The sequence below is a fragment of the Roseovarius marisflavi genome (assembly GCF_900142625.1).
In the GTDB taxonomy this organism is placed as follows: Bacteria; Pseudomonadota; Alphaproteobacteria; order Rhodobacterales; family Rhodobacteraceae; genus Roseovarius; species Roseovarius marisflavi.
The window spans coordinates 1-44,975 of record NZ_FRBN01000027.1 but is presented as its reverse complement, the minus strand read 5'-3'; the positions used below and the strand labels follow the sequence as shown (position 1 = coordinate 44,975).

General features: G+C 57.4%; 39 protein-coding genes and 1 tRNA gene. 15 read left to right on the top strand and 25 right to left on the bottom strand.

Going from position 1 to position 44,975, the window contains the following annotated elements; all coding sequences use genetic code 11:
• Positions 1-100: 100 nt before the first annotated feature.
• Complete coding sequence (locus BUB78_RS17120) at positions 101-679, bottom strand: PIN domain-containing protein (protein ID WP_084732931.1); 579 nt, start codon at positions 677-679, stop codon at positions 101-103.
• Positions 676-1,149, bottom strand: coding sequence for an excisionase family DNA-binding protein (locus BUB78_RS17115; protein WP_073200180.1), 474 nt, complete (start codon positions 1,147-1,149; stop codon positions 676-678). Before BUB78_RS17115 ends, BUB78_RS17120 begins: the two co-directional genes overlap by 4 nt.
• Before the next feature lie 453 nt (positions 1,150-1,602).
• Here BUB78_RS17115 and BUB78_RS17110 point away from each other — a divergent pair, with 453 nt between their 5' ends.
• The 5 genes from BUB78_RS17110 to BUB78_RS17090 all read left to right on the top strand — a co-directional run bounded on the left by BUB78_RS17110 (position 1,603) and on the right by BUB78_RS17090 (position 7,568).
• The gene (locus BUB78_RS17110; RefSeq protein WP_073200178.1) at positions 1,603-2,754 is read left to right on the top strand and encodes a DUF4268 domain-containing protein; all 1,152 of its coding nucleotides are present in this window, start codon (positions 1,603-1,605) and stop codon (positions 2,752-2,754) included.
• 224 nt (positions 2,755-2,978) lie between these two features.
• On the top strand, positions 2,979-3,209 hold the full coding sequence (locus BUB78_RS20970) for a hypothetical protein (RefSeq protein ID WP_073200176.1): 231 nt from the start codon (positions 2,979-2,981) through the stop codon (positions 3,207-3,209).
• A gap of 297 nt (positions 3,210-3,506) precedes the next feature.
• Complete coding sequence (locus tag BUB78_RS17100; protein ID WP_073200174.1) at positions 3,507-4,700, top strand: tyrosine-type recombinase/integrase; 1,194 nt, start codon at positions 3,507-3,509, stop codon at positions 4,698-4,700.
• A 278-nt stretch (positions 4,701-4,978) separates the two neighbouring features.
• Positions 4,979-5,182, top strand: a complete 204-nt coding sequence (locus tag BUB78_RS17095) for a helix-turn-helix transcriptional regulator (protein ID WP_073200190.1) — start codon at positions 4,979-4,981, stop codon at positions 5,180-5,182.
• Positions 5,175-7,568: a DUF5906 domain-containing protein gene (locus BUB78_RS17090; RefSeq protein WP_073200173.1), complete on the top strand. Its 2,394-nt coding sequence runs from the start codon at positions 5,175-5,177 to the stop codon at positions 7,566-7,568. Before BUB78_RS17095 ends, BUB78_RS17090 begins: the two co-directional genes overlap by 8 nt.
• Before the next feature lie 141 nt (positions 7,569-7,709).
• On the opposite strand, the gene BUB78_RS21405 is transcribed toward BUB78_RS17090, so the two are convergent.
• From BUB78_RS21405 to BUB78_RS17035, 12 genes are all read right to left on the bottom strand, one after another.
• Positions 7,710-8,870: an exonuclease domain-containing protein gene (locus BUB78_RS21405; protein WP_220084025.1), complete on the bottom strand. Its 1,161-nt coding sequence runs from the start codon at positions 8,868-8,870 to the stop codon at positions 7,710-7,712.
• A gap of 121 nt (positions 8,871-8,991) precedes the next feature.
• Positions 8,992-9,138: an exonuclease domain-containing protein gene (locus BUB78_RS21400; RefSeq protein ID WP_139279389.1), complete on the bottom strand. Its 147-nt coding sequence runs from the start codon at positions 9,136-9,138 to the stop codon at positions 8,992-8,994.
• Positions 9,135-12,182, bottom strand: a complete 3,048-nt coding sequence (locus tag BUB78_RS17080) for a type I restriction endonuclease subunit R (RefSeq protein WP_073200168.1) — start codon at positions 12,180-12,182, stop codon at positions 9,135-9,137. Before BUB78_RS17080 ends, BUB78_RS21400 begins: the two co-directional genes overlap by 4 nt.
• On the bottom strand, positions 12,179-12,811 hold the full coding sequence (locus BUB78_RS17075; RefSeq protein ID WP_073200166.1) for a retron system putative HNH endonuclease: 633 nt from the start codon (positions 12,809-12,811) through the stop codon (positions 12,179-12,181). Before BUB78_RS17075 ends, BUB78_RS17080 begins: the two co-directional genes overlap by 4 nt.
• On the bottom strand, positions 12,808-14,058 hold the full coding sequence (locus tag BUB78_RS17070) for an AAA family ATPase (protein ID WP_073200164.1): 1,251 nt from the start codon (positions 14,056-14,058) through the stop codon (positions 12,808-12,810). Before BUB78_RS17070 ends, BUB78_RS17075 begins: the two co-directional genes overlap by 4 nt.
• Positions 14,055-15,344 carry a restriction endonuclease subunit S gene (locus BUB78_RS17065; RefSeq protein WP_170865095.1) on the bottom strand — a complete coding sequence of 430 codons (1,290 nt, stop codon included), beginning with the start codon at positions 15,342-15,344 and terminating at the stop codon, positions 14,055-14,057. Before BUB78_RS17065 ends, BUB78_RS17070 begins: the two co-directional genes overlap by 4 nt.
• Complete coding sequence (locus BUB78_RS17060; RefSeq protein WP_073200161.1) at positions 15,341-17,344, bottom strand: type I restriction-modification system subunit M; 2,004 nt, start codon at positions 17,342-17,344, stop codon at positions 15,341-15,343. The genes BUB78_RS17065 and BUB78_RS17060 overlap by 4 nt, the downstream gene beginning before the upstream one ends.
• Before the next feature lie 47 nt (positions 17,345-17,391).
• Positions 17,392-17,595: a type II toxin-antitoxin system prevent-host-death family antitoxin gene (locus BUB78_RS17055; protein WP_073200159.1), complete on the bottom strand. Its 204-nt coding sequence runs from the start codon at positions 17,593-17,595 to the stop codon at positions 17,392-17,394.
• 228 nt (positions 17,596-17,823) lie between these two features.
• Positions 17,824-17,899 (bottom strand) — tRNA-Thr (locus BUB78_RS17050).
• A gap of 171 nt (positions 17,900-18,070) precedes the next feature.
• A complete protein-coding gene (locus BUB78_RS17045) occupies positions 18,071-19,552 on the bottom strand; it encodes a heme biosynthesis protein HemY (RefSeq protein WP_073200157.1) in 1,482 nt (493 codons plus the stop codon).
• Positions 19,553-19,571: 19 nt separating this feature from the next.
• On the bottom strand, positions 19,572-20,807 hold the full coding sequence (locus tag BUB78_RS17040; protein ID WP_073200155.1) for a COG4223 family protein: 1,236 nt from the start codon (positions 20,805-20,807) through the stop codon (positions 19,572-19,574).
• Positions 20,808-20,855: 48 nt separating this feature from the next.
• Positions 20,856-21,581 carry a uroporphyrinogen-III synthase gene (locus tag BUB78_RS17035; RefSeq protein WP_073200153.1) on the bottom strand — a complete coding sequence of 242 codons (726 nt, stop codon included), beginning with the start codon at positions 21,579-21,581 and terminating at the stop codon, positions 20,856-20,858.
• A gap of 72 nt (positions 21,582-21,653) precedes the next feature.
• Here BUB78_RS17035 and tsaD point away from each other — a divergent pair, with 72 nt between their 5' ends.
• Genes tsaD through BUB78_RS17015 form a run of 4 tightly spaced genes read left to right on the top strand, consistent with a single transcriptional unit; the run spans position 21,654 to position 24,396 of the window.
• Complete coding sequence (tsaD, locus tag BUB78_RS17030) at positions 21,654-22,751, top strand: tRNA (adenosine(37)-N6)-threonylcarbamoyltransferase complex transferase subunit TsaD (RefSeq protein ID WP_073200151.1); 1,098 nt, start codon at positions 21,654-21,656, stop codon at positions 22,749-22,751.
• The gene (locus tag BUB78_RS17025) at positions 22,748-23,704 is read left to right on the top strand and encodes an NAD(P)H-dependent glycerol-3-phosphate dehydrogenase (protein WP_073200149.1); all 957 of its coding nucleotides are present in this window, start codon (positions 22,748-22,750) and stop codon (positions 23,702-23,704) included. The genes tsaD and BUB78_RS17025 overlap by 4 nt, the downstream gene beginning before the upstream one ends.
• Positions 23,704-23,973 carry a YciI family protein gene (locus BUB78_RS17020; RefSeq protein WP_073200186.1) on the top strand — a complete coding sequence of 90 codons (270 nt, stop codon included), beginning with the start codon at positions 23,704-23,706 and terminating at the stop codon, positions 23,971-23,973. The genes BUB78_RS17025 and BUB78_RS17020 overlap by 1 nt, the downstream gene beginning before the upstream one ends.
• 3 nt (positions 23,974-23,976) lie before the next feature.
• Positions 23,977-24,396, top strand: a complete 420-nt coding sequence (locus tag BUB78_RS17015) for an EVE domain-containing protein (RefSeq protein WP_073200146.1) — start codon at positions 23,977-23,979, stop codon at positions 24,394-24,396.
• Between the two features lie 296 nt (positions 24,397-24,692).
• Here the strand turns inward: BUB78_RS17015 and BUB78_RS17010 are convergent, their stop codons facing one another.
• Together BUB78_RS17010 and ahcY are read right to left on the bottom strand one after the other, a co-directional pair.
• The gene (locus tag BUB78_RS17010; RefSeq protein WP_073200184.1) at positions 24,693-25,034 is read right to left on the bottom strand and encodes a DUF2853 family protein; all 342 of its coding nucleotides are present in this window, start codon (positions 25,032-25,034) and stop codon (positions 24,693-24,695) included.
• 198 nt (positions 25,035-25,232) lie between these two features.
• Positions 25,233-26,621, bottom strand: a complete 1,389-nt coding sequence (ahcY, locus tag BUB78_RS17005; protein WP_073200144.1) for an adenosylhomocysteinase — start codon at positions 26,619-26,621, stop codon at positions 25,233-25,235.
• Between the two features lie 193 nt (positions 26,622-26,814).
• On the opposite strand from ahcY, the gene BUB78_RS17000 reads away from it, so the two are divergent.
• Both BUB78_RS17000 and BUB78_RS16995 read left to right on the top strand, forming a co-directional pair.
• Positions 26,815-27,735 carry an FkbM family methyltransferase gene (locus BUB78_RS17000; protein ID WP_073200142.1) on the top strand — a complete coding sequence of 307 codons (921 nt, stop codon included), beginning with the start codon at positions 26,815-26,817 and terminating at the stop codon, positions 27,733-27,735.
• 35 nt (positions 27,736-27,770) lie between these two features.
• The gene (locus BUB78_RS16995) at positions 27,771-28,364 is read left to right on the top strand and encodes an HD domain-containing protein (protein ID WP_245813554.1); all 594 of its coding nucleotides are present in this window, start codon (positions 27,771-27,773) and stop codon (positions 28,362-28,364) included.
• A gap of 4 nt (positions 28,365-28,368) precedes the next feature.
• Here BUB78_RS16995 and BUB78_RS16990 read toward each other — a convergent pair whose 3' ends face one another.
• The 5 genes from BUB78_RS16990 to cysQ all read right to left on the bottom strand — a co-directional run bounded on the left by BUB78_RS16990 (position 28,369) and on the right by cysQ (position 33,086).
• Positions 28,369-29,400 (bottom strand): glycosyltransferase family 2 protein, encoded by a 1,032-nt coding sequence (locus BUB78_RS16990; protein WP_073200138.1) that lies wholly within the window; start codon positions 29,398-29,400, stop codon positions 28,369-28,371.
• A gap of 36 nt (positions 29,401-29,436) precedes the next feature.
• Positions 29,437-30,420: a UDP-glucose 4-epimerase GalE gene (gene galE, locus BUB78_RS16985; protein ID WP_073200136.1), complete on the bottom strand. Its 984-nt coding sequence runs from the start codon at positions 30,418-30,420 to the stop codon at positions 29,437-29,439.
• Between the two features lie 22 nt (positions 30,421-30,442).
• Entirely contained in the window at positions 30,443-31,336 is an 894-nt protein-coding gene (gene galU / locus BUB78_RS16980) for a UTP--glucose-1-phosphate uridylyltransferase GalU (RefSeq protein WP_073200134.1), read from the bottom strand.
• A gap of 150 nt (positions 31,337-31,486) precedes the next feature.
• A complete protein-coding gene (locus tag BUB78_RS16975; protein ID WP_073200132.1) occupies positions 31,487-32,287 on the bottom strand; it encodes a 3-deoxy-manno-octulosonate cytidylyltransferase in 801 nt (266 codons plus the stop codon).
• 1 nt (position 32,288) lies between these two features.
• Positions 32,289-33,086, bottom strand: a complete 798-nt coding sequence (gene cysQ, locus BUB78_RS16970; protein ID WP_073200130.1) for a 3'(2'),5'-bisphosphate nucleotidase CysQ — start codon at positions 33,084-33,086, stop codon at positions 32,289-32,291.
• Between the two features lie 136 nt (positions 33,087-33,222).
• On the opposite strand from cysQ, the gene BUB78_RS16965 reads away from it, so the two are divergent.
• Complete coding sequence (locus BUB78_RS16965; RefSeq protein ID WP_073200128.1) at positions 33,223-34,044, top strand: ABC transporter permease; 822 nt, start codon at positions 33,223-33,225, stop codon at positions 34,042-34,044.
• 171 nt (positions 34,045-34,215) lie between these two features.
• Here the strand turns inward: BUB78_RS16965 and BUB78_RS16960 are convergent, their stop codons facing one another.
• From BUB78_RS16960 to BUB78_RS16945, 4 genes are all read right to left on the bottom strand, one after another.
• Positions 34,216-35,814 carry a phosphoenolpyruvate carboxykinase gene (locus tag BUB78_RS16960; RefSeq protein WP_073200126.1) on the bottom strand — a complete coding sequence of 533 codons (1,599 nt, stop codon included), beginning with the start codon at positions 35,812-35,814 and terminating at the stop codon, positions 34,216-34,218.
• Positions 35,815-36,171: 357 nt separating this feature from the next.
• On the bottom strand, positions 36,172-37,140 hold the full coding sequence (locus BUB78_RS16955; RefSeq protein WP_170865097.1) for an NAD(P)H-quinone oxidoreductase: 969 nt from the start codon (positions 37,138-37,140) through the stop codon (positions 36,172-36,174).
• Positions 37,141-37,182: 42 nt separating this feature from the next.
• Complete coding sequence (sucD, locus tag BUB78_RS16950; protein WP_073200122.1) at positions 37,183-38,061, bottom strand: succinate--CoA ligase subunit alpha; 879 nt, start codon at positions 38,059-38,061, stop codon at positions 37,183-37,185.
• Positions 38,061-39,227: a succinate--CoA ligase subunit beta gene (locus BUB78_RS16945; protein ID WP_073200120.1), complete on the bottom strand. Its 1,167-nt coding sequence runs from the start codon at positions 39,225-39,227 to the stop codon at positions 38,061-38,063. The genes sucD and BUB78_RS16945 overlap by 1 nt, the downstream gene beginning before the upstream one ends.
• 121 nt (positions 39,228-39,348) lie before the next feature.
• Between BUB78_RS16945 and BUB78_RS16940 the strand changes: the two genes are divergently transcribed.
• The 3 genes from BUB78_RS16940 to fdhF all read left to right on the top strand — a co-directional run bounded on the left by BUB78_RS16940 (position 39,349) and on the right by fdhF (position 44,805).
• Complete coding sequence (locus BUB78_RS16940) at positions 39,349-40,230, top strand: LysR family transcriptional regulator (RefSeq protein WP_073200118.1); 882 nt, start codon at positions 39,349-39,351, stop codon at positions 40,228-40,230.
• Between the two features lie 94 nt (positions 40,231-40,324).
• Complete coding sequence (locus BUB78_RS16935) at positions 40,325-42,022, top strand: NAD(P)H-dependent oxidoreductase subunit E (RefSeq protein WP_073200182.1); 1,698 nt, start codon at positions 40,325-40,327, stop codon at positions 42,020-42,022.
• A gap of 14 nt (positions 42,023-42,036) precedes the next feature.
• Positions 42,037-44,805, top strand: coding sequence for a formate dehydrogenase subunit alpha (gene fdhF, locus BUB78_RS16930; protein WP_073200116.1), 2,769 nt, complete (start codon positions 42,037-42,039; stop codon positions 44,803-44,805).
• Positions 44,806-44,975: the final 170 nt, after the last annotated feature.

The window sequence follows — 44,975 nt, the reverse complement described above, 5'->3', positions numbered from 1 at the left end:
GTAGCTACCATCGAGAAACTCCCCACAAATCAAAGAAGCCTCTGAATCGCAGATCAGGCGTCATGCCGTAAGTGTGGGAGCGGCGCACCGCTTACGCGACTCAAAGGTACTCGATGGACGATCGCGCCATCGCCGCAAGCTTTGGCATCCCGGATTTTGTGAGATCGAGCAGAAACTCCGAGGGAGTAAACGGCGGGTTCCCGTATCGCTTTCTAACTGTCCGCAGTGCTCGTGCGCCGTCAATCGGAAACAGATCGAAGGTGTTGGCCAGTACATCGTCAGCCCCCAAAGCTTCAATGTCGTGCTCATCTAGAATCTCGGACGGGAAATCCTTAAGGTTCTCTGTCACAATAATCTGCGCGGAGCATTTGATGGCTGCCGCAAGAACATGCCTGTCGTCCGGGTCTGGCAGCACAAATCCTTCGATCAACGGTTCATAACCTGTCACGAAGCACTCTTGGAAGACGTCGCGGACTGCTGCAGCTTGTTCCTTCACGCTCTCCGCCAAATCAGGTTTGTTTCGGATCAGACTCCGTGTCCATTCATCAATGATCTGTTCTGTGAACCGCGCCCGGAAAAGGCCCTGCTGTGCGAACGTGAAGAGTACATCCCGCGTTCGGAACGGATACATCACGTTCGCGTCGAGCAAGATGACAAATGGGTTAGCGATATGGCTCACGCCCGGTCATACTCCTGGCCAAGGCGAGAGAGTTTTTGCATGGCTTCTTCTTGTCGCCTCGCTTTGTCTTCCCGGTATTCCATCAACGCTCGAAGCGGCACCCTTCGGTGCTTTCCGACCTCCTCAAACTGAATTTCACCCTGCTTGAGAAGTTTTGTCAGATGGGGGCGAGAAACGTTCATAATGTCAGCAGCTTGCTGGGTCGTAAGCATTGCGCTGACCGGAACGAGTGTAACCATGTTTCCTGCGCTTACATGGCCTAGCAGCTCAATAATCAGCTCACCGACCGCAGGAGCAATGTGCACAGCGTCTCCGTTCTCGCCGGAGATCTTCAAGCCTCCGTCGAGTTCCATTGCAACCGCGATGGCCGTCGCGGCGTGCGCCGCGCTGTCAATCTCTGCAGCGGTCGGGAGTCGGTCTTTTAGCCCCTGAACTTCGTTCGGGGCGACGTCTGCTTCTGTCGCTGTCATGCCAATGTGTCCTCCTGTGCCACCTACTATATATGGTTTCTTGCTTCACCAACGCAAGCGTAATAACAGAAACAAATGTAATAAGTGTAACCGTCGAGTCGGCGTGGCAACAGTTCGAGCTGTAATCTCCGGCTTATATGCCGGTGCCGTCCCGGCTCCGTCAGACGCGTAAGCGCCCTTATGTTAACCCCTTGCTGCGTGGTGCGTTGGCTGCACCAAACCCGGTAAACACTGCAAACCCGAGTACACCCCACCCCATGCACGGCTTTCATGGCATTGGGCAGCCCGCGCGTTCCCGGTCCACGCTCTCTTGAGAGCAATCTTGGCCAAAGGGGGAGAGCTCGTTAAGGTGTGCTGAATTAGACCAAAAAATCAACAATGACGGTCCTTGCCATCAGAGTGACACGTTCATGTATGACGGTTTGGAACCGCAAAAGACCGAGTAGAAAACCTATGTTTCAAATTGACCGTTCCTCCAACCGCCTAAGCAAGCTAGAACGCACAACATTCGCGGAAGTAGGCTTTAGAGAGCGGGAACACCTACAGGAATGGCTCGCAGCTATGCCAGATGCTCTTTGCGAGGCAATGAGCGAGGGACAAGATAGTCTCCTTATAATCCAGAAGGAATTCGACGGCTTCGATGGCACCCGAGAAAGACTTGATCTGCTGGCACTGGACCGTAGCGGGCAGCTTGTTGTCATTGAAAACAAACTTGACGACTCTGGCCGGGATGTTGTTTGGCAGGCACTCAAGTACGCTGCCTACTGCTCGAGCCTCAAGAAGGCCGAGATCGTGGCGATCTTCCAGCAGTATCTCGATCGCAACGGCGGCGGCGATGCAGCAGTCAGGATATGCGAATTTCTTGGCGAAGATGCCTTGGATGAGGTGGTCTTAAACGACGGCACCAACCAACGGATCGTTTTCATAGCCGCGAATTTCAGGCGCGAGGTTACTGCCACCGTGCTATGGCTACGCGATCACCAGATAGATGCGCGCTGCATTAAGGTGGTGCCCTACAAGTTCGGAGAAGAGCTTTTCATTGATCTCCAACAAGTCATCCCGACACCCGAGGCCGCGGATTACATGATCCGAATGGCAGAGAAAGACAGTGAGGAGAAATCTGCGAAGGGAGCTCAGCGATGGAGCCATCAAATGCGCCTCGAGTACTGGGATCAAGCGCTGGAGGCACTCCGCAGCGCCGGTCTTGAACGATGGCAAAATATCTCACCGTCAAGAGACAATTGGATTAATTCCAGTATTGGTGTCTCAGGTTGCACCCTGACACTCATCTTTCTGCGCCACGAAATTCGGGTGGAATTTCAGCTCAATCGCTCCAATCCGGATGAGAACAAGTGGCTTTTCGATCGCCTGGTCGAGAAAAGAGAAAAATATGAAGAAGCGTTTGGTTGCGAACTGGAATGGCGAAGGATGGATGATAGGAAGGTCAGCATGATAGTCTGCAAGACGCCTGTCCAAGGATACAGTAAAGAGAATTGGTCAGACATGATTGCCTGGTTAATCGATCATTACAAAAAGATGGACGAGGTTTTTTCTGAGCAAGTTCGTCAGCTCGCGTCGCGTATGAAACCAGGCGGCGGCATCTGATTAACGGAATTGCACTCGTCCAACCGATCTATTTGGTTCAACACACCGACCCGAACATCTGAGGCTCAATTACTTTGGCAAAACCTAGGTCAGAATTCTTACCCTGGACCAAAGCCTTCGAGGCTGCTGGCGTCGAGGATGTCCCAGGAAACGCCAGGGGCTATTGGGGGCACAGGTCCGGCAAGGACGGACTAGTAGTTTGCTCAGTCTGGGACGACAAAATTATGCTGGGCCAAGCCCGCGCCTACGTTCCAATCGAAAATCGAGGTGGCTACCAGGTGGCGGCAGAGAACTCGGCTGTTGGAGACAAAGTGATCGTCATCCTCCGCTCGCGACGTACACAGCTAGGGAAAGTTATGCCAACACTTTGGGAGATTGTGTCAAAGCACTTCGATGAGCCAAACCACAACAGTATTGGCTACTTGCTGCTGACCAACACCGGCAAAGCTTTCTAGTTGGCATGTGACCCCACCCCCAGCACGGGGTTTGGCATGGCAGCGGGCCAGGCCTCTCCCGGTCCACCCCTTCTGGCGAACCATTTGGACCCTTTCGCAACTCAGCCACGGAAACAGCTAAGAGTCCCACGACACCGGAGGGTCGCGAATTTTATCTCTTTAGCCGGTGATCCCGCTGATGCTGGCTCGCGCCCGCGCACGTAGGACCATGCCGCACCAAGCCTGATAAGTCTCTGATAATGATTGCTTTTTCGAGAATTTGCGGTTAAGTTGAGTTGAGGCTACAGGAGGTCTCACATGCCAACATTTCGTTTCACCAAGCGCGTGATTGATGCGCTGCCCCACCCTGATAAGGGCCAAGTTCTATACCGCGACGAGATTTTGCGGGGTTTTGGTCTGCGCGCGGGTGCACAGTCCAAGGTCTACTTCGCCGAAGGGCAGGTGCAGAACCGGACGCGTCGCGTCTCAATTGGCCGAGCCGACGTCTTCGGTGTCGAAGCAGCCCGCAAACGGGCCCTCGGTATTCTCAACGACATGGCAACGGGCGTCGATCCAAACGCGGAAAAACGCCGCGTTGCGCAAGAGAGCATGACCGTCGGTCAGGCGTTTGATCAGTTCTTCGCAACACGGACCACCATCGCTGACAATACGCGTGATCGCTATCAACGGACGGTCGACCTGTATCTTAAAGATTGGCGGCGAACGCCCGTCACTTCCATTAGCCGCCAGATGGTCCTCAAGCGTCACCAGCGCATCGGTAAGGCAAACGGCGAGGTTACGGCTAACAATGTGATGCGCCATTTTCGGTCGGTATATAATGTGACAGCCGCTGCGCATGATGAGTTCCCGCCCAACCCAGTCAATATCCTAACCCAAGCACGTGCCTGGTATCCTGAGCGCCGACGCCGTAGCGCTGTGGCCGCACATGACCTGCCAGCATGGTGGGCAGCAGTCATGGAGGAGCCGGACTATTCACGCGACTTCCTTCTGATCGCCCTGTTCACTGGAATGCGCCGCAATGAAATCGCCACCTTGCGATGGGAACAAATCAACCTGACCGAAAGGGCGCTGCATATCCCAAAGACCAAGAACGGTGATCCACTAGACCTGCCGTTGTCCGACTATTTGGTGACCTTGCTGCATGAACGTCATAAGCAACAAGTAGGTGCATCGCCTTGGGTGTTTCCAGGCGTAGGCCGCAAAGGTCATATCGTGGAAACCAAAAAGTTCACGGCGCGGGTAACGGAACGCAGCGGTGTAAAGTTCACCCTGCATGATTTGCGCCGGACCTTCATCACCATCGCCGAAAGCCTGGATGTTCCCCACTACGCCCTGAAACGGCTGTTGAACCACCGGCTGTCCGGTGACGTGACCGCCGGTTATATTGTCAGCAATCTGGAACGCTTGCGCGGGCCGGTATCGCTGGTCGCGGCAAAGATACTCAAGAATGTCGCAGCAGGCACAGAACAGGCAGCACGTAAGGCAGGCTGACTTTGGAGTTGGCTTTTGTCATATAAAACAGAAGGTTGACCTGGTAACGGGTTTTGCATATTGTGAAGCTGCGAAAAGAATCTACCCAAAAGCGGTTTCGCAACCGTGGGGCGGTTTAAGGCCGTAGTCGCAACGGGGAAGTCAAATGGCCGGTCCTTGTAGATCGAGCTAAACTTCTGGGGCGTAGCATCGATCGCCGAGAATTTTTCATCCTTATTGGCGGGGCTTTGGGTCGTGGCACTCTCAATCCCCGCAGTTCGATGCAAAAGGACTGTGCCATGCACTCCCCACATCATCCCGGCTCAGCAGATCCCCTGCTGACCACCAAAGAAGCTGCGGCTTACCTCTCCCTTCAACCATGCACGCTGGAAAAATGGCGTAGCCAGAAAAAAGGTCCGAAATCTCGCAAAGTCGGAAGTAAGGTAGTTCGCTACCAATTGTCTGACCTCGACGCCTTCATCGCCGGAGGTGATCATGTCTGACAAAGAGTATCTGACCGAACGCCGTTTGGATCTTGTTACAGGTATCGCTTCGAAAGTCCGGCAAGACGCGTATGCCGCGTACCAGAAGACGGGCAAACAGAAGTATCGCCTTGTCGGTGAACCGGTAACACCAGAAATAGTTGTTGGGCACCTCACCGGTGCCCAACCAATTGCCTGTTATGCGGTGTTCGACGATCAAACGTACACTGCCGTTCTTGACTTCGACGATCACGATAAGACGCTTAGCTGGGATGCTATGGTCGGTGCCGCACAACCAATTATACAGGAACTCCAGCGTCTCGGCTTCAAACCATTATGCTGTCGCTCCGGTGGCGGGGCTGGCCTTCATATCTGGCTAATCTGGAGCGATCCGCAGCCTGCTAAATTGGTGAAGCAGTTCCTCCGCAAGCTGATAGAAGAGCAGGGCTTCAAACATGGCGGTGGTGGCGTTCAGGCGGCAGAAATCGAGGTTTTTCCAAAGAACGATCACGTCAAAGAGGGGAGCTACGGCAACGCCGTAGCTCTTCCGTATAGCCGGAAATCAGTCCCGCTGGATGAGGCGCTCCAGCCCCTCGACTGGCCTGATTTCATGCCGCCAGACTTAGAGGACCTGTTATGCCCGGACGTTGCTTCGGTCTATACGCCCCAGAGATCATCCACTCCGGCACCTAGTTTGATTCGCGCACAAAAGACGGCGTATGCCGTTGGTGGCGACGTCCTGCCTGGCGATGAGGAAGAGGTGAAAGCGGCGCTGAAGTTCGTGGAGGCCGATGACTACGAAACGTGGGTCATTTTCAGCCTAGCCTTGAAATACAGCTTTGGCGACGAGGCATTTGACATCTGGGATGTATGGTCGAGCACGTCCGCCAAGTATGAGGGCAGTGCCGTATGCCGCGAGGTGTGGGACAGCCTTAACCCGAATGGCGATGTGACCATTGGGACGATCTTTCATGCGGCGAAGCAGCGAGGCTGGAACGGACCGAGCAATGCTGTGGTCCGAGATATGAATGCGCGCTTCGGCATCTGGACTCATGGGTCCAGTACGCGAATTATCGTTAAGCAACCCGTGGGCGGGGAGGTGCTGACCTGCCTGGGCAAGGGCGCTTTTTTGGATCGCCTCAAACCTGAGAAATTCCCGGAAAGAGACGCAAACGGAAATGTCAGCTGGCGCTACAAAGCGCCGTACTGGCTGGATCATCACCTCGCTGCCCACTACCATGAGGTTGCTTTCGACCCAGGCAAACCTCCTGGCCACAATGGTAACAGTTGGAACATGTGGCAGGGATTTCCGGTAGAACCAAAACCAGGCGACTGGAGCCGCCTTCAGCACCACATCCTGGTCAACATCTGTGGCGGCAATGAGGAATATAACGCTTGGATGATGAACTGGATGGCACTCGGAGTGCAGCGGCCTGACGTGGTCATTGGCACTGCGCCTGTGCTAAAGGGGGCTCCTGGTACTGGCAAGGGCGTGCTGGCCAACGCATACGGTCACCTGTGGGGCGCGCATTACGTGTCGATCACAAAGGATGACCACGTGAGTGGACGCTTCAACCAACACCTGGAGGCGCGGCGTCTTGTTTATGTGGATGAAGCCATGTTCGGCGGTGATCGCAAAAACGCAGGCGTCATCAAGACCATGCTCACAGAGCCCCGGATCATGATTGAACGGAAGGGCGTGGACCCTGTCTGGCTCGACAATCACATGATCTTTATCGTAACCTCGAACGAGAAGTCAGTCGTACCAGCGGATATAGGCGACCGGCGCTGGCAAGTGATCGAAGTTGCTGATACGCACCGCGAGGATCGTACATACTTTGGCTCCATCGCTGCTCAAATGCGTTCTGGCGGCTACGAAGCCATGATGCATGATCTCCTGCAGCGTGACATCTCCGTCGGGCCCGACCCTCAGGTTACTATTCGCACGCCCGAGCTCTTCGACCAAATCATACAGGCGCAGGGGCCGACCGAGCGGTATCTCTATGAGGTACTAGACGCCGGTTATCTTCCTCAACCAGATGCACCTGGAAACGGCCCAGGAATCACAACCATCTCTGCAATGTATGACGACATGAAGCGATCTCAACCGAGTGCACAGTACACTCTACAGACGCTGTTCGGGCGGACAATCAGCAAGGTGTTTTCTGGTGTCGCCAAAGTTCAAAGCGGGAATTTTATCATCGGGCGCGACGCGATGGGACAGCTAATCACAAAACGGTCCATGCGGTACCGTTTTCCACCTTTGCATCAGTGCCGCCGCTCGTTCGAGGTTTACATCGGACAGGAAATTCCATGGTCCAACGAGGTCTCAGAATGGCAGGGCGATATCGATCCTGGGTACGATTACTCACCAACCAAAGACGGCGATCCGGAACCACCCTTTTGATATGGGTGAAATAGGCTAACGGGGCGGTTTAACACCGCCCCCTTTTGCTTTCTGACCAGCCAATAGCTTTTTTGCTTATACTGCTTATACACCCCATAGAGCAGTTGCAGGTCATGCGCTGTCTCGTGCGTTCGGCGGCATTTACGGCTGGCCCAAGCCGATACGCTCCAGCCAATGCTGGATATCATGCAGCGCAGATGCGTTGGTTTCGTCGGCAACGATGCCTTCCACATCGATCAGCGCATCGCCGATGGTGCGCCCTGCCTCAACCCCGTCGCGCCCCTGCAGCCGGTTCTGCAACCAAAGCTCAAGCATCTGTCGACGCTCGGGCTCCAGCGCATCCGGCTGCTCGTGAAACACGATGCGCCGCGCCAATTCCCGATATCTGTCGTCCTCGATGGTTTCGGCAATTTCCGCGCGCTCAACCCATCCCGCCGCATGAAACGCCTGCATCCGGGCTTCGTCAGCGCGACTGGGGAAGCCTTCGTACATCCGGCCCTCGACCACCTGGGCGGGCTCAAAGGGCGGGTACCGCTGTGCCATTACCACACCCACCCGCGCCGCAAACTGGCCATCAGCGGCCACTACAGCGGCCCGGCGGACGACCTCCGCCTCGGGTAGGCCTATTGCGCCCTGCAAATCCCCCGCCAGGCCCAGATCGACCAGCGCTGGCATCTTGTTGGCGTAGATTGTGCGCAGCGCCCGGTTAGGTCCCTTCGTCTCCTCGGCAAGCTCATACTCGCTCAGGTTCAAGACTTCAGATGGGTCGCGGCGAAGATCAAAAACAGCCTGCATGGTCGGGTTCTTTGGGTGATGGCCGCACCCGACAACGGCACGCAGTGACGGGACCCCCATGTGATATTCGACCAGGCACTTCGGTGCGCCGGACGCCAGCGCCGCCGTTACCGCCCCCTTGTCCACCAAGGGCATCAAAGAATTCCAAACAGCCGGGGCGCGGTCGCGGATCAGCCGTGCCATGTAAATGGTCGCTTCAACATCCGCTAACGCGTCGTGGGCGTTTTCATGCGCGAACCCGTTTGCGGGGGCTAGCGTGTCGAGGCGGAGGGTTGGTTTACCCTTCGCGCTGATGGGCACAGCCATGGCGTTTGGGGTCAGTGCTGCTGTTGCCTGGGCCAGGCGCAGCACATCCGCGCGCTGGTTTCCATTGGTGTTGGTCAGATAGACCGGCTGCAGCGTCTGGTAAAAGGCTTGCCGTAGAAGCGGCTCATCAAATGACAGGGTGTTGTATCCAATGAAGATCGCCGGCGACCACTCACGCAGCTTCTGCGCGATCTGCAGCATCATTTCATAGTGCGAAGGGAGGCTGGGGTCGATTAGCATCGACGGTGTCACCCGTGTGGCCAGCAGGGCACCAGGGGCCGGGATGACATGTGGCAGAAGGCAGCAACGAACTTCGAAGCGGTCAAGCTCGTTTCAGGTCCGCATCGGTCAAGATCGCCGCGAACTGCAGAATCTGGTCGAACGTGGTGTCCGTTCCGGTCGTTTCGGTGTCGTAGAAGATGAACTGAGCATCAGCTTGTTGAAGAGGGCCGTTCATCAGAAAGCTCATACACCGTTTTCAGGATGGTCCGTCTGCTCGGAGTCTCTCAACTTGCGATAAGCCTCAGTAGACAACCAGCCAGTAACTACCTTTTGAAAAGATTGGTCATTCATAAAACGAGCAAAAATTTCCTCGTTCTGGTCCATCCGTTCGACAAACAAGGCTTCAAGGAGGTTCTTGAAGACGAGCTCGAACTTGTCTCCTGGATTAACAACAGCGGCTTGTCTAAGCGAAGAATCAGAAATCGCTGCCTCGATAATCTGATCGAAGAACAACTGGTCTGCTTGGTTGAAGTCGGTGCCAAAACGATCGTTTACAACGTCGATCAGGCGCGAAAGCGGGACAGGCTCCTCACGAAGTGCCGCACTTCCAACCTCTGACGGCCCGTCGAGAAGCCTTGCAGCGCCCTCATTCAGGCTAATTGATCCTTCGCTGATCTTCTGCAGCCGATAGTACTCAAGCCGAACGTCTTCATCGAACTGATAGGAGGGGCCAATATCCCTTTTGGGCAACTTCGTCGCGAGATGTCGTAAAAAGACGTACAAACGTTCTAGGTCCGTATCCTGATACGGAATAATTTGGCTAAGAAATCCATACAGGCTGCAAAATGCGCCAAGCTTTCCTCGCCAAAGCTCAGCCTCATCAGGTTTAGAATTCTGAAATTCCTTGTAGCGCTCTACGCAAGGATCAAGTGCTGCATTCATGGTTTGATGGTCGTTGGGGCTCTGGCGTTGCCTAGGTTGAAAATAGACAGCGCTGAATCGTTCAATATCTACGGATGCATAGAGACCTTCGGCATTGAGCTCGCCCATTAGTTCATACATCCGTGCTGGATCGACCTCTTCACCAATTTCCGCGCCCTCGAAGTATGTCTTGAAAGCCGCGCGGATTTCTTCGCGGTCGTTTACAAAATCGAGGATGAAAGTGTCTTCCTTTAGCGGGTGAATGCGGTTCAAGCGTGAAAGAGTTTGGACCGCCTGAATTCCTGCGAGCCGCCTATCGATATACATCGTATGTAGCAGAGGCTGATCGAAGCCAGTCTGATACTTCTCTGCAACGAGTAGAACTTGGTACTCCTCAGTCGCAAAAATCTCAGGAAGCTCCTTTTCTCGAACGCCTTGGTTCATTCCTTCTTCGGTGTAGGTGACATCCTTGATCTTGTTATCAGTAACGACGCCCGAGAATGCGACGAGAGACTTAATCGGATATTCTTTTTCCTCAATATATCGATCGAAGCTCTGCTTATATCGCACAGCTTCTAGGCGAGAACCGGTCACCACCATCGCCTTAGCTCGTCCACCGATCTTGTGTTGAGTTGCGGCGTTGAAATGCTCAACCATCACCTCGGTCTTTTGAGCAATGTTATGAGGGTGTAACTTGAGAAACCGCGCCAATGCTCTTGCCGCTTTCTTGCGTTCTACGTTCGGGTCATCGGCACTTGCCTTTAGCAGTCTGAAATAAGATGCATAGCTGGTGTAGTGCTTCAGAACGTCCAGGATGAAACCTTCCTCGATCGCCTGGCGCATCGTGTAACGGTGTGCTGGCTTTCCCTCTTGACCAAACAGCTTAAGTGTCTTGTGTTTCGGGGTCGCCGTGAAGGCAAAGAAGCTCAAGTTTGCTTGTCGTCCACGTTTGGCCATCGAACGGTAGAGTTCATCTAAGTCTTGTTCTTCGTTCTCAACCATTTGTTTTGCGGCTTCGTCCCGCAGCTGCTGACCGCCAAGGACCTCTCTTAGGTCGGTTGCTGTCTCGCCGCCTTGCGAACTATGCGCCTCATCGATGACCACAGCGCAGTTTCGGAACTGCAGCGCCCGGTCACTGTCTTCCCCACGTTCTTCAGCCATCTTTGCCAGTTGACGAGAAACAAAGGGGAATTTTTGCAGCGTCGTGATAATGATTGGGACGGCGCTTTCAAGCGCTTCGGCGAGTTGGCGCGAGCTCTCGTCGATCTTCTGCACAACCCCGTGCTTGTGCTCAAACTGATAAATCGTGTCCTGAAGTTGTTTGTCGAGCGCCACACGATCGGTAATCACGATAACGCTGTCGAAAATTCGTTCATCCCTATCGCTGTGAAGCGACGCGAGGCGATGCGCAAGCCAAGCGATGGTATTACTTTTTCCGCTTCCGGCGGAGTGTTCAATTAGATAGTTGTTTCCAACCCCTTCACGCTGGGTTTGATTGACAAGGGTTCGGACGGCCTCGAGCTGGTGGTAGCGGGGAAAGATCAGCGTTTCCTTCTTTATTCTTCGCCCCTGATCATCGCGTTTTTCTTCAATCTGAAGGTGGACGAAGCGTGCAAATAGGTCGAGAAGGCTGTCCCGATGGAGGACTTCTTCCCAGAGGTATGCCGTGCGATAACTACGTCCATTTCGGTCCGGCGGGTTTCCTGATCCACCATCACATCCCTTGTTGAACGGCAGAAAGTGGGTCGCGGATCCCGCTAAGCGCGTGGTCATGAATACGGTATCTGTATCGGCTGCGAAATGAACCAGCATACGATGTTTGAACGTGAATACCGGTTCACGGGGATCACGATCGTTGCGATATTGGCGCAACGCATCTTCCACAGTCTGTCCAGTCATAGGATTCTTGAGTTCGATAGAAACGACAGGAATGCCGTTAATGCTCAGCGTCACATCCAATGATTTCTCAGAAGTCTTGGAAAAGTGAAGCTGTCTGGTTATGCCTACACGGTTCGCGGCATATCGCGCCGCAAGCTCCGGATTCAGGTCGTGTGCGGCCTTGAAGAACGCTACCCGCAACGTCTTGCCATAGCATTTGAAGCCGTGCCTTAAGGTGGCCAGCGACCCCTCTCGATCCATCCACTTGGTTAGATCAGTCAGTATTTGCGTGCCGGTATTCTCTTTGTGGAGGGCCTCTAGTGCACTCCACTCTTTCGGCTGAGTTTCGCGGATGAAACCCAGAACTGTCTCGGGGAAAATTGCCTTGTCGCGGTCAAAGGTAGCAGCGGGTTGAGCTACGTAGCCATTGGCCAACATAGTCGCTTCGATGACTGTCTCAAATGCGCCTTCTGAATGCCTCGGGTGATTCATTGTGCCGCCCCCGTCATTTTTTGCCGAAGAAACCAAACCGCAACAGGGCTGAATGGATCATGTTCGGCTTGTTCTAGTGTTCGGCGATCAATCTGTGCTTGAAGGTTTCGTCTTGCTGGCGGCGTCAATCGCCACCATTTCAGAACAACATCAAGTACGGCCTTTCTATTGCTACGCAGAAAAGGCAGATTCAGTCCAAGAACTGAATTAATCTGTTCATCAAATTCCACGTCAACGCACGAGATCGTGCCATCAAAACCATAGCTAACGCGAGGTTCTATTGGATGGGCGTCGTTTGCCGGATTCCACTTTAGATCCCTATTGGCCTTTCTGGTGTCACAATGGTGCTCATTGGCGGCTTGCCCGTCTCCACCCCTGCACGCGCCGAGAAGATTTGTGTAGGTCAATTGCTGGTCAGGATAGGTCGCCTGACATTGCCAATGCTCGATCTTCATCGAGCCCGCAGTCGCCCGTATGCGTCCCATACAGTAACAGCAAAGGCCGTTCTGCTCTTGGACCAGCGCGACGCGAAGTGCGTCCTTGTGCGGATAGTTTTCGTAGGTGCTGTGAGCCTGTACACGATGCTCGAGAAGGCTCTTTGGTTCCTCGCCCTTCTTCACATCCCTCACGTATCATCCTCCATGAAGGCAAGCAGCGTGCGGGCACGAGTTATCTCTGGGTCGCTCTCACCGATTTCGCTTGCCAGAGCTTCAATTATGGCCTCGGCCTCGGCGCGTTTTCCATCTGTTACAAGTCTTGCGATTTGGCCGATCTGTTCTTCAACACGCTGGTTTCGAGGAGCTGTGTCCATCAGCTCTTCCAACACCCGGCTCGAGTCGATTCCGAATGAGCGCGACGGTGAATGAACTTGGCCGTCTTTGATCATTTGGATCTTTTCATGTGGGACTTCACCGATGACCTGAGGAGAATGTGTGGTTGCGATGAACTGGCAGTTGGGAAAAGTCTCCGACAGATGGCTAACGACTTTTCGCTGCCACTGTGGGTGAAGATGAAGGTCGATTTCGTCAATCAGGATGACCCCCTGTCCGTCGCGTACTGGATCATCAAGCCCAGGATTCGCTTGGGATAGTCTTCTTGCCAGATCGAGAACAAGTGCCAGCATGCTCCGTTCTCCATCAGAAAGTTGACGGACATCGAGCGTATGCCCCTGCTTTTCGACCAACAACCTTGGGCGGACGTCTACCTCCGCTCTAAGGTCAGAACAATTTGGCAGAAACCTGCTTGCGGCGGATCGCATGGCGTCCAAATGCAGTTTAGCCCTTGGCAATTCTGCGGACAGGACGTCCTGGGCGTGCATCCAAGATGCAAACTCCGCGAGGCGGAGTGGCCGCTCAACAAGGGCGTCGGCAAAGGCTGCAGCCTGTCCACCGCTCGCGCGACTGGCCTTCGGCTGCTCGTCAGAGACGAGCGAACGGCGGGTGGCGAAGTAGACGGCTATCGGCTGCTTGTCGGCTGACTTGAGCGCTTTCGCGGTTGACCCGAAATCGGGTGTAAGAACCTCGCGATCCGGAGTGTCCACGGTATCCTGTCGCACAGAACCGGGTTTGTCGGGCCTGTGCTGATCTCGCTGCTTGTGGATCAGCAGCTGGTGCGGCTCCCCCATGATCGAAAGATCAAGATCGACGGTCAGCGCTGAAGCCCCAACCTGAATGTCATCATTGTCAAAGGCGTCCGGGCGGCTTCGACTGGACGTGAATTGCGGCAACAGACGAGACAAGCAGATGCGCAGGGTTTCAAGGGCTGTCGTCTTTCCGACACCGTTTACCCCCACCAGAAGGGTAAACCCCGGATCAAAATCGAACGATGCCTGATCGAAGGCACGCAGGTTGGCGACAGTGAGTTGTTTGATCTTCATGCTGCCTCCGGAATGTCGATCTGGCCGGTCACTGCGGCGGCGATAAGGGCAGCGCGGCGCTCTTTCAGAAGGTCGATGGAATGCTCTGTCGCGACACGCAAGCGGTCGATCTTTTGGGTTTCGGTCGCTATGTGCCGGACGATCTCGCGCTGTTCATCGAGCGGTGGGACGGGCCAATAGGTTTCGAAGAACCCCTCGGGATAGAGCCGCAGGCGCGATGACCAGACCCCTTTGGAATATCTCGTTACCTCTTGGGCGAACACCGGGATGCGAACCAGAGCGTCCACATAGTCGGGCAGAAGCCGGGGACCTGGAGTGTAGACGTTGTAGGCAGGGCTTACGATGCCATCGACCCTGGCAGTACCCATGGCACCCATCCACGCCCAGAGAGTGTTGATAGCAAGGTCCCCCGCGAAACACAGTTTGTACCCGGCTGTAGTCTCTGCCTCGAACATGTTAACGTGTTTCTCGGAGCGCGGCGTTACGCCGGTCAGGTGCGAAACCGTCAGCATTTCCTCTTCCCCCGTTTCGGAGCGTTCGTCGCGTTCATTGAAGAGCCAGCGCGACCGTTCCAGTTCCCAATTGGTTGGGATGTCTCCGAGCCAGTCGACACCGGTGGCTCGCAATGGCACGGTTTGGTTTAATCCACGCATAACCGTCTCGGCCACAACCGACTGCCGCTTCTCAGCCTGCAATGTGAGTAGCCGCTGCTTGGCATCAATCAAGTTATCGATCGATTTAGTTTCACGATCCAGAAATTCAGAGATTGCCTTTTGAGCAGCTATCGGTGGCACTGGAAGCGCCATCGAGCCAATGGAGTTTTTAGGAACTCCAAAACGAGTAATTCCGTTCGCCGCAAGCTCAAGTTGGATTCGTAGTGTTTTGGATTGCAGGCAGCGAAACAGGAAAGAGCCAAGTATTTTTTCCTGATTTGGTCGGATCATCGCAAGGTGATAGCCGCAAACGAGGTCCTCTGAGGCCTCAGTCACTAAGGCAGGGATGGCGATGTCATCCCAAGACTCTGAGTCCTTGGTGATTACAACATCGCCAGGGCGTAACTGGAACCTCTTTATCTCAGCAAGAGTCGCCGTTCCGGCCATGAACTCGAAGCCAAGATGAATTGTTTCGTTATGATAAACATCAGTGTAGTTGCACAAGCGAACTGGAAATTCATCCTCTGAAGTGTTCTTGTCGACGTTGCTGACAGCATACTCAGCCACCGACCAAAGCGGCTGAATTCTCCAACCGGTAGGGACCTCGGACCGCCAAGCGTCAATTTTTTTCATTCCGTCACCTCTTGCAGCAGCCGCAAGATTTCTTCTTCCGCCTTCTTTAGGTCTGCATCGATCTCAAAGAGTTTCCGTGGTGGGATGAAGCGATAGAAGTGCCGGTTAAAGTTGATCTCGTAGCCGACCTTATCCTTAGTTCGATCCAACCAGGCATCGGGCACGTGGGGCAGCATTTCTCGTGCGAAAAAGGCTCCAATGTCCTCCTTGAGCGGGATGTTCTCAAAATCGCGCAGATCAGGATCTGGCTCGAAACCCTTGCCCAGCTTCACCCGCTCGCCGCTGGCATCCTTGATGGCGAACACACTGCGGAACAGCTTGATCTCCGGCGCGCGCCAGCGAGAGTCGTGCTTTTTCAATAGCTTCTGGACGCTGCTCCAGACGTTGTTCCAGTCGAGCAGCGGCTCGCGGCCAAACGTTTTGTCGATGGCCTGGATATCGTCGAGCAAATGCGGGGCGGCGTCGAGGAAGCGGGCCTTGTCTTCCACTGTCATCTGGTAGCGCAGACGCAGCGGGCGTTCGATGGTGACGCGGGTATAGCCGAAGTCCTCGTTGTCGAAGATTTTCGACTGCTCATTGACGTCATAGGCACCATAGCGCCGGACAATGTCGGCGATCTGATCCGGTTCGTCCGGCCGGTCGTCCCCTTCAAGCGCCTTACCCTCACCGATCTTGCGGCGCTTGTCGCCCTGAGCCCGACGCATCGGCATCCATGTGTCGCGAGCGTCGACAAGCTGGACGGAGCCACGGCGTTCTGCGGATTTGTGGTTGGTGACAATCCAGATGTAGGTGCCGATACCTGTGTTGTAAAACATCTGCTCCGGCAGCGCGACGATAGCCTCGAGCATGTCGCGCTCGATGATCCACTTGCGGATGTTGCTTTCCCCGCCGCCCGCGCCGCCCGTGAAGAGAGGCGAGCCCGAGAATACGATGGCCGCTCGTGAACCGTACTTCTGCGCCTTGGTATCCACGTCCTCAAATTTTGATACCATGTGTTGAAGAAACAAGAGCGAGCCGTCGTTGACGCGCGGCAGGCCCGCGCTCCATGGACTGTCCTCCGGCGCTTTTTCATGTCGCCTAACAATCTCTGTTTTTTGCTTCTTCCAATCGACACCGAAAGGCGGGTTCGCGATGAAATAATCAAAGTTTTGACCTTCGAACTTATCATCTGTGAAGCTGTCGCCAAAACGCACGTTTTCGCCGCCGCTATTGTGATCAACCTGCTTCATGAGCATGTCCGAAGCCGCAGTCGCGAAGGCACGTTTGTTGTAATCTTGGCCATAGACGTAGAGGGTTGCATCTGAGTGATGATCGCGCATGTAGTGCTGAGCTTCAGCCAGCATTCCGCCTGTGCCACAGGCTGGGTCGAGCATCGTACGAACCGTACCAGGACGGCTAAGCAAGTTTCCATCGTAGAAAAAGAGCAAATCTACCATTAGATGGATGACTTCACGAGGGGTGAAGTGATCTCCTGCTGTCTCGTTCGCCAATTCGTTGAAACGACGGATAAGGTTTTCAAAAACCAGCCCCATCTGGTCGTTCAGTACTTTTTTCGGGTGGAGATCAACGTCACAAATTTCTTTGATGACGAGGTACAGGATATTGGCGTCGTGCATCCGCTCGATTTCGTTCCCGAACTCGAAGTATTCAAAGATGCGCCGGACGTTTGCTGAGAATCCGTTGATATAGCTTGTCAGGTGACTGTGGATATTGTCTGGGTCACCTTTCAACTTCTGAAAATCGAGCGGCGAGCGATTGTGAAAGCGATGTCCAGATGCGCGGTTTAATACTCGGTCGAGCGCATCATCCTCAAGCTTTCCGCCTTTACGACGATCATATTCGGCCAGGACATTTGCCTTGGTATCGGCAAGCACGCAATCGAAGCGGCGCAGCACCACCAGAGGGAGCATAACGCGCTCATACTGCGGTGGCCGATATGGTCCACGCAAAAGGTCAGCTATTTGCCAGAGCATGTTGGCTAGGTCGGAATGGCTTGCCATTGTCGTTTAATCCCTCTCCGGCTTACCCGGTTTGTTGTTATTGTTCATCAATCGTCTGCTCCGTCTTGGCGACCAGAAGCCGATACAGCACCCTTCTTTTTTGCCTTTGCCGTGAGGTTTTCATACTCCTCGACCGATAAAACAACGACGACAGAGCGCCCGTATTTCTCAATGCAAACCGGCCCAGCTCTTGCCAGATCAATTAGGCGACCAAAGGCATTCTTCGCATCGCGCGCCGACATGCTTTGCATTGCATTAGCTCCTCTCTAGTTGGAGCTACTTTAGCTATAACTTCGAGGAAGGAATAGATGCTACCGCACTACCTTGGCAGAGGGCGTTGAATGTCAAATTTCTGCACTTACGCTTTTTTACCGAGGACGCAGGAATGGTTGGTCGTGTTCTCCGCCCATAGTGCGAGCTGCGCTCGCACCATACGAAATTCCGTAGTGCCCAATAACTATCTGATATCTTGAGAGAAGTGGTGCCGCTGAAGGGACTCGAACCCCCGACCCCATCATTACGAATGACGTGCTCTACCAGCTGAGCTACAGCGGCTTCCTGGACCCTACTATGGCCCTACTAGTTCTTCTCGTCTGCCTCGAACTCTTTGGTTTTGCAAGTCATTCTCGCGGGGACCCGCTAATTACGAATGACGTGCTCTACCAACTGAGCTACAGCGGCCCTGTTTTTTGGCGCTATAGCACCATGACAAAAACGGGGGAAGGCCTATTTCTCGGCCTTTTCCTTTTCATTCACGTCGTCCTCTTCGACGAATTCGGCGTCCAGAACGGTGTCGTCTTCCCCGTCGGGTGTCTCTGATTCCGGCTCGTCAAGCGCGCCGACGATCAGCGGCAACATTTCAAGGCCCGTCGGCGTGATCATTGTCGTGTTGGGCGGCGCGGTCCAGCTTAGGGTGTCAAACGACTGACAGTTTTCGCAGGCAGGCACCCATTCGGCGTGAATGTGATGGCATTTGTCGCAAACCCATTGCGGGCCACGGGGCGCCGAAAGGGCGCGTGCAAGCCAGCCTTTGACAACCGCGTCCGGCGCGCCTTCGCCACGCTCCACGGCCGCCATGATGGTCAGCGACCGGGCATCGGGTTCGACCTCGGCCAGGTCACCAAGGGCGCGGCGCGCACCGGGGAAATCCTCGGCGGCGATGTTGAGTTCGGCCTTGAGAAGCTTGGTTTCGCGGTTCTCGGGATGCACCTTGAGCAGCTTGGAAAACCGCTTGAGGCGCTCTTGCGGGGTCTCATCCGGTTCAATCGCGGCAAAGGTCGCGGCAAGATCGGGGTGCGGGCGCACAACCCAGGCCTTGTTCAGCACGCGTAGCGCGTTGCGTTTGTTGCCCTGCTCGATATAGCCACGCGCAGCAAGAACCGCCGCCGGGATAAGATCGGGCGACAGGCGGTTGGCCTCAATCGCGGCTTCGCGCGCCTCGATGGTCTTGCCCTCGTCCAGAACATCGCGGGCCTCGGACAGGGCCAGAACCGCGTCACGGCGTTTATGCACATCACGCGGAAGGTTGCCGTACTTCAGCTTGGCATTCAGGGTCTCACGCGCCCCTTTCCAATCGGATTTCTGCGCCTGCAATTCCAGCAGCGTATCCTGTACCTCGGCGTGGCGGGGTTTGAGGGCAAAGGCGGTCTGCGCCAGCTTGAGAGCGGTCTCGGTATCGCCATCGGCAAGCTTTTGGCGCAGAATGCCACGAACCCCGACAAACCGGGTTTTGTCGTTCTGCAACAAGCGTTTGTACACTTCTTCGGCCTTGCGGCGGTCGCCCGACATCTCGGCGGCCTGTGCGGTGATCAGGTTGGTCAGCGCAGGCTTGCGAAGGTATTTCTCGGCGCGCGCGGCCTTGTTCATCGCAACATCGCCCTCGCCCGAGGCAAGCGCAAGCATGCCTTCAGACAGAGCGCGATAGCCTTTTTCCTGACGGTTCCGGTCAAAATACCGCGAAAGCGCGGTTTCATCGCCGTTGATGAATTTCAGAACCGCCACAAGAATGCCGGCCAGCTTCATAAAAAGCCAGATCGCCAGAACCAGAGCCACCAGCGCCATCACCGCCTTGAGCGGCGTCAGGTTGATCTCGAAGCCGACCATGACGATGCGCACACCGCCTTCAAGCTCCAGAAGATAACTCGCCCCAAGGGTCGCGGCGGCAACGAGCGCGATGAAAACTACAATCTTGATAATCGACCAAAGCATGACGCCCGCCTTTTCTAACTTAATTCAATGTATCGGCCAGCGCCTCGGCGGCGGCAACGGCCTCTTTGCGACGCGAGACATCCGTGGCCCAACCGCTTAGCTTGTCTTGTGCCACCTCGGGCAGAGTTTCAATCTCGGCCATGGCATCGCCAAGCCGTCCCTCGCCGACGGCGGCCTCGATCCGTGACAGAACCGCGTCGGGGTCATCGCCCTCGCGCGGCAAAAGAGAGCGCACACCAAGTTGGTTCTTAAAGAAGCTGCCGATGCCCGCAGTGCCCTGATCGCTATCTGCGCGCGCGGCGGCAAGCGCGGATCGCGCGGCGGCGGGAAAGCTCTCCATGAGAGCGGGCAATGTCGGCACGCCGGTGTCGGCCACATCGGCAAGCGCGTCGGGCACATCGGCGCCGGTTTCCCGCAGATCGGCCAATGCCGGAGCGAAATCGCTGCCGCTATCAAGCGCGGTCAGGATACGCGTCATCGCGGCCCGGCGCAGCGCGGCAAGCGCGCTTTGCTGCGCAGCCGAGTCTTGCGCCTGTGCCTCGGCGCTCAGCGCTTGGATTTCGGCGCGTTGTGCGTCAAGCGCTGTGCGCAATTCCTCTAGCTCGGCGATCGGGGCACCGCCGCCCGACGGCGCGGCGGGGCGGCTTTCAAGGGCGGTTACCCGCTCTTCAAGTCCCGAAATCTGGCCGGTCAGCGCGGTCAGCGCTTCGCCAAGACCGTTGATCTCATCAACGCGATCTGGCGGAACGGCCATTCCGTCAATCTGCGCGTTCAGGGCGTTGATCCGTTGATCCTGCGCCCCGAGGCCCTGTTCAATCCGCGCCTCGAGCGCGCTATCGCCCTTGGCAAACCAGGCCTCAGGCAAAACATAAGGCGCGGCCAGAGCGCCAACACCCGCCGCAACGATCCCGCCCAGAACCATCGACCAAAAGCCACCCTCGCGCACCACAACCTGTTCGGTGGTCACCATCGAAGACGGCTCTGCCGGTTTTTCCGGGGCGCTGTCGTCGTTTGTGTCTTGCGCTACGGGTTCATCCGCTTGGGGGATGTCATCCGCGCCGTCTGCGGTCATTTCATCGGCACCATCTTGCGTGCCTGGCGTATCTTGCGTGCCTGGCGTATCTTCCGCGCTGTCGGTCTCTTGATCCGGGCTTGTATCCTCTGACGTGAGATCAACATCGGCCACGGCATCGGTGCTTGGCGACGCCTCATCCGCCTTGGCCCGATCCTTTGATGTTTTCTTTTTCTCAGCCACGTCACACCACCTTTTCGAATCTTGTGATCCACATCTGTCAAGCTGACCTTACTGCGCGGGGTTTCCACCCTCAAGGCGCTTGACCAGATCACACAGGACATTCAAAACGCCCGTCCCGTCAGGGGTTTGCGCGATTTCAACCACTTCCGCGCCACCAGCGGGCACCGCATCAGCGGTATTGCGGCTTATTGCAGCAACAAAAACCGGCGCAACCGCCCCTTTTGTGCGCTCAAAAAAGATCTGCGCGCTGCGCGGTGACATGAGCGGCACGATCACCGTGGCGTCGCCCGCCAAAATCGCGCGCGCGCGCTCATCAAGATCGACATCAACCTGATCGTAAACCACGGCCTCGTGCGCGCTGTGCCCTCGGGCGCGCAGGGCGCCGGTGATATCGCCCGCGACATGCGCGCCACGCAGGTGGAGAAACGGGCCCCTGACCCCATCCACCGCGATCCGTGCCAAAAGGGCCGCCGCATCGCCGCCCGCCGAAATCGCCTGTATCCCGGCGCGATTTGCCGCCTCAGCCGTGGCATCACCCACAGCGTAACAGGTGAAATCGCGCCGCTTGGTCAGTCGGCAAAACCCGGCAACCCCATGGCGCGACGTGAAAATCAGAACGTCACCATCGCCGATATCGGGCAAGGCCTCGCCATACTCGATCCGCATCAGCGGCGCGCATAACGTCACGGCCCTTTCCCCAAGACGCGCGCCAATCTGATCGGCAAAGCGCGTCGCGGCGGGTTCTGGCCTTGTGATCAGGATCGTCACGGTCATCTGCTGTCCAGAGTTGTTGCCTGACAGATAAGGTGTTACCTGCCTCGCAACCATCACGCAACGGGCAGGATTATGACAGAGCCGTTGATCCTTCTGGGCCTCGAAAGCAGCTGCGACGACACCGCCGCCGCCATTTTACGCATTTCGCCCTCGGGCGTGGGCGAAATCCTGTCCTCCGTGGTCTTCGGTCAAACCGCGCTTCATTCCGATTTTGGCGGCGTGGTGCCCGAAATCGCCGCCCGCGCCCATACCGAAAAGCTTGATCTTTGCGTGCGCGACGCGCTTGCGCAATCAGGTGTCACGCTGCGTGATCTTGATGCGGTGGCGGTCACCGCCGGGCCAGGTCTTATCGGCGGGGTGATCGCCGGGGTGATGTGCGCCAAGGGGATCGCGGCGGGCGCGAACCTTCCGCTGATCGGGGTGAACCATTTGACCGGGCACGCCCTGACGCCGCGCCTCACCGATCAGATCGCCTATCCTTACCTGATGCTGCTTGTCTCGGGCGGGCATTGCCAGTTTCTGATCGTGCGCGGCCCGGATGATTTTACCCGGCTTGGCGGCACCATCGACGACGCCCCCGGCGAGGCCTTTGACAAGACCGCGCGGCTTTTGGGCCTGCCGCAACCCGGCGGCCCGGCGGTCGAACGCGAGGCGCGCGCGGGCGACGCCAAACGTTTTCGCTTTCCGCGCCCGCTTTTGGATCGCCCCGGTTGTGATTTTTCGTTCTCGGGGCTGAAAACCGCGCTGTTGCGCACGCGCGATGCGATCATCGCCGAGAAATCAGGGCTGACCCCTCAGGATCGCGCCGATCTTTGCGCCGGATTTCAGGCCGCCGTAAGCGACGTTCTTGCGAAAAAGACTGCCCGCGCCTTGGCCGCCTATCTAGAAGAAAGCCCGGCCACGCCGGTCTTGGCCGTGGCCGGGGGCGTCGCCGCCAATGCCAGCATTCGCGCCGGTCTTGAGCAGGTCGCCGCCGAGGTCGGCGCGCGCTTTACCGCGCCGCCGCTGGCGCTTTGTACCGACAACGCGGCGATGATCGCCTATGCCGGGGCAGAGCTTTTCATGGCCGGCCATCGCGATGACATGACGTTGGCCGCCCGGCCCCGCTGGCCGCTGGACCGCACCAGCCCCGCAATGCTTGGCAGCGGCAAGAAGGGGGCCAAGGCATGATTACCATCTGTGGCGCGGGGGCCTTTGGCACCGCATTGGCGGTTTCGCTTGCAAAAAACGGGCCGGTGATCCTTTGGGCCCGCGACGCGGATCACGCCGCCGAAATGCGCGCCACCCGCCAGAATGCGCGCCGCCTTGCCGGTGTTGATCTGCCTGAGAACATCACTCTTATCAGCGGGCCATTGACGGCGGGCGATGGCGCCTGCCTGTTGGCCATTCCGATGCAAAAGCTGGACGGGTTTCTGGCGGGCTTTGGGGCCAGTTTGGACAATCGCCCGCTGGTGGCCTGTTGCAAAGGGGTTGATCTGGCAACCGGGCTTGGGCCGACCGGCCTTATTGATGCAGCCTGTCCCACGGCAACCGCCGCCATCTTGACCGGGCCAAGTTTTGCCCGCGATATCGCGCTTGGCCTGCCGACTGCGCTAACGCTGGCCTGCGCGGATGAGGGCACCGGCAAGGCGCTTCAATCGGCGCTGACCACACCCAACCTGCGGCTTTATCGCACCATCGACACCACCGGTGCCGAACTGGGCGGCGCGCTCAAGAACGTGATCGCGATTGCCTGTGGCGCGGTCATCGGCGCCGGGCTCGGCGAAAGCGCGCGCGCCGCCCTGATGACGCGGGGGTTTGCCGAAATGAACCGCCTTGCCCGCGCGCTTGGGGCGCAACCGGACACGCTTGCCGGGCTTGCCGGGTTTGGCGATCTTGCGCTTACCTGTACCTCGGATCAGTCGCGCAATTACCGCTTTGGCCTAAGCATCGGACAGGGCACCGATTTTGACCCGAGCGTCACGGTCGAAGGTGCCGCCACCGCGCGGGCCGTTCTTGCCCGCGCCACCGCGATGAAGATCGACATGCCGATCACCCATGCCGTGACCGCGCTTGTGAATGGCGAATTGCGCGTCGATCAGGCGATGGATATGCTGCTCTCCAGACCATTGAAGGAAGAATGATGCTGATTGCCCTGATTGCCCGTGACAAACCCGGCGCCCTGCAAACCCGTCTTGATAACCGCGAGGCCCATATCGCCTATCTCAAATCCAACGGCGTGGTAAGCCAGGCTGGCCCGCTTCTGGATGACGACGGCGGCATGATCGGTTCGCTGGTCATTCTTGACGTCGAGGATATGCAAGCCGCCAAAGATTGGGCCGAGAATGACCCCTACGCCAAGGCCGGTCTGTTTTCAGGCGTCGAACTGATCCCGTGGAAGAAAGTCATCTGAACGATGCGCTATTGGCTGTTCAAATCCGAACCCTCGACCTGGGGCTGGGATGACCAGGTTGCCAAGGGCGACGCGGGCGAAGAATGGGATGGCGTGCGCAACTATCAGGCGCGCAATTTCATGCGCGAGATGGCGCTTGGGGATCGCGGCTTTTTCTATCACAGTCAAAAGGAAAAGGCGGTTGTCGGCATTGTCGAGGTGATCGCCATCGCCCATCCCGACAGCAAAGCCGATGATCCGCGGTGGGAATGCGTGGATATCAAGGCGGTCGAGGGCGCGAAGACGCCGGTGACTCTGGACATGATCAAGGCCGATCCACGCCTTGCCGATATGGTTTTGGTGAAAAATTCACGCCTGTCGGTCCAGCCGGTGACCGAAGACGAATGGCGCATCATCTGCGATATTGCAGGGCTTGCGCCCTAAATCGCCTGCGGCAAAATTAAACGGAGGGTGCCAGCCAGAATGCCAACACCCTCCGTCACCCCACGTGCTCCCAAAGCACCACACGTGTAACTGAATTAGGTATCGGCCTACTGGCTCGAACACTGCCTTTGTACCGTAACACCGCAGATTCACCAAACGCCAAGTGCCGCGAATATGGTTCAAATTGACGGCGTCACCGGGGGCCGACACTGGCCGCTCTCTGTGCGGTCTTGATACGACAACTAAAAACGCTTGCCACAATGGGCAGGCGCTTTGATATCAAGATGTCGGACAGCTCAGCCGTAGACGGCTTCTTTGCCGAAATGCTTGGTCAGCATGTAATAGACAACAGCACGATATTTGTTGCGCTCGGATTTACCGTAAACCTCGATCACCTGAGCAATCGCATCATCAAGCTGCGGACCATCGGCAAGGCCCAGCTTCTTGATGAGGAAATTGTTCTTGACCGTTTCGATCTCGGCCGGCTGGCTACCGGCCACAGTCGAGGCATCGGCGTTATAGATCGCCGGACCACAGCCGATCGTTACCTTCGTCAGCAGGTCCATATCCGGCTGCATCCCGCACTTGTTGCGCAGGTCATCCGCATATTGAGCAATCAAATCGTCACGCTTTCCCATCAAATCTCTCCCAAGGTTTCGGCGCTTTGGCCGCTTATCATTTCCACAGGCCCCGACATCGAAGCTTTGGGCACGATAACGACAGATTTTGCCCGCTCAAAGGGAAAATTTTCCGTTTTCTCCCCTTAGGCGGAAAGCAAACGAAAAACGCCCGCCGACCGTTTGGCCAGCGGGCGCTTGCATGGCGCTTATCCGCGATTAATAGCGGTAGTGCTCGGGCTTGAACGGGCCATCCGGCGACACGCCGATATAGGCAGCCTGTTCGGCATCCAGTTTCGACAGCTTCACGCCGATCCGATCCAGATGCAGGCGCGCGACCTTTTCATCCAGATGCTTGGGCAGAATATAAACGTCGTTCTTGTACTCGTCGCCCTTGGTCCAAAGCTCGATCTGCGCCAGAACCTGATTGGTGAACGAGGCCGACATCACGAACGACGGGTGGCCCGTGGCGTTGCCAAGGTTCAAAAGACGACCTTCGGACAACAGGATAAGGCGATGCCCGTTCGGCATCTCGATCATGTCGACCTGTTCTTTGATGTTGGTCCACTTGTGGTTCTTGAGGGCAGCAACCTGAATCTCGTTGTCGAAGTGGCCGATGTTGCCGACGATCGCCATATCCTTCATCTCGCGCATATGCTCGATGCGGATCACGTCCTTGTTGCCGGTGGTGGTGATGAAGATATCCGCCGAAGATACGACATCTTCAAGCAACACGACCTCGAAGCCGTCCATCGCTGCCTGAAGCGCACAGATCGGATCAATCTCGGTCACCTTGACGCGTGCGCCGGCACCGCGCAGCGACGCAGCCGAGCCCTTGCCAACATCGCCATAGCCCATGACGACGGCAACCTTGCCGGCCATCATGGTGTCGGTGGCGCGACGGATGCCGTCAACCAGGGATTCCTTGCAGCCATACTTGTTGTCGAATTTCGACTTGGTGACGCTGTCGTTCACGTTGATCGCGGGGAACGGAAGCTGGCCCTTTTTTTGCAGGTCATACAGACGATGCACGCCGGTCGTGGTTTCCTCGGAGACACCCACGATCTGATCGCGGACCTTGGTGAACCAGCCGGGGCTTGCGGCCATGCGCTTGGCGATCTGGGCCTTGATGGCCACTTCTTCTTCAGAGGCCGGAACCGGGATGATCTCTTCACCGGCTTCGGCGCGTGCGCCAAGCAAAACATAAAGCGTGGCATCGCCACCATCATCAAGGATCAGGTTCGGGCCATCCTCGAACATGAACGACTTGTCGAGGTAATCCCAATGCTCTTCGAGCGACTGGCCCTTGATCGCGAAAACCGGGGTGCCGCCTTCGGCAATCGCCGCTGCCGCATGATCCTGCGTCGAAAAGATGTTGCAAGACGCCCAACGCACATCCGCGCCAAGATCAACCAGCGTTTCGATCAGAACAGCAGTCTGAATCGTCATGTGAAGGCTGCCGACGATGCGCGCGCCCTTAAGCGGTTGTGCCTCGCCGTATTCGCTGCGCAGCGCCATCAGGCCCGGCATTTCGGTTTCGGCGATATTCAATTCCTTGCGCCCATAAGCCGCCAGGCTGATGTCCTTGACGATATAATCCTGTGCCATTTAGAGGTGGCTCCTTTCATAACTAATTTGAAGGGCAGATAGCACTCACCCCCCACTTGGGCAATGTGCGATTATCCGCGCGCGTCATCGCCGCGATGTTGTGTTGCCGCAATCCAATGCTGTTCTGAGTGTCAGTCATGAAATCGCGTGTTTGCAATTGCGCATGCGCACCGGCCTGCGTACCTAATACCAGATGACGCACACCCATGATATCAGCTTTTCCAGCCCTGCCGCCCGCCTGCAGTATCTGCTGTTAATGGGGCTGTTTCGGCTGGCCGTGACCCGTGGGCTTTACGGGCGCTTTGCGCGTGGTCTTGGGCGGATGTTCAGCCCGGAAAATGCCGTGTTTTTGCGCGTCAATGGCGGTGCGCCGTTTCGCATATCGTTAAATGACGGCTATTGGACACGCTTCGCGCTCTATCGCTTTCCCTACGAGCCAGAGGTCGCAGCCGCCCTTTATGCTGCGCGCGGCCGTACCCCTCTGTTTTGTGATCTGGGCGCCAACAAGGGCTATTGGACGACGCAAGCCGCTGGCAAGTTCGAGCGCGTGATCGCGGTTGAGGCCTCGGCGAACACCTACGCCGCGCTCGATCAGAACGCAGGTAAGCTGCCCAATGTTACCCTGCACCGCGCCGCCATTCATGCGCGGTCCGGCGAAACGCTGACCTTTCTCAACACCCACCTCAGCCACGCTTCCGCGCGGCTATTGGGGGCTGAGGATGCCGGGCACGGCGATCAGACCGAAACCGTCACCACGCTGGCGATTAATGATCTTGTGCCTGCGGGCACCGCCGCACTTATCAAGCTTGATGTCGAGGGCGCCGAGGTGGCCGCGATCGACGGCGCCGCACGCGCACTACGCGACGGCAGCGTTCTGATCTACGAGGATCACGGCAACGACCCGGCCTGCACCCCAAGCGCGCATTTGCTGGGCCTTGACGAGATGTGCGTCTTTGCGATCGAGGACGGGATTGCGGCCATGCCCTCGATCAATGCGATCCGCGCGCTGAAAACCGATCCCTACAAGGGCTATAACTTTCTGGCGGCACGCGCGGGATCGCCTCTCTTGGCCGCGATGATCGAAGGTTTTGCAATGCCCGGCCAAAGCCGCTAGCAAGGACGAAACCCGCCACCAACCGGAGCACCCCCTTGCCCCTACCCCGCGCATGGCAAAAAATGCTGTCAGGCCGCAGGCTTGACCTGCTTGACCCGACGCCGGTCGATATCGAAATCGAGGATATCGCCCACGGCCTTAGCTTTGTCGCCCGCTGGAACGGGCAGACGGTGGGCGATTTTGCCTATTCGGTGGCCGAGCATTCGCTTTTGGTCGAACGCCTGTTTGATCGCATGAACCCGCGCGCGCCTGCGAAATGGCGGCTTGCCGCGCTTTTGCATGACGCGCCGGAATATGTGATCGGCGACATGATTTCACCGGTCAAAGCCGCCGTTGGTCCGGGGTACGACGAGCTGGACAAGCGGCTTGTGGCGGCGATCCATATCCGCTTTGGCCTTCCGGCCAGCCTGCCGCCTGCGGTCAAGAAACAGATCAAGAAGGCCGACAAGATCAGCGCTTGGATGGAAGCCACCGAAATCGCCGGCTTTACCACCGCCGAGGCGGATCGTTTCTTTGGCCAACCCGACCCCGAGGTGATTGGTGATCTGGCGATTGATCTGCGTCCGCCCACGTTGGTACGCGCCGATTACACCGCGCGACATCACGCTCTCATTGCCGAAATTGGCTAGCGGATCACACCCAACCGCCACGCGACATCAGACCCATAGACTCGAGCTGGCGCCAGCCGGTCAGGCGGGTCGACTGATCACACCAAAGATCGGGGTCCTGCGTAATATCGTCGTAATAGGCATCATAAAGCGCGCTATTGGCAAAATGCTCCTGGCGCTGCTTTTCCTCGGCAGAGCGTTCGACGACGGTGCTTAGAAACTTGGTATGGAGCAGCACGCCAGACGCCGCCTCGCCGCTGACGCAATCATAGACCCGGTTCAAACGGCGCGGCAAAAGCGAATGCGCCGAGCTGACATAGGCGAACCGGCGGTTCCATTTGACCAGCGGCACCTTGCCCATCGTTGGTGCGCGCTTGGGCTCTGCGGCGAAAAAGCGACGGGCCCGCACGCCGCCCTGAATCCACAGGTTTTGCAGGTCGGGCTTGCGCCGGATCATGTAGTTACCGCCATCAAACCAGCACAGGGTCTCGAACGGATCATCGCCTTCGCGATACGCCTGCGCCGAGAGGCGGCCCTTGGGATACATATCCAGCATCAGCGCGCCAAACGACTGCCGTCCCTGTCGTTCAAGCCAATCCACCAGTGCCGGCAAGGGGCGGGTGTCGTGATAGGGGTAAATCAGAATTTCGTCAGCATCGAGCGTCAGGCACCAGTGCCCGTGAGCGTGCTTGAGCTGAAGCCAGGTCAACCAATCCACCCCGAAGCGCGACAGCTTGTAACTATGTTTGGTGGCCCAGAGCGACACGTCGGGTTGCTGCGCAAGATAGTCGGGGGTGCCATCATCGCTTGCGTTATCGACAAACAGGAAATGGCGCACCCCAAGGTGTCGGTGGTGATCAAGGAAAAACGGCAGGCGCGCGCGTTCGTTGCGCACGGTGCTGGCGGCAAGAATATCATCTGCTGCGATGCTGGCGGTGCGGTCCATCACCGGGCTTAGCTGATGGCGCTTGCGAAAGGCGCGCAACAACAGGCGGCGACGCTTCCATCGCAACCGATAGGCCATCGCCATGTCGTTAAGCCTGTCCATCCTGCCCATGCCCGTCCTTATCGCACGCCCAAGACAGCGTCGGCGCTATTTCTCGTAATGTCCAGTTTGATGCCAGCGCCAGGCGTCGGCAATCATCTGATCAAGGCTCGAGCGCGCCGGCCGCCAGCCAAGTTCGGCCTCGGCGCGGGTAGAGCCGGACACGAGTTTGGTGCAATCTCCGGGCCGACGTGGCCCCTCGACAACCGGCACCGGGCGGTTGGTGATCGCGGCGGATTGATCAATCACCTCGCGCACGGAAAAGCCGCTTCCGGTACCAAGATTGAAAACCCGGCTGCCCTTGTCGTACTCTAGCCATTTCAGCCCGAGAATATGCGCATCCACAAGATCGCAGACATGCACGTAATCGCGAATGCAGGTGCCGTCGGGCGTGTCGTAATCGGTGCCGAAGATCGTCAGCGCGTCGCGCTTGCCCTCGATTGCGTCAAGCATGAGCGGGATCAGATGTGTTTCGGGCTGGTGGAACTCGCCCACTTCGCCGGCAGGATCGCAGCCAGCGACGTTGAAGTAACGGAAAATGACGTGGCGCAGGTCATAGGCCACCTCGAAATCGCGCAGCATATCCTCGATCGCGCGTTTGCTCGCGCCATAGGCGTTGATCGGATGCTGGGCGCTGGTTTCGTCAAGAATGACGTTATCCTGATCGCCATAGGTCGCGCAGGTCGAGGAAAAGACGAAGTTCTTGCATCCCGCCTGTACCGCGGCCTGCAACAGGTTGAGCGATCCGGCGACGTTGTTATGCCAGTAAAGCCCTGGCTCGCGCATGCTTTCGCCGACCTGGCTCAGGGCCGCGAAATGCATCACGGCAACCGGTTGATAGGCGGCAAAAATCTGATCAAGCCGGGCGCGGTCGGTCAGGTCGCCCTGCTCGAAGGGGCCGAATTTGACGGCGTCTTGCCAGCCTGTGCTAAGGTTGTCGTAGGTCACAGGCGTATAACCCGCCGCCTTCAACGCCTTACAGGCATGCGATCCGATATAGCCCGCACCCCCCGTCACCAGAATATTTGTCACAACCGGCCCCTTTTATCGCGCGTCACTGGGCGGCTTTTTCCGAATGCACAACATCCGAAATATAGTTCCAGAGATCATCGCGCAGCTCAGGACGCGCCAGGGCAAAGGCCACCGTTGCCTGCAAGAAACCCGCCTTTGATCCGCAATCAAAGCGCTGTCCCTGAAAGCGGAATCCATATACCTCTTCGCCATCTTCGCGGGCGGCATCAATCGCATCGGTCAGTTGGATTTCGCCACCTGCACCGGCCTCTTTGCGGTTCAGCTTTTGCAAAACCGTCGGCGTCAGAATGTAACGGCCGATCACCGCAAGATTCGACGGCGCCGTGCCGGGTCCTGGTTTTTCGACCATGCCCTTGGTCGATACGATTGATCCCATATCCTCTTTGATATCAAGAATGCCGTAGGAGCCTGTCATATGATCCGGCACTTCCATGGCTGCCACGATGTTGCTTTGGGTTTCCTCAAAGGCTTCGACCATCTGAGCAAGGCAGGGCTTTTCGGCAGCGATCACGTCATCAGGCAGGATCACGGCAAAGGGTTCGTTGGCAATCAGGCGTCGCGCACACCACACCGCATGGCCAAGGCCGAGCGGTTTGTGCTGGCGCATATAGGCGATCTCGCCGCTGTCCATGTTGGTGGATTTCAGAATTTCAAGAAGCTCGGTCTTGCCCTTCTTGCGCAGCTCGGACTCAAGCTGGGGAGCGTTGTCAAAGTAATCCTCAAGCGCGCCCTTGCCGCGCGAGGTCACAAAAATAAACTCCTTGATCCCCGCTGCGCGGGCCTCGTCGATTGCGTATTGAACCAGTGGGCGATCGACCAGCGTCATGATTTCCTTGGGAACCGACTTGGTTGCTGGAAGAAACCGTGTGCCAAGCCCCGCCACCGGAAAAATCGCCTTGGTTACTTTCGTACGCATGAGCCGTTCCTCATAAATCTTCTTTACTGCTGTCACAGTCATACACAAAATTCTTCCCTGGTGCATAGGGCATTGCAGGGAAAATTGGGGCACTGCGCGCATATAACCAAAACATTTCGTGAGCAGGGCGCGTATTCGGCGTCGTGCCGCTTAGGCCATGCCCATCTCGGCCATCATCGTTTGAATACGGGGCACGTCTTCGGGGTTATTCAATTCCCAGAACTGGCGACCGCGCGCCTCGACTTCGACGCAAAGCACCGGGCGACCGCGTTCCAGAAACCGAAGCTGTTCCAGACCCTCGAGCGCCTCGAGCGGGCCCATGTCCCACCCCGCATAATCGGCAAGTGCGGCGGGGCGGTAGGCATAGACACCGACATGGTGAAACACCGGTGTCGGCGCATCATCCGCATAGCTCTGGCCGGTATAGGGGATCACCTCTTTTGAGAAATAAAGCGCACGCCCGCCAGTGCCAAAAACCGCCGTGGTGCCGCCGACACGGCCCGCGGCGCGGTCTTGCAGGAAGCCGTTAAGGGCGCGCCCCTCACAGCGCAGTACCGGGGTGGCCACCTCGGATTGCGGATCGGCGCGCAGACCTTTGACAAGATCCTCGACAAACCAATGCGGGGTCAGCGGCGCGTCGCCCTGAAGGTTCACGATAATGTCATACCCGCCGCCAAGGTTTTGCAGGGCCTCGGCGCAACGTTCGGTGCCATTGCCACAGCTCTCGGAGGTCATCACCACCTCGGCGCCGAACGCCTCGGAGGCCAATTTGATCCGCTCGTCATCGGTTGCCACGACAACACGGTCAACGCCCGCCACCTGAGAGGCGGCCTCCCACGAGCGCTGGATAAGGCTCTTGGCCTCGCCGGTGGCGCCGGTCAGCGTGGCCAGCGGCTTACCGGGATAGCGAGACGACGCATAGCGCGCCGGAATGACGATCAGAACGCTCAAATCAGGCTTCCTTCAGGTCAACGGCCGGGGCGTAGGCGATGAAAAACGGGTTGGCATAGCCCTCTTTGCCATAAACCAGCGGCTGGTGATCTTCAAAGCGCACCACGCGCCCACCGGCGCCGCGCAGCACCGCATCACCGGCGGCGGTATCCCATTCCATCGTGCGCCCGACGCGGGGGTAAATATCGGCCTCGCCAGTGGCGATCAGACAGAACTTGAGAGACGATCCGGCGCTCTTCATGTCCTTGACCGCGTATTTCCCGATATAATCATCCGTCGCCTGATCGCGGTGCGACTTGCTTGCCACCACCATAAGCGCGGCATTGTCCGGCTCTGAAACGCGGATGGCGCGCAGGTTTCCGGGGGTGTCCCTGTGGAACGGGCCGTCTTCTTCAACCGCGCTGCCGTCTGCCTGGGTGAAGAACATCCGCGCCTTGGCGGGCGCATAAACCACGCCGCGCGTCGGCACGCCGTTTTCGACATAGGCGATGTTGACCGTGAAATCGCCGCGCCGGTTGATGAATTCCTTGGTGCCATCCAGCGGGTCAACGATAAGGAACGTCTCGGCGCGCTCGGCATGCGACGCGGCCTGTTCTTCGGTCACCAGCGTCACATCGGGAAACGCGGCGCGAAGCCCGGCCGAAATGATCGCATCGGCGGCCTCGTCGGCCTCGGTCACGGGGCTGTCGTCGGATTTGACCTTCACGTCAAAATCGTCGGCCTCGTAAATCTCCATGATCCGATCCCCGGCCTCAAGTGCCAACTTCCGAATTACCGTGACAAGCCTGTCATAGTCCAAAACACCGCTCCTTTGGTACGCGACGCAATTCTGCGCCGTTAATAGATAGATTACCTGCGCCCCCTTATGATACGCTCACCGCGGGACGGCAAGAAACCCATATAAGAAAACCACAGGCAACCGGGCACAATCGATTATGTTCAGAACCGCCAGACCAAGATCAACGCTTCAGTCGGCCATTATCATCGCCGAACTGATTTATCATTCAGTGGTCCGAAATATCCGAAAAGGCCACAGCAATGCGGTCATGGCGCTGGTGATGAATATCCTGACCGCGGTGATCATGGTCATGTCGTTCTACCTCATGTTTTCGATACTTGGCATACGGGGCGCAAAGATGCGCGGCGATTTCCTGTTGTTCATGATGTCGGGCATTTTCATGTACATGACGCATATCAAAGCCGTGAGTGCGGTTGTCGGGGCCGAAGGGCCTTCATCGCCGATGATGCAGCATGCGCCGATGAACACCATCATCTCGATAAGCGCCGCGGCCATAGGGGCACTTTATATTCAGGTCTTGTCGATGTTCATCGTCCTGTTCGTTTATCACGTGGGCTTTACGCCATTTGACGTTGATCGTCCGATCGCGGCCTTTGGCATGTTGTTGCTGTCCTGGTTCAGCGGAGTTGCGGTCGGTCTTGTCTTGCTGGGGCTCAAACCATGGTTCCCGACCTTTGTGTCGCTGTTTGTCACCATCTATCAACGCGCCAACATGCTTGCCTCTGGCAAGATGTTCGTGGTGAACACCATGCCGACCTTTATGGTCAACATGTTTGACTGGAACCCGCTGTTTCACATCATCGATCAGACGCGTGGCTTTACGTTTATCAACTACATGCCGCACAAAACCTCGCTTGAATATCCGATATATGTGTCGCTCACCTTGTTGGTGGTTGGGCTTATGGGCGAATTCTATACCCGCCAATATGCCTCCAGTAGCTGGAATGCCCGGCGCTGATTCATCACAACGTACAGTGAAGATCTGTTGGCTGCGCGGGGCGTGTTAATCCGCCGAAAAGCGGTCAGTTAATTTGGCAAACGGATTGCAGATGCCATCTAGGCCGGGCCCAGAAACAGACTGGGCACAGAAAAATCCTGACCGCAATTGGTCAGGATTTCTGTTGTGCATTTAGCCGAGGATCACCGACTTCAGGTCATCATCGATGTAGGGCAGGTATTGCTCAAAGTTCTTGGCAAACATGTCCACGAGTTTGGCCGCCTGAACGTCATAGTCTTCCGGATTTTCCCAGGTCCTGCGCGGGTCCAGCAGAACCTCTGCAACTCCGGGCGCTTCGACCGGCACTTCGAACCCAAAATTGGGATCTTTTCGGAATTCGACTTCGGAAAGGAATCCGTCCAGGGCCGCAGTCAGCAGGCTGCGCGTGGCCTTGATCGGCATCCGCGAGCCGTTGCCATAAGCGCCGCCCGTCCACCCGGTATTCACCAGCCAGCAGGTTGAGCCATAACGTGCGATCTTGTTGCGAAGCAGGTTGCCATAGACTTCGGGGCGGCGCGGCATGAACGGTGCACCAAAACAGGTAGAGAATACCGTTTGAGGTTCAGTCAGGCCGCGTTCGGTCCCGGCCATCTTGGCCGTGAAACCTGAAAGAAAGTGGTACATCGCCTGTGACGGCGTCAACCGCGCGATGGGGGGCAGTACGCCAAACGCATCGCAGGTCAGCATCACGATATTCTTCGGATGCCCGGCCATCCCCGTTTCCGACGCGTTGGGAATATACTCAAGCGGATAGGCGCAGCGCATGTTTTGGGTGAGGCTGGAATCCTCAAAATCAAGTTCTCTGGTCTCTTCATCGTAAACCATGTTTTCGATAACCGTGCCAAACATCGAGCAGGTCGCGAAAATCTCGGGTTCCGCCTCGGCGCTCAGGTTGATTGTCTTGGCATAGCACCCGCCTTCAAAGTTGAAGGTGCCACGATCCGACCAGCCATGTTCGTCATCGCCCAAAAGCGTTCGACCGGGGTCTGCCGAGAGTGTCGTCTTGCCGGTGCCGGACAGGCCAAAGAAAATCGCTGCATCGGTCGGATTGTCGTTTGCATGGTTTGCCGAACAGTGCATCGGCATGACGCCCTTTTCAGGCAACAGGTAATTCAGCAGGCTGAAGATCGATTTCTTGTTCTCGCCCGCGTATTCCGTATTGCCGATCAGGATCAGCTTTTTGTCGATATTCATCGCAATCACGGTTTCCGACCGGCAGCCGTGGCGGGACGGGTCTGACTTGAAGGTCGGGCAGTTGATAATCGTGTATTCGGCGACGAAACTATCCAGATCATTCCGGTCGGGTCGGCGCAGCATGTGGCGAATGAACAGGTTGTGCCAGGCCAGCTCGTTGACCACCCGCACCTTGATAGAGTGCTCGGGATCGGCCCCTGCGATCAGATCCTGAACGAAGTAGTCGCGACCGGCCATATGTACCAGCATGTCCTCGTGCAGCCTGTCAAAGGCCTCGGGGTCCATCGGGGCGTTGTTTTCCCACCAGATTTCGTTTTCCGTGGTGTCGGTGCGAACAATGAATTTGTCTGTCGGAGACCGGCCGGTGAACTCGCCGGTCGAAACAAGCAGTGTTCCACCGTTTCCCTGGGTGCCTTCGTTTCGTTTAAGTGCGGCCTCTACCAGGGCCGCCTCGATAAGGTTGTAATGAACCTCGCCCAGCCCTTTGATCCCTTGGTCTTCAAGTCGGAATCCTGGGTTTACCCGTCCAGTTGTCATGTAGATCTCCTTTGGTGTCGTACTCTACAACGTCGCAACCGGGTGCAGAGCGTCAATCTTGGCTACGATATTTGGGTAGGTGTTAGCATGGGCTTTCAGGTGCTTAAAGGTGGGATAGGCCGCGTTAGCGCCACCAAGTCAACGTTTAGCGCAACCATTTTGGATTTTGCGAGTTCAGGGCGCTCGTCATCCTTTGGTCCGCAGTTTCAGACCCAATCCGAGGTGAATGTAATCTTGCCCGTTTTGCATCCTGGGCTGCCGGGGCGACGCCCGGCCTGCCCTGACTGCACTTGATAAAGGCACGGATGTCGGGCACGGCTTTCTACCGTGCGGCGTGCAAATCGCTTTCAGCAGCTTTTAAGGCTGAAGCAGGATCTTTCCATGATGCTTTCCGGCTTCCATGATGCGGTGTGCCTCAGCGGCCTGGCTCAGCGGAAGAACCGCATGAGTAACGCTGCGCAGCGAGCCCCCGGCAAAGATCGGCCATACCTTTTCGCGAAGATCCCGGGCCACCTGGGCCTTGAAGGCGTCCGAGCGGGACCGCAGGGTCGAGCCGGTGTAACTGATCCGTTTGAGCATCACTGGCATCAGGTCAATTTCAACCTTCGAGCCGAGGTTGAATGCCAGTTGGATGATGCGCGCGTCGTGGCGCGCGGCCTTTATATTGCGGGCGACATAATCGCCACCGATGATATCGAGGATAATGTCGGCGCCGCCTGCCTCGCGACAGATCGGAACGAAATCCTCTTCGTTGAAATTGATGGTACGTGTCGCCCCAAGTGACGACGCAAACGCTGCGGCTGCCTCTGACTCGACGGTGGTATAGACGTTCAGGCCCATCGCGACGCCAAGCTGGATCGCGGTGGAGCCGATGCCACCAGAGCCGCCGTGAACAAGGAAATTGCCATTTTCAGGGATCGCCTGGCCGAAAAAGACGTTGCTCCAGACAGTGAAAAAGGTTTCGGGAAGGCCGGCTGCATCCACATCCTCGACGCCCTCGGGTATCGGCAGGCAATGATTGGCCGCGACGGCCACATACTCGGCATACCCGCCGCCATTGGTCAGGGCGCACATCCGGTCGCCGGGTTTCCACATTGTTTGTTGCGGCCCGACCGCAACCACTTCGCCCGACACTTCAAGCCCGAGCAGGTCGGACGCGCCCTTTGGGGGTGGATAGTGGCCTCTGCGCTGAACCAGATCAGGGCCATTAACGCCAGCAGCCGTGACCCTGATGAGGATTTCATCCGGGGCAGGGGTCGGCAGGCGGCGGCTGCCCTCGACCAGAACCTCCGGCCCGCCGACGCCATCGGCCTCGATTACTTTCATTGTGTCGGGGAGATGCGAGAGAGTCATTGTGCAATAGCCCTATCAGGTTGCGGCCTGCGCGCGCTTGACGGCGGCAACCACGTCATCTGCGTTCTCGGCGATGACCGCGCCAGCGGCACGCAGGCTTGCGATCTTGTCCTGTGCCGTTCCGCCGCCAAGCACGGACAGGGTGCCGGCGTGGCCCATCTGCCGCCCACGCGGTGCAAATCGCCCGACCACAAGCGCGATGACAGGCTTGCCATAGTCGACGGACGCCAGGTAGGCGGCGGCCTCTTCTTCGTCGAGGCCACCGATTTCGCCGATCAGCACGACCGCCTCTGTTTCATCGTCGTCCCGAAACCGTTTCAGGCAGTCCACGAAATTGACGCCATGCAACGTGTCGCCGCCAATGCCGACTGTCGTTGACTGACCCATGCCTGCCTTGCTGAATTGAGCGACGATCTCGGACGTCAGGGAGGCAGACCGCGATGCGATGCCAATCGGACCAGGCATCGTCAGGCGGGTCGGCATGACGCCGATCTTGCACTGACCCGGTGTCAGAATCCCTTGCGAATTCGGGCCGATCAGAACGGTTTCGGATGACTGCAACGCCTTTTTGACGCGGCTCATGTCATGTTGTGGAATACGTTCGGTCACGCAGACGACAACGCCGATGCCAGCCTCGATCGCCTCAATCATGGCGTCACCCGCATAGGGGGCTGGAACAATCACCATGCTGGCGTTTGCCCCGGTTTCAGCCATCGCCTCTTTGACGGAATTGAACATCGGCAAATCCAGGTGCTGGCTACCGCCTTTTCCCGGCCGGACACCGCCAACATAGCACGGGGCGTAACGCGCCGACTGATCGGTGTAGAATGTGCCGGACCGGCCTGTCATGCCCTGAACGATCACGCGTGTGTCGGAGTTGACAAAGATGGCCATCAGCGTGCCCTCCCGCTACGTGCTATTTCAACGACACGGTTGATTGCACCTGACATTGTGTCGAAGATCTCAACGGGTACTTTCCGGTCGCGAAGGATATTGATCCCCCATTCGGCATTATGGCCCGAGATGTGGGCAATGACCGGTAATTTCCGCTCGGCGCGGGAATATGCAAAATTGACACCTTCCGCTACGGTATCAGCCGCCGTCATGCCGCCGCCGTGAATGTTAAGCAGGATGACCTTCACCTTTGGGTCGGACAGAAGCAATTCAACGCCCTTGGCCACGTCAAAGCTGCGCGCCGTTGTACGGATATCCATGAAGTTGGCAGGTTCCCCGCCGGCGTCCGTGATCATATCATTGGTCGCAAGCCCAAGACCGGCGCCATTGGCAACCACGCCGATATCCCCGGTGAGTTTGACCAGATTGATGTTGCTCTTCTGTGCTTCCGCTTCGCTGGAAGATATCCCCAGATCTTGGACCATGGAATCAAACTCGGGTCTTCTGAAAGAGGCGTTCCTGTCGAGTGCGATCTTGGCGTCAATCGCCATCCATTTTCCATCTGCCGTCTGCACAAAGGGGTTGATTTCAACCAGAGTCAGATCGTTTTCACAAAATGCCTCATGCGCGTTGCAAATAGTTTCAACTGCGTCCGGGCCTTCGATGCCGACGCCCTTGAGGAATTCGACCAGCTCATCCCGTGCCTTGGGGGTGTCGTCAAATAAATAGGTCTTGACCGCATTTTCATCCATGCGAGCAAGTTGCTCGAACTCCACGCCGCCAGCGGCAGAGGCCAGAAGGATGGGCCGACCGCTATTGGGATCAAAGGAAATCGCGATGTAAAAGTTTTTTGCGATGTCGATTGCGGCCTCGACATAAACGGAATGCACGGTTTCACCCGAGGCAGCGGTCTGTTCGGTCACCAGCTTTGAATTGAGCAGTGCTCGGGCCTCGTTGGCGACCGCAGACGGCGTGGCGGCAAACTTGATGCCGCCTGCAAGCCCCCTGCCGCCGGCAGCAATCTGTGCTTTGACCACATATTTACGGGCTTTGATTTCCTTGCAGAGCTTTTCGGCTTGTTCCGGTGTATGAGCCAAGCGGCCCTCGGGAATTAATACGCCGTACTGGCATAGCAGCTCTTTAGACTGATTCTCTGAGAGCATCATCGCGCCGCTCCTCCCTGGCTGGTTGGTTTGTGGTATACCACGGATGTGATTCTGTCAACGCGACTGGCCCCTTGTCCCGCAACAACGCAGGCGGGTAAAAGCCTGCAAAACGGAGGCCACTGTGATCAGTTTGCGAGACCTTGAGTTTATTGCGTCGCTTGCCCGCCGAAAGCACTTTGCGCGGGCCGCAGAAGATTGCGGTGTGTCGCAACCGGCGTTTTCGATGCGGATCAGGAAGCTGGAGGAAAAGCTTGATACGCCAATCGTGAAACGCGGAAACCGCTTTCAGGGGTTTACGGCGGAGGGCGAGGCATTGGTGCGCCACGCGCGCACGATTGTCGAAGACGTCAAGATTCTGGAACAGGAGTTTCGGTCGGCAAAGGGCGAGATCACCGGCAAGCTGGTGATTGGCGCTGTGCCGACGGCCGTGATCTTTGCGGCCCGCACGGTAAAAGCACTCAGAACAAAGCATCCCGGCATCAAGGTTAGCATCCAGACGGCGACGTCTCTGGCAATTCAGCAGGGATTGGAAAACGGGCTATACGAGGCCGGGATCACCTATGGAGAGGGCGTGTCACATGATCTTTTGCGGGTGGAGGAGCTATACAAGGAAACCTACCTTTTATTGGTACCGACACATCTTGCACCGCGCCTGAAAGGTGAGGCGACTTGGACAGAGGCCGCGCAACTGCCGTTGACCTTACTGGAGCCCGGAATGCAGAATCGCCGCATTCTGGATAAGGTATTTGACGACCTTGGGCTGCTCCCCGAAGTGAGTGTCGAAACCGGTGGGTTTATTGCCGCGATGGTTCTGGCCGCCGAAGGCATGTCGGCCACGGTCGTTCCAAAGCACCTGATCGAGGCCCTTGGCACGCCGGAGGGAACGGTGGCCTTGCCCCTGGCGGCACCGGTACTTGAAAAAAATGTGAGCATCGTCACGCCGTTGCGCGATCCAAACCTGCCAACGGTCGAAGCATTGCGGCGCGCCTTGCTGAAAAAGTAGATAACCTTTGCTTATCACAAGATCAGTTAAACGAAATTGACGTTCAGTGTTGTTGATGTGGTATACCAAGAGCCAAGAGCTTGAGGAGAACACCATGGCACCGCTGGACGATCGCATTGGCATCTGGAAGAAAAAGGGCACCGGCAAAAGCCGTAAAACACCCAAGGGCCGTCAGGTTGACGACGATGCCGTGCAGGACATTCAGTCCCTGCTGGGTGACCGGCCACGCCGACGTGATCTTCTGATTGAATTTCTTCATTTGATTCAAGATCATTACGGCCATTTGTCCGCGGATCATATCGCGGCACTGGCCGATGAAATGCGCCTTGCTCAGGCCGAGGTTTACGAGGTGGCGACCTTCTATGCGCATTTCGACGTGGTGCGCGAGGATGAGACTCCGCCACCTGCACTGACCATCAGGGTTTGTGATTCGCTCAGCTGCGAAATGGCCGGGGCAGAGCAGTTGCGTAATGCTTTGGAGGGCGGCCTTGATCCATCACAGGTACGCGTTCTTCGTGCGCCCTGCATGGGGCGTTGTGATACGGCGCCGGTTCTGGAGATCGGGCATAACTATATCGATCATGCGACCCCCGAAAAGGTGCAGGCGGCAATAGCCTCGGATGACACTCACGCTCATATCCCCGACTATGAAGCCTTTGCGGCCTATCGCGACAACGGTGGTTACGCCACTCTTGCGTCGCTCCGCGAAAGTGGCAACTGGGAAGACGTGCAGGATAAAATCCTGTCCTCCGGACTTCGGGGGCTGGGCGGCGCCGGTTTTCCATCCGGCAAGAAGTGGGGGTTTGTCCGCATGAACGACGGGCCGCGTTATCTGGCGGTCAATGGCGACGAGGGCGAGCCGGGCACCTTCAAGGATCGTTACTATCTGGAACGCACGCCGCATCACTTCCTCGAAGGCATGTTGATCGCGGCCTGGGCTGTCGAGGCCGAGACCTGCTTTATCTACATGCGCGACGAATACCCTGCGGTGCTCCGAATTCTGGCAACCGAGATTGCGGCATTGGAAACGGCTGGCATCGTGGCGCCGGGCTATATCGACCTGCGGCGCGGCGCCGGGGCCTATATCTGCGGCGAGGAATCCGCGATGATCGAATCCATCGAAGGCAAGCGCGGGATGCCCCGACATCGTCCGCCGTTTGTGGCCCAGGTCGGCATATTCAACCAGCCGACGTTGGTGCATAATGTCGAAACCCTGCACTGGGTTGCCAAGATCTGTCGCGACGGCCCCGAGGTTCTGAACTCCGTTGAAAAGAACGGGCGCAAGGGTTTGCGCAGCTACTCGGTCTCGGGACGTGTCGCCCGGCCCGGTGTCTACCTGCTGCCGGCGGGGTCAACCATTCTGGATATCATCGAAGCGTCTGGTGGAATGGCTGAGGGCCATGTTTTCAAGGCCTATCAGCCGGGCGGGCCGTCGTCGGGTCTTCTCCCTGCTCATATTGACGACGTCCCGCTCGATTTTGACACGCTGCAACCGCTAGGGACCTTTATCGGGTCTGCGGCTGTGGTTGTTCTCTCGGATCAGGACAAGGCCAGGGATGCCGCGCTCAACATGCTGCGGTTCTTTGAGGATGAAAGCTGTGGCCAGTGTACGCCATGTCGCACCGGCTGTGAAAAGGCCGTCAAGCTGATGCAGCAAGAGAGTTGGGATACCGATCTTCTTGAGGATCTGTGCCAGGTGATGGGTGACGCCTCGATCTGCGGTCTGGGGCAGGCGGCCCCAAATCCAATCCGGCTTGTGATGAAACATTTTGCCGATGAGATCAAAGGCTGAGAAAGGATAACGACATGCTTGACGCAAGCGAAACCAAAACCGTCACCTTCAGCCTGAATGGCGAGGATGTGACCGTGCCCGAAGGCTGGACCATCTGGGAGGCCGCGAATGGACAGGGCCTCGTGATACCGCATCTGTGCCACAAGCCGCAAAAAGGCTATCGGCCGGATGGAAATTGTCGGGCCTGCATGGTCGAGGTTGAAGGCGAGCGCACGCTGGTGGCCTCGTGCATCCGCCCTGTCGCCGAGGGTATGACCGTCACGACAGATAGCGAACGCGCCAGGAAATCGCGTGAATTGGTGATAGAGCTTTTGGCCGCAGATCAGCCAGAGGTAAGGCACGACGCCTCATCGCATTTCTGGGACATGGCCGCCCTGAATGGTGTATCAGACAGCCGTTTTCCCAAGACCGAGGCTGATCAGGTGCCGCTGCTGGATGCCAGCCATGTGGCGATGCGGATTAACCTGGATGCCTGTATTCACTGCAATCTTTGTGTCCGTGCCTGCCGCGAGGTCCAGGTCAATGACGTTATCGGCATGGCAGGGCGGGGCCGCAGCGCAAAGATCGTGTTTGATCAGGATGATCCGATGGGCGACAGCAGTTGTGTTGCCTGTGGCGAATGCGTTCAGGCCTGTCCGACAGGGGCGCTGATGCCGGCGACCGTGCTGGATGAAAACGAGGCCGGGGACAGTAAGGATTATGACCGCGAAGTCGAAAGCGTCTGCCCGTATTGCGGCGTCGGCTGTCAGATCTCGTTCAAGGTCAAGGATGACAAGATCAAGTATGTCGAAGGCATCGACGGCCCGGCCAATGAAAACCGGCTCTGCGTCAAGGGGCGGTTCGGGTTTGACTATATCAACCATCCGCATCGCCTTACCAAGCCGTTGATCCGGCGCGAGGATGCGCCAGCCAAGGGCCTGAATGTGGACCCCGGAAATTTGCTGTCGCATTTCCGCGAAGCAAGCTGGGACGAGGCGCTTGATTTTGCCGCAAATGGCATGAAAGGGCGCGGGCGCGAAGTGGCGGGATTTGGCTCTGCGAAATGCTCGAACGAAGAGGCCTATCTTTTCCAAAAGCTGATCCGACAGGGCTTTGGCCACAACAACGTCGATCACTGCACCCGGCTGTGCCATGCCTCGTCGGTTGCGGCGCTGATCGAGAATGTCGGATCGGGCGCTGTGACCGCGACCTTCAACGAGATTGAAAATGCCGATGTGGCGATCGCCATCGGCTGCAACCCGATCGAAAACCATCCTGTCGCTGCGACTTATTTCAAGCAGTTCACCAAGCGCGGCGGCAAGCTGATCGTGATGGACCCGCGCGGGACCGGTCTTAAGCGTTTTGCCAGCCACATGCTTCAGTTCAAGGCCGGCGCTGATGTGAGCATGCTGAATGCGATCATGCATGTGATCGTCGAGGAGGGCCTGTACGACCGGCAATATATCGAGGCCTTTACAGAAAACTGGCCCGCGATGAAGGCGCACCTCAAGGGCTTTGAGCCCGAAAAGATGGCCGAAATCTGCGGCATTGATGCCGAGGTGCTGCGCGATGTTGCCCGTACCTTTGCAGGTGCCAAGGCGGGTATGATTTTCTGGGGCATGGGGATTTCCCAGCATATCCACGGCACCGATAATTCGCGCTGTCTGATCAGCCTCGCACTGATGACCGGTCAGGTTGGTCGCCCCGGCGCCGGTCTGCACCCGTTGCGCGGGCAGAACAACGTTCAGGGGGCGTCTGATGCGGGGCTGATCCCGATGTTCCTGCCGGATTACCAGAGTGTGACAGATGATGGCGTGCGCTCGGCCTTTACCGATGTCTGGAACTCTGAGGATTTCTCGAGCGAAAAAGGCCTGACCGTGGTCGAGATCATGGATGCGATTCATGCCGACACGATCAAGAGCATGTACATTCTGGGGGAAAACCCGGCGATGTCCGACCCGGATGTGGATCACGCAAGGGACGCTCTGGCCAAGCTCGATCATTTGGTTGTGCAGGACATTTTCCTTACGGAAACGGCAAACTATGCCGACGTGATTTTGCCGTCCTCTGCCTGGTACGAGAAGACCGGAACAGTGACGAATACGAACCGTCAGGTGCAGATGGGTCGCGCGGTTGCGCCCCCCCCCGGAGATGCACGGGAAGACTGGTGGATCGAGGTGGAGCTTGCCAGAAGGCTGGGTCTCAACTGGACCTACACCCACCCCTCTGAAGTCTTTGCCGAGATGAAGCTGAACATGCGCTCTCTGGACAACATCACCTGGGACCGTCTGCAAGGTTCTGCGGTGACATACCCGTCGCTCAGCCCCGAGGACCCCGGTCAGTCAATCGTTTTTGGTGATGGCTTTCCGCGCCCTGCGGGTCGCGCGCGCTTTACCCCTGCAAATGTGATCCCGCCAGACGAGGTGCCGGATACAGAGTATCCATTCGTCCTGATCACCGGGCGACAGCTGGAACACTGGCACACCGGATCAATGACCCGGCGCAGCAAGGTGCTGGATGCGGTCGAGCCCGAGGCGAATTGCTCGCTACACCCGAAAACCCTGCGCGCGCTGGGTGTTGCGCCGGGCGAGTATCTGCGCCTCACGACCCGCAGGGGCACGGTGACCGTCATGGCGCGGGCCGACCGGGCCGTGGCCGAGAACAATGTGTTCCTGCCGTTCGCCTATGTCGAGGCGGCGGCGAACATTCTGACCAATGCGGCGCTCGACCCCTACGGCAAGATCCCCGAGTTCAAGTTCTCGGCTGTCCGGGTTGAAAAGGCCGAAGCGGTAGCGGCCGAGTGAACGCGGCGATCCGGTAGTGAAACGAGGCCCGGCAAGATTGTTTGCCGGGCCTCGTCTGTTGGTCATTGTGACATTCGGATGTGGTCTGGCGCGCCCCGGTGTGGTGCCGGGACGCGCCGAAGGGTCTTAGCCGATCGCCTCAAGCACGGCTTCGCCGAGGCCTGCGGGGC

Excerpts from the sequence above, each read along its gene's own strand:
- BUB78_RS17115 (WP_073200180.1), bottom strand. The coding sequence starts at position 1,149 with ATGACAGCGACAGAAGCAGACGTCGCCCCGAACGAAGTTCAGGGGCTA.
- BUB78_RS17110 (WP_073200178.1), top strand. The coding sequence starts at position 1,603 with ATGTTTCAAATTGACCGTTCCTCCAACCGCCTAAGCAAGCTAGAACGC.
- BUB78_RS20970 (WP_073200176.1), top strand. The coding sequence starts at position 2,979 with ATGCTGGGCCAAGCCCGCGCCTACGTTCCAATCGAAAATCGAGGTGGC.
- BUB78_RS17100 (WP_073200174.1), top strand. The coding sequence starts at position 3,507 with ATGCCAACATTTCGTTTCACCAAGCGCGTGATTGATGCGCTGCCCCAC.
- BUB78_RS17095 (WP_073200190.1), top strand. The coding sequence starts at position 4,979 with ATGCACTCCCCACATCATCCCGGCTCAGCAGATCCCCTGCTGACCACC.
- BUB78_RS17090 (WP_073200173.1), top strand. The coding sequence starts at position 5,175 with ATGTCTGACAAAGAGTATCTGACCGAACGCCGTTTGGATCTTGTTACA.
- BUB78_RS21405 (WP_220084025.1), bottom strand. The coding sequence starts at position 8,870 with ATGCTGCAGATCGCGCAGAAGCTGCGTGAGTGGTCGCCGGCGATCTTC.
- BUB78_RS21400 (WP_139279389.1), bottom strand. The coding sequence starts at position 9,138 with ATGAGCTTTCTGATGAACGGCCCTCTTCAACAAGCTGATGCTCAGTTC.
- BUB78_RS17080 (WP_073200168.1), bottom strand. The coding sequence starts at position 12,182 with ATGAATCACCCGAGGCATTCAGAAGGCGCATTTGAGACAGTCATCGAA.
- BUB78_RS17070 (WP_073200164.1), bottom strand. The coding sequence starts at position 14,058 with ATGAAGATCAAACAACTCACTGTCGCCAACCTGCGTGCCTTCGATCAG.
- BUB78_RS17065 (WP_170865095.1), bottom strand. The coding sequence starts at position 15,344 with ATGAAAAAAATTGACGCTTGGCGGTCCGAGGTCCCTACCGGTTGGAGA.
- BUB78_RS17060 (WP_073200161.1), bottom strand. The coding sequence starts at position 17,344 with ATGGCAAGCCATTCCGACCTAGCCAACATGCTCTGGCAAATAGCTGAC.
- BUB78_RS17055 (WP_073200159.1), bottom strand. The coding sequence starts at position 17,595 with ATGCAAAGCATGTCGGCGCGCGATGCGAAGAATGCCTTTGGTCGCCTA.
- BUB78_RS17045 (WP_073200157.1), bottom strand. The coding sequence starts at position 19,552 with ATGCTTTGGTCGATTATCAAGATTGTAGTTTTCATCGCGCTCGTTGCC.
- BUB78_RS17035 (WP_073200153.1), bottom strand. The coding sequence starts at position 21,581 with ATGACCGTGACGATCCTGATCACAAGGCCAGAACCCGCCGCGACGCGC.
- tsaD (WP_073200151.1), top strand. The coding sequence starts at position 21,654 with ATGACAGAGCCGTTGATCCTTCTGGGCCTCGAAAGCAGCTGCGACGAC.
- BUB78_RS17025 (WP_073200149.1), top strand. The coding sequence starts at position 22,748 with ATGATTACCATCTGTGGCGCGGGGGCCTTTGGCACCGCATTGGCGGTT.
- BUB78_RS17020 (WP_073200186.1), top strand. The coding sequence starts at position 23,704 with ATGCTGATTGCCCTGATTGCCCGTGACAAACCCGGCGCCCTGCAAACC.
- BUB78_RS17015 (WP_073200146.1), top strand. The coding sequence starts at position 23,977 with ATGCGCTATTGGCTGTTCAAATCCGAACCCTCGACCTGGGGCTGGGAT.
- BUB78_RS17010 (WP_073200184.1), bottom strand. The coding sequence starts at position 25,034 with ATGGGAAAGCGTGACGATTTGATTGCTCAATATGCGGATGACCTGCGC.
- ahcY (WP_073200144.1), bottom strand. The coding sequence starts at position 26,621 with ATGGCACAGGATTATATCGTCAAGGACATCAGCCTGGCGGCTTATGGG.
- BUB78_RS17000 (WP_073200142.1), top strand. The coding sequence starts at position 26,815 with ATGACGCACACCCATGATATCAGCTTTTCCAGCCCTGCCGCCCGCCTG.
- BUB78_RS16990 (WP_073200138.1), bottom strand. The coding sequence starts at position 29,400 with ATGGGCAGGATGGACAGGCTTAACGACATGGCGATGGCCTATCGGTTG.
- galU (WP_073200134.1), bottom strand. The coding sequence starts at position 31,336 with ATGCGTACGAAAGTAACCAAGGCGATTTTTCCGGTGGCGGGGCTTGGC.
- BUB78_RS16965 (WP_073200128.1), top strand. The coding sequence starts at position 33,223 with ATGTTCAGAACCGCCAGACCAAGATCAACGCTTCAGTCGGCCATTATC.
- BUB78_RS16960 (WP_073200126.1), bottom strand. The coding sequence starts at position 35,814 with ATGACAACTGGACGGGTAAACCCAGGATTCCGACTTGAAGACCAAGGG.
- BUB78_RS16955 (WP_170865097.1), bottom strand. The coding sequence starts at position 37,140 with ATGAAAGTAATCGAGGCCGATGGCGTCGGCGGGCCGGAGGTTCTGGTC.
- sucD (WP_073200122.1), bottom strand. The coding sequence starts at position 38,061 with ATGGCCATCTTTGTCAACTCCGACACACGCGTGATCGTTCAGGGCATG.
- BUB78_RS16945 (WP_073200120.1), bottom strand. The coding sequence starts at position 39,227 with ATGATGCTCTCAGAGAATCAGTCTAAAGAGCTGCTATGCCAGTACGGC.
- BUB78_RS16935 (WP_073200182.1), top strand. The coding sequence starts at position 40,325 with ATGGCACCGCTGGACGATCGCATTGGCATCTGGAAGAAAAAGGGCACC.
- fdhF (WP_073200116.1), top strand. The coding sequence starts at position 42,037 with ATGCTTGACGCAAGCGAAACCAAAACCGTCACCTTCAGCCTGAATGGC.